The sequence below is a fragment of the Vibrio rotiferianus CAIM 577 = LMG 21460 genome (assembly GCF_002741985.1).
Lineage (GTDB): Bacteria > Pseudomonadota > Gammaproteobacteria > Enterobacterales > Vibrionaceae > Vibrio > Vibrio rotiferianus.
In genome coordinates this window covers 1-57,671 of sequence record NZ_APHW01000108.1, presented here as the reverse complement: position 1 = coordinate 57,671, position 57,671 = coordinate 1, and the positions used below count along the sequence as shown (strand labels likewise).

The following is a 57,671-nucleotide window of genomic DNA, read 5'->3' as shown; positions in this document are numbered from 1 at the left end:
CAACTTGATTGCGCGCTCTAAAAGCTCCAACGCTGTCTTATCGCTTTCTGGTAGCACCGCGTCGCTTTCAGCAACAGGCGTTACACGGTCACCCCACTTCAATACTGCAGCACCCCATGTCAAACCCGCACCGAATGCCGCTAATAGCATGTTGTCGCCTGGCTTAACACGTCCTTGCTCTAACGCTTCACACAGCGCAATTGGCACTGTTGCTGCCGAAGTGTTACCGTAATTTTGGATGTTCACAAAGGCTTTTTCTTGTGGAATACCTGAAAGGTCACACAGCGTTTGGATGATACGGATATTCGCTTGGTGCGGGATTACCACGTCAATTTGATCTGTGGTTAGCTCTGAAGCTTTCAAAACCGTTTTCGCCGCTAGACCCATGCCTTTTACGGCACGTTTGAAGATCTCTTGACCTACAAAATTGAAATCCCAGTAACCGTTGTCTTCCGCAAAACGATCCATGCATGTGCCAAACTTAGGCACAGAAAGGATGTCACGCCCTTTTGCATCACAACCAATTTGCGATTGCAGTAGGCCTGTTTCTTGTTCTGTACGAGTCAGAACTACGGCCCCTGCACCATCGCCGAACAATACCGCAGTATCACGCATTGCCCAGTCAATGTAGAAAGAGAGACGTTCAGCACCAATAATGATTGCATTACGGTAGTTGCCTGATTGAATCAAACGTGTACCTGTTTCAAGGCCGTATACAAAGCCAGTACATGCTGCGTTTAAATCAAATGACGCAGCAGAACGAATACCAAGGTTTTGCTGAACTTTAGAAGCAATGTTTGGAATAAGAGAGTCAGGAGAGCATGTAGCAACAATGATAAGGTCGATATCACTCGCTTCTACACCTGCACGTGCCATTGCATGTTGCGCGGCTACCGTTGCCATGTCCGACGTGTTTACGTGGCTAATGCGACGGTTTTCGATACCAGTACGGGTGCGAATCCATTCATCTGAAGTTTCAAGGAAAGTGCTAAGGTCGTCGTTAGAGAGCGTGGCTGGTGGAAGACATTTTCCCCAACCGGTAATTTCAGCGTAGTAATTTGTCATCGCAGACCTATTTATTGTTGTATTTTAATGAAATTTCTTAGAACCTGTTCGGGTCCAAATACAGACTTGCCGTCTTATATATCGGCAGGCTAAAAAAGAAGTATACAAATTATGAGGCTGACTGGTAAGTCATGTTTTCATGAAGTTGTCATAAAGGAAGAAGTCATGTCATCGTTTAAAACTCGTTGTCCGTCTTGTGGCGGTTTAAATCGCGTCCCTAATGAGCGAGTTGCGGAAGCTGCAAGCTGCGGTAAATGCAAGAATGCTCTATTTGATGGTGCCCCAATAGAAGGCACTGTCGATAATTTCTCAGCGCTGCTAGAAAGCAACACGCCAGTCGTGGTCGATTTCTGGGCACCATGGTGCAATCCATGTGTGGGGTTTGCTCCTGTTTTTTCGGATGTCGCGCAAGAACAGGCTGGAAACGCTCGTTTTGTCAAGATTGATACCGAAGCGCAACAACAATTAGCGGCACAGTTCGGTATTCGCAGTATTCCAACAATTACGGTTTTTAAGAATGGTCAGCGTGTTGACATGATCAACGGCGCCCTACCAAAAACTCAATTTGATCAGTGGCTAAATCAAGCACTTAGCAAATAAACCCCTTCGCCAGCCTAACTCTTAGGCTGGTGTTTTTATGCAGCATTCCCTCATAGAATATCGATAAATATCTTTTGTCGAAACGACTTAAATATATCGTTTTACTTGCCTATTAATTAGCCTCATATTCGCGCCAAATAACCCCTGATTTTTACTTAACTTATAGGCGCAAAACATTGGAAAACACAGCCATTCCTGCAGCATCACCACGAGTCACAGTTCCTGTCGTAGCACTGTCTCTTTATGCAGTGGCATCAGGCTATTTGATGAGCTTGATCCCTCTTATGCTTGGTGAATACAACATCTCTGCTGATTACGCGAGTTGGTTGGCGAGTGTGTTCTATGGCGGCCTATTAGTCGGTGCTATTTTCTTTGAACGTATTGTTCGTAGTGTGGGCCACCGTAAAGCATTTGTCGGCTGCCTAGCGACTTTCTCATTCACCATCGTCGCACTTCCATTGGTTCCAAATGGTATCGTATGGCTTGTTGCGCGCTTCATTGCGGGTATGGCAGTTGCAGGCGTGTTTGTGATTGTGGAATCATGGCTAATGTCTGGTGATGAATCTTCTAGAGCAAAACGCTTGAGCCTTTACATGCTGTCTTTATATGGTGGCTCTGCTCTTGGTCAGTTTGGTATTGGTATCCTAGGAGTAAGCGGCGGTGTTCCTTTTGTCGCGATCACTACACTGATCCTAATGGCAATACTGGTTTTGCTGTTCATTGATTGCGAACAACCAAACAGCCATGAATCAACAGCACTATCGTTTAAGCAAATTTCTAAGCTAAGCCACGCAGCCATCATTGGTTGTATTGTTTCAGGTCTAACTTTGGGTGCGATTTATGGCCTGATGCCAGTAGAACTCGCAAACCGTAAGATCAGCCACCAGGACATCGGTACATTGATGGCGCTCGTGATCCTAGGGGGCATGCTGGTTCAACCTATGGTTACAGCATTAAACAAGTACATGGCACGTACTGTGTTGATGGCGTTTTTCTGTATCTTAGGTATTTTCTCTATCGGCCTGACTTTTGTATCTTCATCACCGGTAGTACTTGCAGCGGCACTGTTCCTGTTGGGCATGGCAACTTTTGCACTATACCCAATCGCAATTAACTTAGGTTGCGAAGGATTAGACGAGCGTTTCATCGTATCAGCCACGCAAGTAATGCTGTTCAGCTATAGCGTTGGCTCAGTAGCTGGCCCAGTGGTTGCTGATAAATTCATGGGGCAAATTCATGGACTGTTAGGTTACTTATTTGCGGCTCTGCTTGCGACTTGTATCTACATGCTAATCGCAGCAACCAAATCAAAGCACCAAATGGCTGCAGGGCTGTAATATCTGCGAAGCAAAATACAAAAACGAGGGTCTAGCACCCTCGTTTTTTGTTTTCCATCCGCTTATGGCGATTCGAAGCATTAGCAGCAGGCTTTTCCGGAACATCACGTTTCTCGTGTACTAAATGCCGAATTGCTAGAATTGGGTGCTTAAGCAACATTCTAGGCCCAGAGTAACGCATAATAAGTCGCATTTGCTCTTTAGGTTCCGGTTTGTAGCAGTGAATTGGGCATTTATTACAAGTCGGCTTTTCTTCTCCGTAAGGACAACGATCAAGCCGAACTTCCGCATACTCTAATAATCCGCGACATTCTGAGCACAACTCACCATTCGTGCCATGGTTATCTTTGCAATAGATATCTACCATCGCCTTGACGGTTTTAAACTCTGTGGCGAGCTTCCCCAATAAAATGTCGCTCATTCTTTTCCTCTAGCTAAATCGCCTTTAGCCGCAACTACTTTAGTTACGGCTTATCGAGTTACAACTTCATGGTATAAAGCTGTAAATTACGACCATTATCGTAGGTCTGCTCGATGCGCTCAAACTGAAATCCCAATTTTTCTAGCAAACTTATACTACGTATATTGTCATTATTAGTGATGGCAACCAAGTTTTCTATTTTCATATCCTCACGGGCAAAATCCACGACAACACTCGCTGCTTCACTCGCGTAACCTTTGCCATACGCGCTTGGTAAATAGCCATAACCAATATCAAACGCGGTTAATGTATCGCGCTTGACCAAGCCACAGATACCAATTGGCTGTTGGTCATGCTTGGTTTCGACCACCAGCAAGCTAACCCCTTTAAGTTCTTGCATACGAAGCATGTTTTCTTGGATATAGCGCTTGGCTTCGTCTAAAGTGCGAATTTGCTTATCACCGACGAAACGATAAAAATCGGGTTGGTTGTAGAGTTCTAAAATAAACGGTGCATCTTCTACACTGACAAGACGCAGTGTGAGTCGCTCGGTTGTAAGCGTTTTCATAGGGAATCCATTAGGGTTGTAACTTGGCGGAAAAATCACTATCCTGCCCCGCTAAATTAAAGGACCAACACCATGAACCGCAAGAAGAAAATCAATTCGATCTTAAAAGCGAAGTTGAAAAAGCAAAACGCAAAGCTTCATAAGAGCAACAAGCCACGTTACATCTCTAAAGCTGAACGTGCGAAAATGGAAGCAGAAGAGCAAGCCGCTGCGCAAGCTTCAGAAGGAACTGAAGTAACCCAGTCTGCTGACGAAGCATAAAAAAAGCCGCACAACGCGGCTTTTATTTATCCAAATTTAACGTGCTTACTTGTATCTCAGATACAGACTTTTAGTAGTTAAAGCTGTAGTTAAGCGTGAACGTACGACCTCTTCCTTTGTAGTCATAAGCAGCTGAGTCATAGTGACTCGCATATAGGATTTGTGCACGTTGTCCCCACACCGTGGTGTAATCCTCGTTAAATAAGTTTTGGATTCCGAACCCAAGTTGGCCAACTGGCAGCGTTACGTTACCCAGCAAATCGAACGTAGTGTAGCCATCTAGCTTGTTGTCGGCTTCATCTTTGTAATCAAACATGGTTTGACTTTGTAGGCGTAAAGAATAGTCGTTTTGATACCAAGCCGCCCACGCATTTGCCTTTGACGTACTCGCCTTACCAGCACTTAAATCTTCCCACTTGCCATCGGTCTTAAGCTCAGACACAACATAGTGGCCCGAAGCACCTAGCAAAATATCACTCGTCACCCAATAGTTGATGTTCGCTTCCGCACCATATACACGTTGCTCATCATCCACACTGGTGATCAACAAGGTTTTGCGGTCGTATTTGATCGAGTTATCGGACTGCGAATAGTAACCTGCCGCTTGCAGTGATAATGAATCTGTATCCAAGCGGTAACCAAGCTCATAACTGTCCGTTTTAATACCGGAGAGTTTCGAATCAGATACGTTGATGCTGTCTTTCAGAGCATAATGGCCATTTGCATCCGGCGCATCGTAGCTGCCTTGTCCATAGTATTTCGCTGGGTCAGCCAGTTGGAAGCCTTGAGAAAAGTTCGCCCAGATTTGTGAGTCATCATTCAGCTCATAGATAGTGCCTAGATTAAAAAGACTTACCGAGTAATCTGTGCTGCCACCTGGGACGGCATCTGCAGATGTACCTGTTCCTGCAGCGATCTTCTTCTGTACGCTGTAAGCGACAAAATCATCGATCTTGTTATTCATGTACTGATAACGGTAACCCGCCTGAATAGACCAGTCGGCATTTATCTCGTAATCACCTTGAATAAACAGAGCATATGATGAAACATCGACGCCTGGGTAGCGCCCTACTTGCGCATAAGTCTTGTTAACCAAGTTACCTGAGTCATTCGCGATAGTTGGGTCAAACAGCGCCTGGTTGCTATCAAAACGGTCAAGGTACGCATCAACACCATAAACTAAATTGAGTGCATCCCAGCCTTTAGCAAGTGCTAAACGCCCTGCTAATACTTCGGTTTCTTGTTGAGAGGCACTCTGAAAGTAAGGCGTGAAAGTTTGATTCTCGCTTCGGTAAGAAAGTTCGCCAATCAATTGGTGTCCAAATACAGAATCATGGCTGTAATTGGCACTCAGTAAAATACGCTCTGTGCCTTGTTCACGGTCAGATTCAAATCCCTTACGTACATCAACAAAGTCTCGTCCCACAATATACAAACCGTAAGGAGAGTCCTGCTGACTGTCGTAGTATTGTGCAATAAGGCTTAGTTGGCTTTCATCTGACGTTTGAATCTCCGCAGAACCCATTACATCGAGCGTTGAGTTGTATTGTAAAGAGCCTTGAGAAATATCTGGAGTGACAATGTCACCATTTCCATCATAGAAACCCTGAGTTTCACCATAGACTACTGAGCCGCGAGCAGTAATTTGTTCATTACCGCCAGATACAGATTGCGCGACTTTGTAATCGAAATCATCGCTGTTATTAAAGCCAGTTGTACCACTTACATAGGTTTCAAAAGAAAGTTCATCCGACGTCGCTTTCTTGGTAACAATGTTAATGACACCGCCCGTTGCACCAGCACCATAAATAGAAGTTGCACCAGAAAGCACCTCTATGCGTTCAATATTAAATGGGTCGATGGCATCTAATTGGCGACTAATGGGACGTGAAGACTGTAACGACACCCCATCGATCATCACCAACATCGCACGACCGCGAAGATTTTGCGCGTAGTTAGTACGACCACCAGTACCAACGTCTAATGAAGGGATGGTCGCTGATAAGATGTCACCAAGGCTTTTACCTGCTCGGTATTGTTGAGCGATCTGTTCTTGGTCAACAAACCATACCGTGCCTGGAATGTCAGAAATTGACTTAGGCATAATACTGCCAACAACAACCATCTGTTCGTCGGTGTTGCTTTGTTTGTTTGGGTTTGGTTGGTCAGCGAGTGCGTGAAATGCATAGCCACTGCTCATCGCGAGCACGATGAGATTTAGAGAGAACTTCCTTTTTATCATTGTCTTTATCTTTTTATAAATTAAAAGAAGCGACAATAATACTCATTCTCAACAGCAGATCTAGCACTGTTACATATGTTTAATAATTGTTAACGATAAAGACTTTTTGATTTCACTAGCCGCTTATTTTCTTCTGTCCTTGGGCAGTCTTTACAGAGCTCCCTTCCCTCACATTTATACACGAGACAACAACTTTTGCGAACGAGCTTTAGGGGCTGATCTTCGGTAAGCTTATGCAAAGATGAAACATTACCTTCATCCAACCCTAAAGCTTGTAGCCAAAGGATTCCGTGGGCATGGATGATGTCATTACTAAACTGAGGGAAGTGCTGTTGGAGGCGTATTAAGCATGCCATCACGCCATCGGACATCAATTGATGAGTAAAACCCGGTCGAATACGTATCCATTCACTCATTTGAAGTTGGTAAAAGTCATAAAGTTCACGTATTTGCTTACCCGCCTCGACAATCAATTCTTCGATATCACCATGAATATGCTGCTCATCTTCAAAACGATAACCAGTGACAAACCCATCTTGCACATATTGCCCCATCCCCCTTAAGCGCGGCAGCGTATGAAATCCATAGATAGAAATGAAAGCAACAAACATAGGTTGCCAACATAGTAGATCCCAAGTTCTGGTAAGCCAATAAGCTTTGCCAGCCTCTGGATGGGCGTGAGAAAGCGACTCATAAAGAGACTGAACAATTGGGTTGATATTGTTATCGATATGGATGGCACTGGCATCAATCTCGCCTATGCTGCCATGTAAAAAAGGGGTGACTTCTTTTGAGTAATGGAAGAGTTGTGGGAAAAACTGAGTAGACATCAATGTTCTTAAACGTATTTAGATTTAAACAGAGTTATACGCATGCAAAGTTAGCAATGCAAATAATTATCAATATTACTTGTGTTTTATCACTTTAGTGGCCTAGTATACTACCGAAGGTACTAAAAGCCCCAGTTTAACTGGGGCTTAGCCATCTGTTTTCTATACTTTAAAGTACTTCAGTTGGTCGTGCAGTACCTCTGAAGCGGCCGCTAAATGTTGGCTTTCTTCAGCGAGCATTTGAGAAGCATGCTTAACTTCATTGGCAGCTAAATGAATCGTACTGACATTTTCCGTCATTTCATTGGCAACTAACCCTTGTTGCTCTGAAGCTGCGGCTATTTGCGAGACCATGTCGTTTGAGCGAACAAGCTCTTCTACCATGTCTCCCAACTGGTGTTGAGTAGATTGTGAGATACCAACACTCTCTTCCACTTTAGCGTTGCTGCGTTCCATTGCTTTTACAGTGCGATCTGTACGTTCAATGAGCGAGTCTATCGTTTGTTGAACTTCATCTGTCGATTGCTGAGTACGACTTGCTAAATTGCGCACTTCGTCGGCGACGACTGCAAATCCTCGACCTTGCTCTCCAGCTCGTGCCGCCTCTATCGCAGCATTCAGGGCAAGTAAATTGGTCTGCTCCGAGACTTCACGGATCACACTAACTACCGCGCGGATATCATTAACCCCAGCTTGCAGTTCACTTACCAACTGATCGGCTGATGCGATCTCTCTTGAAACATCAGAAATCGTCGTCGCGGTCTGCTCCATCGCCTTACCACTCTGCTCAGCATGTGTGGTTACAAGTGAAGTGCTATGAGCAGTGTTTTCTGCGTTATTGGCCACATCAGCAATAGTGGTACTCATTTCAGTCATGGCGGTAGAAAGAAGCTCTAACTGCGCATGTTGGCTATTTACACTTGTTGCGGCTTCTTCACTCGCTTGAGCAATACTCTGTGCCATATTTGATGATTGCAGCGCCGATTCATGGGCAGCAAGTAATGTACCTTGTAGCTGCTCTAACATACGGTCAATTTCATTACTCATTTCACCTAGCTCATCTTTACGACTCGCATTTAGGCGTACTGTCAAATCACCATCGGCGATCTTATGAGTGTTTTTAATTAGGCGTTGTAGAGGCTCAACAATATTGCTCGAAATAACATAGCCCAAAGCGGTCAACGCGATGATAAGCACGAATGCAACTACCGCCTCTTTTATCGCATTAGCGTAAAACACCTCTTGAATATCGGCGACTAAAATTCCTGAGCCAACAATCCATTGCCATTCTGGGAAAAGTTTCACATAAGAGATCTTGTCTTTTAAGTCTCCTTTAGGGCTTTTCCATTGGTAATCTAAGAATCCTGATTGCGTCGTTTTGGCGATTTGTGCCATTTCACGCCAGTGATACTTGCCTGCACCATCTCTAAAGCTACTCGCATCGACACCATTTAATTCTGGTTTTGTCGGATGCAACACAACTTCTAGAGTGGGTGTGACGACCCAAAAGTAGTTGCTGTTGTCGTATCGCATTTTGGTGATCGCGCCGATCGCTGCTTGCTTCGCCGCTTCTTCACCCATGGTTTGTCTCTGCTCGTAGTAGTAGCTAAGTAAATTAACCACAACTTCTACTTGTGCACTCAGTTTATTCTCTCGTTCTTGTAACGAAGACTTTCTTTGTTCATTCAGGTTATACGCACATGAAGCGATAAGAAGAAGAGCTGAAAAGACGACGAGTGATAAGAGCTTATATTTGATGGAGAGGTTACTCAATTTCATAGACTAGCCTTTTGTTTATATTTTTACTGACGTAGACCGAATCTATTAAATTGAACGCATAAATTCCTGATGCATATCAATCTTTAAGAAAATTGTTACCGCGAAGTATCCAAATACTCTAATAGCTCACACCCATATAACATACAGTTATTGACAACTGGAATATATATTACCAAACCCCACTTACTGATAAATTTATGTCTTAGATAAAAGACAACAAAACATTCTATTAACTTTATCGAACAGTGCCCCGCGGTCACATTTTGCGCAAATGTTAACAAATGATATTGAAGCAAAATAAGCTTACGCAAACCTTAGATATCATCCTGATAACACTTTTCGTTCTGAGCGTGAACTGTCCCAAATAACTGAACATTACCGTTTCTTATAAAATGGAATGTGAACAAGGCAAAGTATTTTTTCCTTGAATATAGAAACAATAGATGTCCCTGTTTCTAATAAGGAAATTAAACATGTTGTATCTTGAGTTTCTCTTTTTGCTCGTGATGCTGTATATCGGTTCTCGGTATGGCGGCATTGGTCTTGGTGTCGTCTCTGGCATTGGTTTGGTGATTGAAGTTTTCATTTTCAAAATGCCGCCAACCTCTCCACCCGTCACCGTTATGCTTATCATCCTAGCGGTGGTCACTTGTGCATCCATTCTTGAAGCCGCTGGTGGCTTAAAATACATGCTGCAAGTCGCTGAACGTGTCTTACGTAAAAACCCAAAACGTGTGACTCTCATTGCTCCTTTTGTAACCTATTCTATGACCTTCTTACTTGGTACTGGTCACGCGGTTTATTCCATCATGCCGATCATTGGCGACGTTGCTTTGAAAAACGGTATTCGCCCTGAACGCCCAATGGCAGCGGCATCGGTTGCATCGCAAATTGCTATCACTGCGTCACCAATTTCAGCAGCCGTGGTTTATTACCTAGCACAACTGTCTGACATTCAACACGAAATCACACTATTGTCGATTCTACTTGTGACGGTACCTGCAACCTTGTTCGGTACTTTGTTGATGTCGCTATACAGCTTAAAACGCGGTAAAGAACTTGAAGACGATGAAGAATATCAAGAGCGTCTGAAAGATCCGGTTTGGCGCGAGAAGATCTTGAATACAACCGCAACGTCTTTGGACGAAGTGTTACCAACTAGCGCACGTAACTCGGTATTGCTGTTCATTCTTTCAATTCTTGTGATCGTCGTCATCGCGATGTGGCCGGAAGTACGTACCATCGTTGACGGAGCAAAACCAATCAGCATGGCAGTGGTTATTCAGATGATGATGCTCTGCTTTGGCGGTATCATTTTACTTGCGACCAAAACCGATCCACGTGATGTACCAAATGGCGTTGTCTTTAAATCAGGTATGGTGGCAGCGATTGCTATCTTCGGTATTGCTTGGATGTCAGATACTTACTTCCAATACGCAATGCCTCAGTTTAAGTCAGGCATCGTAGAGATGGTAACCAACTACCCTTGGACATTCGCACTAGCACTATTCATTGTGTCTGTTGTGGTGAACTCTCAAGCTGCGACAGCGCGTATGATGCTACCAGTGGGTCTGGGTCTTGGTTTGGAGCCAGCGCTGCTTATCGGCCTAATGCCAGCAGTTTACGGCTACTTCTTTATCCCTAACTACCCTTCAGATATCGCGACAGTTAACTTTGATACGTCGGGTACGACTAAGATTGGTAAGTGGTACTTCAACCACTCATTCATGTCTGTGGGCTTGATTGGGGTGATTGGTGCTTGCTGCCTAGGTTACGTGTTAGGACAAATGATTATCCCATCATAAACTGAACATAGATAAGAAAGTTTGGGGCGAGTCATTGTACGTTTGCGTACAGCCTGAAGTGACTCGCCCTTTCTTTATTCTCGAAGCCACATGGCTAGTTGAGACTAAAGAAGAAAATCATCATCGACTGCAACGAAGTGATCGGCACAATCAATCAGTGTTTGAGACGTTAACTTTGGTACACCATACACAGTAACTTTTTTATTGAATCGTTGCTGAATACGTTCCACCAGCATACTAAAATCCCCATCGCCAGAAACAAGAACGATCTCATCTACTTCCGGCGCTACTTCAATCGCATCAAGCGTGATACCCACATCCCAATCCCCTTTAGCACTGCCATCACGGCGTTGAATAAACGGTTTAAGCATCACTTCGAAGCCAACGCCACGCAGAATATGGTGGAACTGGCGCTGCTTAGGGTCGTTACTCGCAATAGCATAAGCTCGCGCGCTTACCACTTCTTTCCCTTGTGTTGCAACATACCAAAACTGGTTGTAATCAAAATTGCTGCGGTACGCTTCACGACAGGTGTAATAGACGTTTTGTACGTCGACTAAGATTGCGATCTTTTGTTTGCTATCCGAATTCATCTTCTTAATACACTTTATTTGTTTGTCGCATACCCTATGCCACTTTGCACCAAAGCACAATGAGCTAATTCCACTAAACTTACCGTATAACTTGGTATCCGCGTTTCAAGGAGTGAAGCCATGAGTAAGACGATCATTACCCTGTTGCTTTCATGCCTCTTATCAAGTCCAGCATTTGGATATCCAGCGCATGCCCAATACTGGCCACATCGTAGCGTGCTCTATTTTGCCCCCGCAAACGACGATCACGTTAAGCAGTTTTTGCTGGAAGCATTGATGAATGAATGCGAATTGGAAGATCGAGACGTCATCACCTTGGTCATAGCGGAAGACGGCTTTACTGAACCTTCTTGGCTAAAAGAAGAGTTCGATTTGAAAATGCTGGCCGCACTCTACGACGTCAAAGCCGGTCAACACACTGCAATTCTGTTGGGTAAAGATGGCGAAGAGAAACACCGCTGGGGTGCAAAGACCGATTGGCAGTTCATCAATAATCTTATCGATCAAATGCCAATGCGGAAAAGAGAGATGCAACAGAAACGCAGTCCTTGCGCCATTTAGTGCTTAGCGGTTAGGGCTTTCGTTATTTGCCGAACCAATCCAATTTGTTGTGCAGCTGCGTTACGCTGCCCACCACAATTAACGCAGGACTTACAGCCTGTTCCGCCATGCTCGATAGCTCATTTAACTTACCTTGGAAAACACGTTGCTCTGGGCGCGTGCCGTTTTCAATGATTGCGCATGACATTTCAGGGTCCAAACCATGTGTAATCAGTTTATCCATGATATGACCGCTTTGCTTCAATCCCATGTAGAACACAAGTGTGTTGTTAGATTGCGCTAGCGAATGCCATTCAATCTCGCGACCATCTTTTTGTACATGGCCTGTAATAAACTGAACACTTTGAGCATGATCGCGGTGCGTTAATGGGATCCCCGCGTAAGCTGTTGCTCCTGCTGCCGCAGTAATACCCGGAACGACTTCATATTTGATACCGAATTCAGCTAATTCTTCAAGCTCTTCACCACCTCGGCCAAAGATAAATGAATCACCGCCCTTCAGACGCACTACACGCTTACCTTCTTGCGCTTTTTGCACCAAGATTTGGTTGATTTGATCTTGAGGCACACAGTGAAAGTCTAATTTCTTGCCTACATAAATCATCTCTGCTGATGCGTGAGCCAATTCAAGAATGTCTTTGGACACCAATCGGTCGTACACCACAACTTCAGCCGCTTGAATTGCTTTTAACCCTTTTACAGTAAGTAAGTCTGGGTCACCAGGCCTGCGCCAACAAGAGAAACAAAGCCGCTGTTTAAGGATGAGTTAACAGTAGTCATATCAACGCCTATCGAAAAATTTAGATATAAAGAGAGACTCTTGGCAAAGAAGCGCTTTTTATAGCCAAATAGCTTATTCGTAGATGGGAACGAGATTCCCTACTCTGTCGTTCCTCCATCTAGGGAATGACAGACTTATCGCTTTGCTTGTCATCGCATTAGACAAGCAGTCTTTGTTGAATTGCTCCTTTTGAGTCATTCCCGAGAGCGACGAAGGAGCGTAGTCGGGAATCTCTCAGTTCAAGTCCCAAGAGAGTCCCGACTCGTTCATTACCTAATATTGGCAATAAACCTCGATTACTTAGCCATTACAGGCTCTGCTTTTACTTCTTCTTCAGCATTGATAGAAGGCGCAGTTTTTGCGTGAGTTAGGTACAGTGGAATACAAGTCATTACAAGACCACCAACGATGTTACCCAGGATGGTTGGAATAAGGTTGAAATTCAACCAAGTCGCAATACCGAAATCCGCACCTAGAATCATACCTAGTGGGAATAGGAACATGTTTACTACTGTGTGCTCAAATACTAGCGCGAAGAAGATGAAGATTGGGAACCACATCATTGCTACACGGCCAGACACTGAACGTGCTGTCATGTTGCCGATAACGCCTAGACACACCATCAGGTTACAGAAGATGCCACGTACGAAACACGTGATCCATCCGTCCATACCCATGTTTTCAAAACCAAGGCTACGTGCGGTAGAAACAGCGATAAATTTCTTCGCTACTGCGTTTAGTTCTAGAGAGAAGTTACCTGTTAGAGAGATTGCCACTAGGTAAGCTACGATTAGTGAACCGATTAGGTTACCCAAACCTACAAGACCCCAACAACGGAAAATACGACCCCAAGTGATACCAGGACGGTTTGCGAATTTAGCGAGAGGCGCTAGACCAAAAACACCCGTTACGAGATCGTAGCCCATAACACTAAGAATCACGAAACCGACTGGGAAGACAAGTGCCCCTACAACACCAACACCTGTTTGTACGATTGTGGTAATCGCAACAACAACCGCAAGCGATAGGATGATACCCGCCATAGTACTACGAAGCAGAAGATCGCGAGTGCTGGTATTGGTTTTCGCCTCACCCACGTTGATCATGGTTTGTACGAATTCAGCAGGTTTAAAGTCTGTAGACATGAATGTGTCCTTATTCAAAATTGAAAGTTAAAAGTTGAAATTGAATAGTGAAAGACTCGCTGTTCCTCTGTTCCCCAACTGAGAAACAACGAATCTTTAAGCTATTAAATCTCCATAGCCTTCTTATTTGTCACCTAGCTGCTACAACAACTATTTGGGCTATGCTGAATATTTACGCGGCGATCTCTACTTTGCCCTTTGCGACACGTGCTTTGTACGATTTCACGCTCATGCGCTCATCTTCCATACATGAACCTGTTGCTAGGTTAAAACGTTGCTTCTTAAGTGGGCTTGCTACCCATAATTGCTCATCGTGTTCAACAATCAGGCCTCGTGACAGTACATTTGACTGAAAAAACGGGTCCATATTGTTGATTGCAAAGACTTCTTCAGTCGCTCGTGGACGGAAGATCGCGACTTGTTCACCCTCAAACAGTGCCACTACACCAGTACCTGGGATGATGTCTTCGATGTTGCAAACTTTTGTAAATGCCATGATCTTTTCTCCCCTTAAACCACTTCTACGTGAAGGATATCACCTTTCGCGTCAGGATGTTTTTCAGTGAATGTAGCCGGGCGATGCTGCTCACGGCCATCTGTCACGAACATAACGTTGTCGTCACGTTCATCAGAGTTCACGAAGTGTGCAAAACGCTTCAGCTGAGTTTCATCGTTGATAGTGTCAGTCCACTCACAGCGGTACTCTTCAACCAACTTCGCTACGTCTGCTTCAAGTTGCTCGTTGATACCCAGTTTGTCTTCCATGATTACCTCACGTAGGTAATCAATACCGCCTTCTAGGTTTTCGAACCATACCGATGTGCGCTGTAGTGGCGCTGCTGTACGAATGTAGAACATCATGAATCGGTCGATGTACTTGATCAGCGTTTCTTGGTCTAGGTCACCGGCTAGTAACGTTGCATGACGAGGCTTCATACCACCGTTACCACAAACGTACATGTTCCAACCTGCGTCAGTTGCGATGATGCCCAAGTCTTTGCCTTGCGCTTCTGCACACTCACGAGTACAACCAGACACACCAAACTTCATCTTATGAGGTGTACGGATGCCTTTGTAACGGTTCTCGATCATTACGCCAAGGCCAACTGAATCTTGAACGCCGTAACGACACCAAGTAGAACCGACACACGTCTTAGCCATACGCAGTGCTTTCGCATAAGCTTGGCCTGTTTCGTAACCTGCTTCGATTAGCTTTTTCCAGATTGCAGGAAGGTCATCTTTCTGCGCACCAAATAGACCGATACGTTGAGCGCCTGTGATCTTGGTGTACAGGTTGTATTCAGCGGCAACGTCTGCAAGTGCAGCAAGCGCTTGTGGCGTTACTTCACCACCAGCCATACGTGGAATAACAGAGTAAGTACCATCTTTTTGCATGTTACCTAGGAAGTTATCGTTGGTATCGTGCAGTTTAACCAGAGATGGCTTCAGGATGTGGTCACCCCAGCAAGAAGCAAGGATAGAGCCTGCTAGTGGTTTACACACTTCACAGCCGTAGCCTTTACCGTGTTTCTCTAGCAACTCTTCAAACGATTTAATTTCACCGATACGCACTAGGTGGAAAAGCTCTTGGCGAGAGTAAGCAAAGTGCTCACAAACGTCTGCTTTTACTTCAACGCCCGCTTTTTCAAGCTCAGCGTTTAGCACTGACGTTACAAGTGGGATACAGCCACCACAACCTGTGCCTGCACCCGTTACCGCTTTGATGTCACCAATAGTGTGGTGCCCTTGTGCAACAGCTTCAGCGATTTTGCCTTTAGTCACGTCGAAGCAAGAACAGATAACCGCAGAATCAGGCAGAGCATCTGCGCCTAGTGTTGGTTTTTCTGCGCCGGCATGAGCTGGTAGAATCAATGCGTCTGGGTGTTCTGGTAGGTCGATTTCATTCAACATTAGCTGTAGAAGATCACCGTAGTCAGAAGTATCACCGACCATCACCGCACCAAGAAGCTTCTTGTTGTCTTCTGATACGATTAAGCGTTTGTAAACTTCTTGCTCTTCGTTCTGGTAAACATAACTCTTACAACCAGGAGTACGACCGTTAGCGTCACCGATAGAACCAACTTTCACACCAAGCAATTTAAGCTTCGCTGACATGTCAGCACCTTCGAACTTGCTGTCATTACCCACAATGTGGTCAACCGCTACCGTTGCCATCTTGTAACCAGGAGCAACTAACCCGTAGAAGGTTTCATTCCAAGACGCACACTCGCCAATCGCGTAAATGTTCTCATCAGATGTCTGACAGAAGTCGTTAATGGCGATACCACCACGTGGTGCAACATCCAACTGCATGTCACGAGCCAGCTTATCTTGTGGACGAATACCTGCAGAGAATACGATGAAATCTGTCTCTAGTTCAGTACCATCGGCAAAACGCATAACATTACGTGCATCTTTACCCTCAGGAGCAATTTCAAGTGTGTTTTTGCTCGTATGAACCTTAACACCCATGCTCTCGATTTTTTGGCGAAGTTGATTACCACCCGCTTGATCTAGCTGTTCAGCCATCAACTTCGGTGCGAACTCGACAACGTGAGTTTCAACGCCAAGCGCTTTCAATGCACCCGCAGCTTCAAGACCAAGTAGGCCGCCACCAATAACCACGCCGACTTTACTCTTCTTCGCGCACGCTTCGATCGCTTTTAGATCTTCGATAGTACGGTAAACAAAACAGTCTTTACTTTCACGGCCCTTGATAGGTGGAACGAACGGGAATGAGCCAGTTGCCATAATCAGCTTGTCGTATTGAATTTCACGACCAGTGCTTGAATGAACGATACGCTTCTCACGGTTTACGTTAATGGCACGCTCGCCAATTAACATATTCACACCATGCTTCTCGTAGAAACCTTCTTTAACCAAAGATAACTCGTCCGCTGTATGGTGAGAAAAGTAAGAAGAAAGGTGGACACGGTCATAAGCGACACGTGGTTCTTCACAGAAAACTGTGATCTCATATTGAGATGCATCCGTTTTTTCGACTAAGTCTTCAATGTAACGGTGCCCTACCATACCGTTACCGATAACGACCAGCTTCAACTTGCTCATAATACTTCCTAAGGGTTAGGTTCTTATAACTGAGCGCATTGTTAAATGTGAAAGAAAATTAATACATGATGTAAATCAATTACGGAATCAAACTACCCTAAAGGGGTAGATGATAAAAAACCTTAGCTACAAGAGGGTTTAACAGTAAATTTGCCACATATTTATGTAGTAAACCGTCACCACCTCACTAGGCTGTTAATAATTTTTAATAAATCAAGTAAAAGTCGTCAAACTAGGCCGTTTTCGAGACACCAATCAGGCAAAAATGAAATTGATAATATTAATTAAATTGATTTGGCAAATAATAAGAATCGATTTCATAGTTTTCACTTTTGTTTATAAATAATCCGCTCAAATTGACTTGTGTCATATGTTGATCTTCATTCCAAATCTAAACTATTGCTTGAAAATCAACAGTCTGAGTTCTTGCTTTTAGCACAACTCTTCTAACCAACAGTAAAAATAGAACGACTAATATGCTCAACAAGGAATTTAGCGAAGCTGCCAACTTGATCTCCACAACCGATCCTAGCAGTCATATCACCTATGCAAATAGTGACTTTTGTGACATAGCTGGGTATGAAGATCATGAACTCATTGGCAACCCACACAATATGGTTCGTCATAAAGACATGCCGAAAGCCGCATTTAAACAAATGTGGGAATATCTCAAAGCTGGTAAGAGCTGGATGGGGCTGGTAAAGAACCAATGCAGTGACAACGAGCACCACTATTGGGTTTCCGCATTTGTAACGCCAATTCGAGATCCTCAAGGTAACGTGATTGAATACCAATCGGTTCGGTCTAAGCCTTCCCAAGAACAAATCCTACGCGCAGAAAGCCTTTACAAACAAATCTCACACAATAAAGCGAAAGTAAGACCTCGCTTCAAGTATCACCTTATAAATGCTATTGGCTTACCTGCCCTTCTGGCTTCCTTACTCGCTTTAAGCGTGATGTCAGCAAACTGGTTACTGCTAATACCAGCTCTACTTGCGTTACTGCTTTGCGGGAATGCTCTCATGCAAAAGAAACGCTTTGACGATCTGTCTGAGCTAACAAAGCAAGCGTATGAAAATGAGTTGATGGAGTACCCATACACGAATCATAAAGATGACTACTCACGCATTGAGTTGGCTTTAATGATGCGCAAAGCTGAGCTAAGAGCAGTTTCAGGTCGAGCGAGTGAAACTTCAGGGAAAATATTGGCATCAGCAGAAGATGAATTCGGCACCATACAGAGTATTGGTCAAAGCCTTCAGCAACAATGTAGCGAAACTGAACAAGTCGCAGCCGCAGTTGAAGAGCTGACTAACTCCATCAATGAAGTTTCAACGGCAGCTACTGACGCCTCTCAACTAACCGAACAAGCAAATGCTGAATCACAGAAAGGTTTAACGAGCATAGAACAGACAATATCTGAAGTGGACGCCTTAGATGAGGAGCTTACTCGTTCGCAATCTATCATTAATCAGCTTTCCAATGACAGCCAAAAAATAGACAGCATTTTGGAAGTCATTACTGCAATTTCCGAGCAAACTAATCTACTGGCCCTCAATGCTGCAATTGAAGCAGCAAGAGCCGGTGAAGCTGGTCGAGGTTTTGCAGTCGTTGCAGATGAAGTGAGAAATCTTGCGTCGAAGACTGGCTCTTCTGCTAGTGAAATTCACTCTATGATTAAGCAACTGCAAGACACTGCCAACCTTGCGGTCGAAGCAATGCAAAAAGGTAATGAACTGTCGAATAACTGCAAGGAACGAGCTGACCAAACGGGTGAAGTTCTTCGAATGATTTCGGCTAAGCTTGACTCTGTAACTGATAGTAGTCATCAAATTGCTACCGCAGTAGAACAGCAAGCTTGTGTGACACAAGAGATCAACCGAAACGTCATCAACATCAAGCAGTTAGCAGACGACACATCAGAGACGTCAAACACTTCAATTGAGCGAACCAGTCAGCTTGTCGACAGTATCGAAGCAATGCAGCGCTTGATGACTCAATTCAACCGCTAATGAAACGAAGGGCCTGAATCATATAAGGCCCTTCTTTTTTGCCTTCAGAAAACATTCCTATAAGATATTTAGCTAAAAGACATAGCAAATCATGCTAACAAACTAATATTTAAATTGTTGCATACTCTATGTTGTAATATTTCATAATCGGTAAATAAGATAAAATCATAGCATATAAACTCATTTCATATTTTTCCAAATAAATATTAAATTCACATTCTACTTAATTGAAATTACTAATCTTTTTTTCATTGCATTAAACACAAACGATTTGGTTGAAAATTAGCCAAAAATACTGTTATTATCTAGCGGCTAATTTATATGTAACATTAATATATAAATAAAAAACAATTTGCATAATTCAATGAGCACCAATATTTTATAACATTATTTGCGTGGTGATATTTTGGTTCTGTTTCCAACGAGTTAGCTCTGAATTTTTACAAATTAATTTAATATAAAAAACTAAATAGGTATATGGAATTGAAGAAGGTCACCCTCCCTCAATCGAGCTTTGTCGCGCCAAATTTTCGACTATTAATTTTTAGCTTGATTACTCTAATAACAACAGTCTCTTTCTCTTCAACAAGTTATGCTAACAATTTAGCGATTGGTGAGCAAACTACCTTGGTGTTGATAGTCAACTTTCAAGAAAACCCACAAGAGATCCCTATTTCAAACGATGAAGCCCATAGCTTAGTTTTTGAGACTGTTAATGAGTTTTACTCGCAAGCTTCGCAAGGACGCTTATGGTTAACTGGTGAGGTCGCAGGAACTTTTACGCTACCGATTTCAAACCAAATTTGTAATGACGATACTGTTGCATCTGAAGCAAATAAAATGGCTCAAAATGCAGGGTTTAACCTAGCAGATTATGACCGTTTTATCTATCTGACTACAAAAACGGCATGCTCTTCGGAAGGGTCCGGAAGCCAGGGAGTGACTCCTTCACGCGCCAATATCAATGGAATTTTCGAACCTCGAGTGATTGCCCATGAACTAGGTCACAACTTTGGGCTTCAGCATTCAAGTGCTCTAGACTGTCAAGATGGTGCTATGACTGGCAGTTGTCGTGTTATTGAATATGGGGATAGCTATGACACTATGGGTAACTATGAAATGGGATATTTCAATGCATTTCAGTTGGAAAACCTTGGGTGGCTGGGTTCTCAGGCTCAAGTAGCTTCCGTTGATGGAGTATATGCCATCAACCCATATGAAGCTTTGGACTCATCACAAACATCTGTTCTAAAGATTCCTCGTGGAGTCGACCCAGTAACGGGAAAATCTCAGTGGTTTTATATCGAATATCGTCAACCTATTGGCTTTGATGATTTCTTAAATGAACGTTCTTACAAGCTTTACCGCCAAGATGTAACAGAAGGTATTGTTGTGCGCCTCGCTACAGATGACACTCCAAAGAGCAGTCGTCTATTGCACATGAAACCAAACTCGACATTCAAACAATTGTTTGGAAACAACGATTGGGAAGACTCTGCCTTACCTATTGGTGGAACTTTTGTTGACCCGACATCCGGAGTGTCCATCACATTAGAAAGTGCGAATGGTTCTAGTGCTCAAGTCAGCGTATTGTTTGACGGGAACAACACACAATGTGTTGCTACTGCCCCACAAGTTTCCATAACGCCAGTATCGAATATTGCAGCCCAAGCTGGAGAAACGCTTGAGTACCAATTACGTATTACTAATCAAAATAGTGACAACTGTGAGGACGTGACTTATTTACCATCACTTGATGTACCTAGCGGTTGGGTTTATGACGCAAACTCTATATCCATTGCATCAGGTATAACAAAAGATACAAATATTAGCGTTACATCAAGTTCAAGTGCTAATAGTGATAACTATAATATCCCGGTGCAGGTTAGTGAAAGTAAATATAACCAAGTAGCTCAATCCTCTCTTTCTTATAATGTAGAAAGTTCATCTGAAACTAAAGTTCAAGCGATTGATGATAGTATCATTATTACTGAAAAAGTTACTACGCGTATCTATCAATTAAATAATGACATTTTCGAAAATAATTCAAATCTAAATATAACGATTAGCAAACCTAATAAAGGTACAGCTCGTTTGCTTAGTGATGGTTCAATAGAGTATGTACCAGAAAATAAGTTTAAAAATAGCGACAGCTTTTCATATACAATTGATGATGGAAATTCAACTTCGACAGCGATAATTAATGTTTCTTTACAATCTAGTTCCGGCGGAAACGGTGGAAATGGCGGTAAAGGGAAACAGAAATAAGCATGAAAAAGCCTGGTTTTTATCACCAGGCTTTTCTATTTACAAATATCATTTAGTCTGTTGGTGCTGGACAGATATCACAGTCAGCAGAGGCAGTATTAGTTGCTTGGGTTCCGTCAATCTTCAAGAAACCAACCGCTGTAACAGTATCTCGGAATGATTGTGTTTCTGAATTACTAAACGCTGTAGGAATATAGCTACCGCTGTATGGTTCACATTCATTACCACTACCTGGAGGTCCAAGTACAACATTACTCAGTACCACAACATCATCTGCAGTGTCGCTCGGTGTACCTGAATCATCCACAACAGAAACGTTAACCAACGTCAAATCAGGCGTTGTATTACAAACCATACCAGAGAAGCTTACTTCAGCTATTATACCACTCGCGGTTTGCTTGAATCCGCTAGTACATGACTTGTTCACACTGATCATCGGTGACAAGCTCAACGATTCACAAGGATCGCTAGCAGTATCAGTAATCGTAGCTTGCCCACCAGGTGTAGCAGCAGCAGTGACTCTTACAGTATTTGTTAACCCATTACTTGTGCTCTCAAAACTTCCTGAGTAACTTGCGCTTTGACCAGACGGAATACTACCAAGGCTATGAATTGTACCTGCTTCAAGATCTTCAACGACTACGTCATATAGTGTACCCACACCATCATTAATAACGTCACCGCTATAGGTGTAGACATAACCATCTTCTGTATCGTTAACCTGTGCCTGATTACAAGTTTTAGTAATATCTACGCTACATAGCTCGAAATCGCCAACGACAAAGTCTTTTAACTGCGCTGTGATACTACTTGATGCACGTGTCTCTGCCGCAAAAGCACTAAAGCACGTATCTGCTTGGAGAAGCTGTGTAATATTGACTCCCCCTTCGAAAAAGGTTTCCGGAGGGAATACATCATCTACACCATCTTTAGGAGTGTATGGCCATGGCGAAGTTGCATCAGACGTATTTGTAGAAGCACAAACCAATTGATTTCCCGGAGCACATAGTGCGTTGCTCCTAACTTTTAAACGAAGGTTTGCTGCAGCACACTCCCCATCTTGTGGGTTATTGCTCGCAGCTTTTTTACAACTTGTATCCCATTCTAGGACTAAAATCTCAGGCCCTGCATTCGCTGATTGTAAGTAATTTACCTGGATAAGTAAGTCACCCGCGACATGTTGACCTGAAAACGTGCCATCAGGGTTGGTTCCGACAGAATCTTGATAAAACCAAAAGCCTAAAAATGCGTCACCGCTATTACCAAAACGGTCGGCACCAAAAGTCAATACAAGTTCATTATTGATGATATAGGCCGCAGCATAAGCATGGAGAATATCCCCTTTATCGAGAACGGTACCTGTCTTCCATCCTAATTGTGGGATATCTTGAATGTCTTTCTTACCCCCTGTGAATATTGTATCCGGCGTGGCGGTATCATCTTCAAAGCTAAATACTTGTGCAGACCCATCTAATGGTGGAGTGCCCCAATCGTCGGGCGCGCCAGCTGCCGAATCATCTACAGCATTTGCATTTGATTCTAACTCAAAGACACCATCAGTTGGCGTAGCAAACGCAGAACTGCCTATAAATAGGCTTGTAATAACTGCATATATAAAGATTTTTATCGTGTGCCAGAGCTCTGGCGTGTGAGGTTTCATAATCTACTCCTTAGAACACTCCTAAAACTTGACGAAGGTCCTTATGTCATTAATAGCGTTTAGATAGATAGAAAGTGTGATACAGCTTTCTTTTCGCGACTAATAAGGCATAGAGCGTGCCACAGGGTAAACTATTGATTTATATGTAGTTAAATAGTTGATATAAAATCTTAGTTGACACATTGTTCAATCACAATGGAAACTGAAATGAAATAAGAACAAAAATAGCAATAAATAGAGTGACTAACGTGCAACGAGTATGATGTTACAGGTTGATACAGTCTGGTTTACAGGCGTGACAGGTTAACGTTTTAAGCTCGCTGTAACCGAGGTAGGAATAAAAAACATTAGGAATGGAGGCGCCTCCCGGAATCGAACCGAGGTCCACGGATTTGCAATCCGCTGCATAGCCACTCTGCCAAGGCGCCATCTTTGAGTTTCGTAGAGAAACATTTGAAAGGTTGTCTCGGGACTTCCCCCTAGAACAGGCGTGTACTTTAATGATTTATTTCGTTTAGTCAAAGATTAATTTGTTAAAAAAGAACGTTAGCTAAAAAGACCATCAAGATGGCGACTTTGCATACAAGCTCCGTATATCTTTAGCGCTTTTGCCCAACCACCAACCTTCAACTCTCCCGCCCATAACGATTACGACCACTAAAAATCTGCCGTGCTGTCGTGTGAAAAACAAACGAACAAATGCAAAAAGCCCCGTCATCACTGACGGGGCTTAATAATTCTATATATTCGAATGGAGGCGCCTTACCGAATTTTATTATTCTCATGCACTGAGAGCCCAATCAAATCGGGCCCAATTACATTTAAAAGTTTGCCTTTAAGAAGCGATATGTAGCCTCAGGAACAATTGCTTTAATCGATTGGAAATCTCGCTCCTTCAAATAAGCCCTTACTTTCGAGGCACTTATCACCTGCCCACCTGTGGAGATGCGATCGATTATGTCAACTTCTACACCATAGCCTGGGAGTAACTCTTGCATCTTGTCATTGTACTGCTTTGTAATCATACAATTGGGTTCATCGCCTAGAAATATTTTGCCAATATTAAGTTTCTTTGCAATATACTCACAAAAGAACCAAGCTTCCATTGACGCATCTGCTTTAGCTTCTTTAGTATCTTTGTCAAAGTAATCTGGATACGTCAACTCTGTACAAATGAACCGGCCTCCCCTAAGAACAGTCACATTCTCAAGATGATTTGTAGCTTCGCAGACTAACTTCAAGCGATCTTCAAATTTGAAAAAGGATTTATCTTCTTCAATTACAAATACGAATAACTCATCAACATCACCCGCCGCATACTCTAATAGGTGTAAATGTCCTAGCGTTATCGGGTTACAATTGACCGCAACACTACCTACCTTTGTGCCTTCTTTTGGTACATGCTTTTCTAATAATGAAAGATAACTCTTCATTTCGCATGACTCTAACGACTGAGCTGTGTGTCTATATAAGCAGTATTTTAAGTTATCTAGAACTTGAAGCATCTTATCACAAGGCTCTCGATAATTAGCTACATCTCGGTTTATCATACTCGGTATAATTTCATTGACAATAGACTTAGCTAGTATTGAGTTTCCACTTGGAGAAAAATGACATTGGTGTTTTGTTAAATCAATAAAAAAATCTCGACCTCTATCTAATTTATTTAGATCAATATTAAAAATATATTCATTTTTAGCCCTATTAAACTCGTCATAGTCAAAAAACACAACAATATCGTTTTCTTTTATGTCTGTTTGCACTAAGTTATTAATTGCAAGAATCAACCGCATTCCCTGAACGCCATAGTTCTCAACCTTGATATCGCTATAACTTTTGTTCAGTTCTCTTTGGATTATACTGGTTATCGAATCTTCATCTCTAGAGCCAATAGAAAATGTCGTTGAAGTACCAAACACCAATACACGGCGATTGAAGGATCTTGGCTGAGAAGTCGTCACTCTGCTACCACCTTGCACTGAAACGCATGGGTTTTCAAAATCTCGCAATACAACTTTGGTCGATTTTACGACAGGGGAAAATGAATTAAATAGTTCGGATATTTTTATATCATTGTAATTTCTATACACGTATTTAATATAGCTAGGGACTCTATCACTTTCCCCCCATTTATATCTACCTTTAGTATATAGATCGGGATTGGATATTAGCTCTTTTTCTTCTATAGTTTTGTTTTTTAGCCGTTTACCCTTTCCTGAAATACCAATAAGGCAAGGAATCGCTCCTTTACTTAACACATAATCCTGAATGAATTTTATTTTATCAAAATCACAAATGTTAGAGTCTAATGCACCAATTAGGGAGACTATATCATCAGGAATCGGGGTTGGGTCATCAACGATATCGACAGGCCGAGTGGCATTACTTAAGATGTGTAAATTTTTTAAAATGTAGTAGTAATCAGCTCTTGAACCTGACTTATACACTGCTTCAGCATGCTTAACTGAGTTTGTATAGTCTCCTAATCTACTATACAAACTCGCTAGCTTAGTATTTCGTCGGATGGTGTTTTTTGAAGTGATTAAATCTAAGGATCGATATTTTAAGATTCTCAGTCTCGCTGACAAGTCAATGATGTTCATTTTTACTACTAATAATTACAGTTAATGTATGCCAAAACAGCATTATACAACATATGCAACAAAATTAATGTATCGATTTGTAATATTGACACTACAAACCAATACATCTATGTATAGTGTCACCGTTCAATAAGTAAAGACTACTCTGCTAACGTAGGTGCTATGAGGCTCAGTACTGCAATATACTTTTATGTCGCTTAGACGAAAAAAGCCCCGTCATCACTGACGGGGCTTAATAATTCTATATATTCGAATGGAGGCGCCTCCCGGAATCGAACCGAGGTCCACGGATTTGCAATCCGCTGCATAGCCACTCTGCCAAGGCGCCTTACCGAATTTTATTGTTCTCATATAATGAGGGATGCTGCCCCGACCGGAATTGATGGTCTGACACTCGGCCGGTCAACTCGACGGAAGGATTTTCAATCCACACACTAAAATAGCTGATGGTGCCCCGGGCCGGACTTGAACCGGCACAACGCGAACGTCGAGGGATTTTAAATCCCTTGTGTCTACCAATTCCACCACCAGGGCAACGCAATCAATGCGATGGCAACACCATCTGCTCTAACGACCTTTGCCGCGAGAACGAGGCGTACTTTAACTCAATAAATTTTTAGGTCAACCGTTTATTTTATCTTTTTTATTCATATGTTTAAAAAGCAACCCGGAATGATCGCTATTCATACAATAATAACATTCATACATCCTACTTCTGTTTTGTGTTGTGTTTAGCTTTAACACACATTCTGTTCAGAGTCAGTTACACTTTGTTCACTTAGTGAACACTCGAACAAGCCCTCGCTTTAATTGCTTTTAATCAGGTACTTAGTAACCCCTTCAAATAAATCTCTTCAGCCTTGAGTAGACAAACTGTGCAAAGGCAAACACACCCAAAATAATTAGCCCCACAAAAACAACCACTTATACATGGAACACTCTATGCTAAGACTCCGGTGCAGTATCGAACTTATTTCTGAAAGAACAACGATGCGGTTGTATAGCTCGCTCTATACCCGCCGGAGGTTTTATGAAAGAAACAAACAATACGCGCTGGTACAACATGGACTTCAGTTGTATCAGTTCTCTGAACACAAAACTGATCAAGTTACTTACTTCGCTTTTGGTCTGCTCTGCGTTTTTAGTATCGCAGAATGTCCGAGCTGAAGCCGGCCCTCCATCAGGTCAAGGCGTTCAACCAGTTCAATACAACGGTAACCCAACCTGTGCTGACTTCTATGGAATACCAGACCTCGAAGAATTCAAAATTGAACCTGTTGCCGATGGTGTTTACTCTGATGGTGAACTAGAAGTTGCAATATCGGTACAAGAAGGGGCCAAAACGTTTTCTTGGGATCAAGGTTCAAGTCCAGTCATCATTCAAGGCATCTTTGTGAAAGGTGGCCCTACTGGTAACTTGTATGAGTATTTTGCAGATGGCATTTTAGTTAGTAGCGATACCGGATTACATTCTCCGGTACGTCGAGGGGATGATTTTTATGGTTTAAGCCACATCTCGTTTTGTTACACCCCTGGTAAACCTGAAATCAAAATCACTAAAGTCTGTACGTTTAACAACATTGTTAACGGTGACTCCTTACAATATGACTACGAGCTGAAAGTCGAAAATACTGGCCAGTTGCCTCTTTACGATATTAAAGCAACAGACACCACTGCCGTTGAAGAAGACCTTGATAACGGTGTTCATATGTTTGAACTCGCTACGCTTGCAGTCGGCGACTACCAAACATTTAACGGTACTTTTAGAGTAGCTCAGAATGGTATTACCAACTACGCTGAAGTAACTGCAGCACTTGCTGGTGGTGGAGAGGTTGCAGTTTCAGACAATGCCGATTGGGAATGTCCAAATCAAAACATTCCTGGCGCGCTAACACTTCAAAAAGAGTGTAACGTGATTGTCGTGAACCGCTTTGCAAACACAGGTATTCATGAGTACGGTCTTGAAGTCAATTACAATGGTAGTGTTTGTAATACATCGGAAATTACCATAAATGACGTTGTTGTAATTGATAACAAAGACTCTGATCCTATCTTTGTTGGTACACTGACACCGGGTCAATGTGCAGACTTTGAAGGTGATTATGAGCCTGTACCGGGAGAAGGTGATGGACTGCCTCTTGCGGGTGGAGATGTTCCGCCATTTGCTGACACGGTGGATGCTATTGGTCAAACAGTCTTTGGTGCAACTGTAGAAGCAATGACTGCTTATGCTGAATGTACTCTATGTCCAACTTGCCCAGAACCTGTTCAATGTCCTGAATAAAGGCTGAGATTGGTAACCCAAAAGAATAAATGCCCGACATATCATATGCCGGGCATTTTAACTAAGTTACTTATTGTTGCCTTTACCTGGCTTAGATCCATTGCCACCACCATCTGATGACTCTTGCAAAGTGATGCTAACCCATGCGGTGGAGCTACTTTGACCGTCGCTTATGGTGTAGCTGAAGCTGTCCGTATTTTTGAATCGCTTTTCTGGCGTGTAACGGAAGGTCCCATCAGAAAATAATTCAACTCGCCCCTTACTTGGGCTAGTGTATGAAACAATAGAAGCCTTCGTTTCCTCATCAATCACATCGTTAGCAAGTACATCAATGGTTACTGGCTGCTTTTGTGTTAGCACAACGCTATCGTTAACGGCGCTTAACTCGGGAATTGTTCCAACCTCTTCAATCACAGTGTAAGTCACTGTGCCTGTCGCCCTAGCATTTGAGTCTTGGCTATGCAAAGCGGTCATGCCGATGGAATAGTCTTTTGCAGTTGCGTTACTCGCTGAAGTCACAGTCAATAGCAATTGGCCAGACTCCCCCGGAGCTAAGGTTAATTGTCCATTTGTAGCTTGCCAACCACTTGGTACAGTGACGCTCACGGAAAACGTCGTATTCGCACAATCTACACTATCTTGGTTAGTGACAGCCACTTGATACTGCACACTTTCCCCAGCATAAACAGAACTGTCTGTTGTTGCTGTTGCTTTGAGTATTGGCATATGGGTAGTACAAACCTTATCATCACCACCATTGCCTGGATTTCCAAAATGAATGTTCACTTCAGCCATACCATTTGCAGCACTATTCAAAGTCATTGTGACACCCGAATCCGGGTCAGTGTATGTTCCACCTACTGGCATTGCTGGATCAAACCAATCATTTCGACCAAATACAGCCTTGTACTCAGAATCTGTTTTAAAATGAAGAAGGTTGCTGCTACGTGCATCACCATCAGTCGCACTGCGGATAATGATGCCATCCGTCACATCACCACGGTAGAAAGAGTACGAGCGATCATCAAGAAAATCATCAAAACCTACAGACTGGCGATATTCAATGTAGAACCAACGCATCATTCCTGTCGTTGAATCTAAACCGCGCGGCACTTTTAATGTGATCGGCTGATCACTTTGCACCTCATAATTTGCGATTGAATAGTTACCGTCTTGTGTTACTTCAATTGTCTTATTTGAATGCTCACCATCTAACCATCCTAACTGCTCTCGTTGGAACGTGTTGAAGTACCCGATATCAGGGCCACCCATGACATCATAGGTGTCACCATATTCACGAATTTCACATTGGCTACCCAAGGTTTCATCACCACAATCTAAAGCGCGAGAGTGATGCAAGCCAAAGTTGTGTCCAAGCTCATGCGTAATGTTGGTTGCGGAAAAATCTCCGTTAATGTGAGCTCTTGAAGGTATACCTTGTAGGGTTGCAGAGCCAGCGACACCACATGCTGTTTTTGTCATAAGGTAAATAATGCGGTCGTAGTGCGCCAAAGGAACGCCAGCCGCCACCGCTTTATCGTCAGCAGCATTTTGCACAGCTGTAAAGTCACACACTTGATTAGAAAGCGGTAGAGTAAACCAACCTGCCACCTCTCCAGATAACCAAGTTTGTTCAAAAGATGCTTCACGGTAGAAATTGTTTATTTCACCGAATACAAGACTCTCGGCTTGAGCGATGCTAATAGGTTGGTCGTTTGGGTTTTCTTGGAAGTTAACCAGTAGAACCAATGTTTTTTGTTCACCTTTCGTAGGCAGCATGTCACCTGCGAACGCCGAAAATGTAGAGATACTAAGTAGTGCAGCAACAGAAACTGTAACTTTTCCTTTTGCTCTCAACGCTAAGCCTGAAACAAAACTTAAGACATTGGTAGAGTTGAATAAATTCAATTTATTAACCTCAAATTTAGCCTTTTAAATATACAAAGACAGATTGCAACTTTAAATTACCGACAGCATTAACCTCCTCTCACGAAAAGAAAGTAATGAAGTTCAATAATCACAATTAAAAATGACGCCTTGATATTCAACGTCAATATAATTTAGATCACCATTCTTATTAGAATAATGATTGTTGTAGAGTTTATATAATTACATCTATTAGCTTTCGCCCACCCACGATAAATTTAAGTAGTCAAATAAATATACAAGTACAGAATTCATCGCGTAACAGACGCGAGGTTTCATTAGCCAAAAATAGACTGTGCTTGGGTGATTTTAGGTATTCAACACACAAAAAGACCGAACATTCCGACACTACGGGATGCACTGATACACACCAAGCCATACTCGACTTGGGAATACGCCTGTAATCACAAAGGTAGGTTTCTAGTTCGAATCGCCTAGAAAAACTGACTTATTCCACCACTTTATATCCATTTATTAGAATGACTGTAATTCGTTGTGAATGCGATACTAGCAAACTAATAGATTAAATTTCAACCAACCTAGTTATCAATTTTGATAGTTTTTAAATAACGCTTTGCAAATCATGCCGATGCCGAAAAATAAATTTACTTTACTTTACTTGTTATGAAATTGAAATAATATAAACAAGATTATTATGGCACAGTTTTAATATCACCTAAATATAAGCCCATAAAAACATTATGTTAGCGTTTAAAAGTTAAATTTTTATCAGCAGCAATGGGGATAGTAAGAGCAATATTCTAAAATTAATTACATCTATACCCAAGTAACCTCGAGATGCCCGAGTATACACAGGGAGAACTGAACATGAGCGTTAGTCAAAAGCCAGCTTTTGAATTGATTTTGCACACAGAATCGGATTTAAAGTTTACCCTACCCCGTTTTTTCTCTCATGAATTCAGTTACGCCCGGCAGCTTGAGCAAGGGGTTAAAGCTGGTGAGAATTTAGAGTTTAATCATCAATACAGGGTAACATTGCGTCGAATCCGCTCTCTTAGCCAACTGTTAAAAGATGTACTGCCTTCTTTTGAACGTCACTTATTAGCCCGCAACCTCAGAATACTGATGAAGCAAACCAATTACTTACGTGATTTAGATGTCTTTGTTGCCGAAAAATCGTCTTACTTAGACAAACAACTCAAGTATCAACGCGCACTAACATCTATATTCGATCATATACAGCATTCTAGGGAGGTAGAGCAAAAACGAGTCTCAGATTGGCTCGAGACAGATTGCTATAGGAAAACATGTGTAATCATTGAAAATAGCCTGCATAGAGCAAGCGTGCATGAAAGTCTTGAAACAGAAATGGGGACTTTAGAATATGCCAATCAGAAGATTTCGCTACATGCGGGCAAAATCTATAAGTTAAGCCGCAAACTTGGAACACAAAGCTCTGACGACGACATTCATAAACTACGCATAGAATGTAAAAAGCTGCGTTACTTACTAGACTTTTTCACCAACCTGTATCCAAAGAAAGCACACAACCAGAACATTCATCAATTGAAGCTTATGCAGAATCGCTTGGGCGACTTTAACGACAGCGTAACCCAAATTGCGTTTCTATCTAGCCTCAAATCCAAATATGATCTCGGCAAAAAAGGCAAACAAACGATACGTTCCTTGATAAAACAAAAAAAAAGTGCTTCGCTCTCAACAAAGAGCGAGCGCTTTGGATGTACTAAAACAGTTTAGAAAACGGGTGGAATCAGTCGACTTCTTGTCCGTTTATAAAAACAAATAAGCCGAGATCAACCGATCTCGGCTTATCGTGAACAACTGAAATTACAACTTAAAACGCGATAGCTCTGACTTTAAGTTATTAGCTAAATGGTTTAGTTGTTGCGCTTGTCCAACGGCCTCTGTCGCATCACTTGCCATCACTTCGCTTACTTCACGAACTGACTCGGTATTGGCGTTAATTTCCGCAGTCACCAACGATTGTTCTTCTGCCGCAGACGCTATCTGCGTCGCCATATCGCTGATCATCTGAATAGCATCACGGATTTGTGACAAACTCTCACCAGCTAAATCAACATCGTGAACACTGGTTTTCGCCATATCATGACTTTGTGTCATCACCTTAACAGCTCCGTCTGTCGCTTGTTGCAAACGTTTGATCTTATCTTCAATCTCTTCCGTTGAAGCATGTGTACGTTGAGACAACACTCGAACTTCATCAGCCACCACAGCAAAGCCTCGTCCCTGCTCACCCGCGCGAGCGGCTTCAATGGCAGCATTTAATGCCAGTAAATTGGTTTGCTCAGCAATTTCTCGGATTGTCGCCAGAATGGTTGCAATCTGATTACCATGCTCTTCAAGCTCGCTAATAATAGAGACTGCACTAGTCAGTTCATTCGCAAGTTCGTTGATTGATGCTTGGCTTTTCTCCATTTGTTTGAAGCCCTGATCACTCAACTCTACTGAATGGCTTGCACTCTTCGCCGTATTATCAGCATTGGATGCAATTTCAGCCGTGGCTGTCGCCATTTCTGTCACCGCCGTGGCGACCATTGTGATCTCATCTTGCTGTCTACTTACGCTTTCATTTCGCTTCGTTGCGCTTACGTTGGCATGATCGGCGCCTTGTGTCATCGCCGTCGAAACCTCGCTTACGTTTTTCATCATTTGACGTAAGCGATCCACAAATACGTTAAACTTCTCAGCTAATTGACCAACTTCATCTTGGCTAGTGACCTCCAATCGACGAGTTAAATCTCCCTCACCTTCAGCAATATCAGCCAGAGCCTCACTTACGCGACCAAGCTCTACTAACTGACGCGCAACGAACCAAGATGTCGCAATCGCCATGACGATTAGTACAATCAGCCCTGTTGTAATTTGGCTACTCAACATGTCAAACAAAGGCTGCTCTAACACACTTTTGTCCATTTCAATCACGAGTAACCAATCCGTGTTTTTGATTGGCTCTGCCATCACAACTTTGTCTTTACCATCCACGGTAGTGAAGATTGTAGCGAGATTTTGTGACGCTTGATTTAGGCTATCAATATTTAGCTCAGGTGCAATCTCAGAGACTTGTTTCAAAATAAAGTCTTTGTTTTTATGTGCTACGACCGTACCTTGACGATCGATCAGAATAGCGTGACCATCACCTGGGACTTCAATCGCCAATACGTCCTGAATAAGCTTATCCAACGCCAAATTGGACGCTGCAACACCAATGATTTGACCACCTTCCATAACAGGGTCAGTAAGCGTTACGACCAAGGTTTGCATGGTGACGCTAACATATGGCTTAGTTGTGATTGCTTTGTTCTCCGCCAATGTTTGTTTGTACCAACCACGAGCTCTTGGATCGTATCCCGCTTTATTTAATGATGGGTCATGGCGAAACATCTCCCCTTGCTTGTTTCCGTAATAACTAAGGCCAAATCCGCCAGAGACTAGGGTCTGACGTAAATGAGGAACAATGTCCAATGATGGATCAAGTTGGATCTGTTGCTTCAAACCATGGACAGCCTGCTTTTTGTCATAGAACCAATCACCAATACCTTTCGCATTCGCTTGCAAGATATTGCGACTCTCACTTTCTATCGCTTGCCAACTATTACCTTGAAAAGTCTTATAACCAATGAAAAGAAGAATCGCAGATGTGATTGCAATTGCCAAAACCACAGAGAAAACCATTTTTCTCTTTAGACTTAATTGCATAAATAGAACCTCTTATAAAACCACTGACAAAAGATAATCCTCTCATCTATGCCACTGATTTTCAGCGATATAAACCCCATATCAATTCAATCAATTACATATAGTTCACTGGTTTGTGATTTGCATTCAATTACAATCGCTTATGAGCATACCAGCCTGTTTAATCATGCATTAGCCAACACCTTAAAGTGGTTAAAATTTACTCACAGTCATGTCTTTTTAATATTTCAGTCTTAGAGTTTGTCATTGACACAAACAAAGAAGTCTTAAGTGAAACCTTTAAAACGATACCAATACGAACGCTACGCTGTACTGTGCAATCTCGCTTACCCTAGAGTGTTTAAGCAGACCCGCTATGGGTTTGACCCTAATGGACAGCGAATCATTAAAAACGAGTTTGGCAAAACCATGATCCGAGTTTTGTGGAGTAAAAAGAGCACAGAAGTAGTTGTAGTAATAAAAGGGTCGCACAGCATTACTGATTGGTTATTGAACTTTGCCATGTGGACTCGTAGCTGCAAACGCTTGGGACTTCCCTATCGCATTCATGCAGGTTTTTACCATTTGTTGTTTCAAGAAAGCCAACCGTCACGAAATGAAGACCGTCTCGGTTTAAGCATCATTGAGCGACTAGAAGCCACGGTTGTGCCACTAATACTGCAAGGCAAGCGAATAACCATTACTGGGCACTCTTCAGGAGGGGCTATTGGAAGTGTGTTTGCCGATTACATCGAGCGTAAGTATCCAAAAAGCATTAAACGAGTGGTGACATTTGGACAGCCCGCTATTGGCGATTGGATGTTCAAAAATCACTATCGTTTGGGGCACAAAACCTATCGGATCTGCTGCGACATCGATATTGTTACTTTTATGCCACCAATACCGTTCCTCTATTGGCATGTGGGTAAATTGCTTTGGCTCTATAACGGGAGAATTTACGAGAACACACCAACATTAATACGTTTAGGGCGCTCGTTGGCGAGTTGGTTGATTCGCCCTTTCTCCTATCACCTTATGAGCAAGTATATTCGTAACAAAGACTTTTTTGATGAGCGTTAGTCCAGTATGACACTTCATTGGAACGAGGAGCAGAAACGAAAAGAGCCAGCATTGAGCTGACTCTTTTTGTCTTAGTAAGAATTACAAGGAAGCAATTGCTTTATCAAGTTGGTACTTGTTGTCGGTAACGATGCGCTCTAATACTTCAACACGCTGTTTGAGCTCAGCAACTTGCTTGTTCAAACCATCTCGCTCTTCTTGACTCATCTGGTTGCGCTCGGAAATCTCAAGCGCTCTTACTTCTTTACGATGATTGAGAATCAGCTTAACGATACCACCACCAAATATTGCACCAAATACAATCGCAACAATCAAAACGTCAGCCATAGATTCCTTTCCTTAATCTGCCTATCGATAATGCTCAGGTATAAAGTTACGCATTTGTTTTATGAATATCAAACAAGACATTGATTAAATGCGAACTATTTTCGAAATTGCTCACAACTGTAATTCAGTCTCAAGAGTTATTTAACGCCCACCCACACAGAAACAGAGCCACCGTTTACCGGGAACTCAGCCCAACCATTTGCGTCAGTCCAAACTTCTTCCGTGCGAATTCCAAGCTTATCAACATAGCGAGTACTTGGTGAGCCCGTGTACATCCATTTCGTTCCACCAGGGCCATCACTCATAATGACAGCCATTGAGTTCGGATGTTCTGCGTCTCCTTCGCGCGTCCAACCAATCACATCCCAATGATCTAGGTAAGAGTGTTGCTTACCATACGCGTAATCTTTACGAGCTTTAACTAGCTCTTCAATGTAAGGCACCTTAGCCATATTGATGTCGTGCCCTTTATCACTGTATTGCGCGCCATAGTAATCGGCGTAGAAGACGGATGGGTAACCTTCTTCACGTAATAAGATGAACGCATAAGCGAGTGGTTTGAACCACCAATCGACTGGAGACTCTAATGCTTGTAGAGGTTGCGTATCGTGGTTCTCAACCAATGTTACCGCTTTCACCGGATTGTCCTTCATTAAGGTACCATCCATGATTCGGCGCATATCGAAGTTGCCACCAGAGCGTGAAGCGTTATAGAAGTTCATATGTAACGGAGCATCAAACAATGACATGCTACCAGAAGTCTTGGCAATAAAATTGTGTAGATTGTTGACGTCGTAGTTCCAGTATTCACCGACCGTAAATAGCTCTTTACCCGTTTTCCAACGTAAGTATTCGATCCACTCTTGCAGGTATTGGTATTTGATGTGTTTGACTGCGTCCATTCGGAAGCCATCAACACCAGTCATGTTTAAGTACCATTCACCCCAATCTTTAAGCTCTTGCTTAACCTCTGGGTGATCCATATCTAAGTCTGCATACATTAGGTAGTCATAGTTGCCCTTTTCAGAGCTGACTTCCCAATCCCATGCTTTACCATCCCCTTTAAACTTGAAGATCGCCTTTTCTTGGCCTGCATCATCCCAATCGACACCATCAAAGTGGTACCAAGTCCAATGGAAGTCTGAATATTTGTCGTTACGACCAGGAAAAGTAAACTCGACCCAAGCTTCGATCCATTTATCGCCCAGTTCAATATTACGGTTATTCCAGTCTACACGCTTTGTATCTACCCAGGACTTGCCATCGGCACCACCACGGTGGTTAAACACAACATCACCATAGATTTGAATGTTGTTGCTATGAGCGGCTTGAACAGCGCTTAGATACTGATCTTTCGTACCGTACTTGGTGCGTACCGATCCTTGTTGATCAAATTCGCCCAAATCATACATATCGTAAACACCATACCCCACATCATTGCTGCCACCAGCCCCCTTATACGCTGGAGGTAGCCAAAGCGCCGTAAAACCATTATCCGATAACGCCGGCACATTGTTTTCTACTTGCGTCCACAGAGCTCCGTCATTGGGTACATACCAATGGAAATATTGCATCATAGTTCCATTTTGTGCCGCCATGACTGGCGAACTGAGCAACAAGGTTAAGGGTAAAAGTGTAGGTTTAAGGTTGAATGTTTTCATTATATTTTCTCTCACGTTTTAAGACGAAGCACGAGCCGACTTGAGGGAAACATGACAGTTAGCTTTAAAACCCCCAACTAACCGTCTGTTGTACAACAAAAAGCTCGGACTACAATCGAGAAAAAATTATCATCAATCGACCTCTACAATTGTTGAGAGGTGTAACATTTATAAAACCAATAATTAAATAGCAGCATTTTTGGAAGTAAGATCAAATAGTCAGGGTGGAGATGGCTGCCAGAGCGACTGCCTTAAGTTTTTGGGCACGGTTTTGTCTACGCCAAAAACGAAAAAAGCCCGTCATTGTGACGAGCTTTCGAAATAATGGAGGCGCCTCCCGGAATCGAACCGAGGTCCACGGATTTGCAATCCGCTGCATAGCCACTCTGCCAAGGCGCCTTACCGAATTTTATTGTTCTCAAAATAATGAGAGATGGTGCCCCGGGCCGGACTTGAACCGGCACAACGCGAACGTCGAGGGATTTTAAATCCCTTGTGTCTACCAATTCCACCACCAGGGCAACGCAATCAATGCGATGGCAACACCACCTGCTCTAACGACCTTAGCCGTGAGAACGAGGCGTACTTTAACGGAATAAATTTTCAGGTCAACAATAAGTTTATTCTTTTTGATTCAGATGGTTAAAAACAAGACTGAACGTATGGGAGTTGAGCGATTCGACTAAAAGTCAAACGCCATCTACCACCATTTCTTGATAAAAAAGAGCCGCTGTTAAAGCGACTCTCCATATCATACTGGCTTAGGGCTTAAGCACAGCAGTTACAGTTGCGCTTGTAGCGGTCCATTTTACCTATACCCGGGTTAAAGGTATTGGTCGGATCAAGTTGGTGGTAGAACTTTTGCAACGAGTTTTCTGCTTCATATAGATGCCCTACGTTGTGCTCGGCTGGGTATTTCGCACCACGACTGTTTAAGTGCTCCAACATCAGCTTCTTCATCAACTTAGTGTCAGTGCCTTTCTTAAAGATATAATCTTGATGGAAGACATAGCACATAAAGTGGCCATAATAGAGAGACTTAACCAGATTCTTAGTCACCTCTTCTGGTAGCATCTCTAACCAATCCTCATCGTTGCGTCGCAACGCGATATCTAGAGCAACAATATCTTCAACTTCGTCACGGTGAATGGTTTCGTAACGAATTGCTGCACCTGCTGCTGCAAAGCGATGTAGATACGCTTTCTTGCCCTCTTCTGGCGTACATTCGAAGAAATCACTATCGTGCTCAGCCGCCCAAACTTCTTTGAGGTATTTCTGCGCTTCTGCAATGCCGCCATCGCTCATTTTGAGTACAAGATGGTGTTCGTACTTATCACGGTATTCCAACATGCGCTTAGGAAGGTGCTGTGGGAATAACTTGCTTGCGTAGTAGAGAATAGTATCTGGCAGGTATTTGCTGACTAAAGGTACACGCTCTAAGAAGTTTTCAACCTTAGCTTTGAGCGAGAACATCTTAGGTAGATTATCCGTGCCTAATAAATCGATAGATAGGAAGACATCTTTACCGTATTTCTCCGCCATGTTGAAGATGTCACGGTGAAGGTACTCGCCCATTTCTGGCAAGTTTTCAAACTGCGTAAGGAAATCTTTTCTGAGCTTGGTGAGCTTATCTGGATCGTTAGTACCTAAATAGAACACCTGCTCTTTCTCTGGGATTGGATAGCTGTCAACTCGAACAGCGAACACGCCCAGTTTACCCGCACAGCCACTTGCCTCGTACAGACGACGTTCGTCGGCATTAAAGCGCGATGGGATATCAGAGCTAACGTCGCGGACACGTTCGTCGTACTCTTTGTCCGATGCCATGCGCTCATCATGAATCACTTTATCTGGATTGAAGTTACCATCTTGGATGTTCTGCAAGATCTCTTCAGGTGTCGAGCCTAATCCTTCAATACCAAGGTGGTTAACAAGATTGAGCTTACCGTCTTTATCGACCTGAGCGAATATGGCTAACTCAGTATATGCAGGACCACGTTTAACCAGAGCCCCGCCAGAGTTGTTTGCAATGCCGCCCACCACAGTAGCGCCAAGAGAAGAAGAACCAATCACAGAATGTGGTGCTCGATTTACTGCTCGCAGCTCTTTTTCTAGCGAATGTAAACTTGCTCCCGGAAGGCAAACCGCTTGCTTGCCACCGTCTAACAGATAGATTTGCTTCATCTTGGTAATATTGATCACTACGACATCGCGGTCATAATCACTACCACTTGGCGCAGAACCTTCAGTAAGGCCGGTCTTAGCCGCCTGCATGATGATGATACAATTGTTCTCCACACATTGTTGAATCACCTTCCACTGCTCTAGCAGAGTATTAGGGAAAACCACCGCCAATGCCGTACCGCTTCCAGAGCGAAAACCGCTGCGGTAATACTTGGTTTTGATTTCATCGGTAAGGACGTTTTCTTCCCCGACAATGGTGACAAATGCGTCGATGAGCTGCTTCTGTTTCATATCCGTATCTCTAGTTATTATGCCCAACCAATATAAGTAGTCCGAATCTGAACGTCCATTCCACTAAAGTCAGATAACTACGCCCAAGTAAAGCAAACCACAATATTCATTCATAAATTCAGTTAGTTACACTTTACAAAACCACAAATTCAACAAAGAAACTTATCGTTTCCAAAAAGAAACAATAGCAAAGTACATTGTTAACAAATGTGCACAATATCGAAGAACAAGAAAATCAAAAAGGCTGGCAAGGCTTTATATTCCTTACCTTGACAGAAAGCTGACTCAAACCAAAAGCACAACATGTGAGTGCCGATACGTTATGGCAGCGTTACATAGCTGTGACGTTGTAGATCAATAAAGAAAACAGGCGGATGGTAGAGTTTTGGATTCAGCGATGAGGCCTATCCAAAGGGGGGGGCATGCCTTTTGAGTAAAGTGGCCAGCTAGAATTGATGGCTACGATTTTGAAAGCACTGATAAAGATGTTCTATAAAGATCTTGATCTTTTCTGGCTGCTGACGTGTATATGGATACACCGCATAGATGCCTAAGCACTTGGCAGTTTCGTCTTTAAACAACTGAATGAGCTTACCTTGCTGCAAGTCTTCATAAACCAGCACACGAGGTACATAAATAATGCCTTGCCCTAGCAAAGCGACATTACGTAACGCAGACGAGTTGTTGGTACATAGATTTCCATCCACCTTAACCTGATAAGCTTCATTATCACGTTTGAAAGCCCACTCACGCGCCCCCGTCTCTTGATAGGCGTAAACCAAACAGTTGTGCTTGGTGAGCTCGTTCGGCGTTTGGGGTTTACCATGTTTGGCGACGTACTTGGGCGATGCACAGACAATCCAGTTTGCATCAACAAGCTTACGCGCTATAAGGCTTGAATCAGGCAAAACCCCTGTACGAATTGCAAGGTCAAAACCCTCATTGACGATATCTGCAAACCGGTTGTCCAGCTCCATATCAATATTGATATCTGGGTACGCTTGGTTGAACTCAGAAATAACCGTAGGAAGGATGAGCTCACCAGAGATGGTAGGCACCGTAATCTTGATATTGCCAGATAAACTCTTACCTAAGCCAACAATCGACTCTTCTGCGGTAACGACGGCTTGATAGACACTACGTGCATGTTCGAAGAAGGATTGCCCTGCTTCTGTGAGCTTGAGCGTGCGCGTTGTGCGATACAGAAGCTGAACGCCAATCTCCTGCTCCAACTTGGCAATACGCTTACTGACGACCGACTTAGTAAGCTCCATTTGTCTTGCAGCTGCGCTGAACGAACCCTGTTCAACTAAATGATAGAAAATGATGTAATCGTCAGTATTTCTCATGTGTCTTCATTGCTTCCTTGTTGAAGAACATATTGTAAGTCGCTTTGTAGCCAAATGCAGATCGGAAAGTCACACTTGTGTGATTACATCCGATCATGGGCTGATAGAAATAGAGGAGGAACCACACAACAGATACAAAAAAACCAGCTTTCGCTGGTTTGATGTTGATGCTCTTCGCATCTGGATACCGCCATTGCCATATCCATATCCATAATTTGGAGCGACACACGAGGTTCGAACTCGTGACCTCAACCTTGGCAAGGTTGCGCTCTACCAACTGAGCTAGTGTCGCAAAATGGAGGCGCCTCCCGGAATCGAACCGAGGTCCACGGATTTGCAATCCGCTGCATAGCCACTCTGCCAAGCGCCTTTATTTTCAACGCTTCAGAGCCTTGCCCCGTTGCGTTGGTTGCTACTTTACGGATTCAGAAAATATAGTCAAACAAAAAACTGTACTTTCCTATCTGTTTGCTTTGTTTTAAACCAATCCGATGTTAATTCGAGCTAAACCGTACAGATTTACTCACTTTGGTTAAGACAAATCAAAACAGATAGACAAAAGAAAAGCGGCAATCGATGCCGCTTTTGTATCTCTATTCTCGCGATCAACCGTTGGCAACGCGTTTGAACAAGCGCCCCACTACATTTGGATGGTAAGACCAAGTGTGGTCGAACATCGACATTAACGCTGGGTTTCCGTACTTCGACAAGCTAATAGCATGGAAGCGGTTCTTCTTCGCTTTTAACGCATCGACTTTTGCAATCAATTCATCTTGCTGCTTTGGCGCAATGAAGTCTGAGATAACGACCATGTCGGCGTTTTTGTATTTGTCGCTGCTCATCAAATCGATGGATTTAATCAACGTTGGCTCCAAATCCGTACCACCATGGAAGCTGTAAGTTAAAAAGTCGGCAGCTTCACGTAAGCCATCCTGACGAGTTAGCTCGTAGGTTATGTGCTCTGTGGAGAAGATGATCACGTAGCAATCACGTTGCTCCGCCAAAGCGATTTGCATGAGTGCGTAAGCCATGGCTTTAGCACATTGCTCAGGGAAGCCACTCATCGAGCCTGACGCATCAACACAAACGATAAACGGCCCTTTTTCAACGTCCACCGCTTTGTGATCTGGTTTGTGCGCTTTGACTTTACGCAATGTGCGAGACTTACCTTGCGTGCGGTAGTTCATCAAACGTTTATCAACCAAATGCTTGTAGAACACCACTTCCAGTTCTGGATACGCCAAGAACATGGTTTCATTCGGTAGCAATTTGTTGAGATCGTCACTTTCGTGAATACCGACGATGTCGTCGGTCGCTTCGTCACTCTTTTCCTCGACCATTTGCAGCTCTTCTGCTGGAGCACGGTTGAGATCTGGATCATTGACTTGCCCCGCCATGCGACCAAGTTGTTCAGCGATTTCTTGTAAGCCTTTGTGCTTTTTAAGGAACTCTGCGTGACGCTTCATCACGGTTAAGTCAGTTTTACTCAACTTGGCTGACGCCATATCCCACAAGCGCCCTACGCTTTCTTCGTCACCAGACTCCGTCACTTTATCCATGCTACGCATGGTTTCCATACGCTGGTAAAGATCGTTGAGGACTTTTTCTTTGTTCTCTTCAAGCTCAGAGACTTGCGCTTGCTTAATGGCCTCAACAAGGCTTTGATACCACTGGTCACAGAAGTAATGAGGGAACATTGGGTTATTCACGCCCTTGTTCTTCTCCATCATGCGGCGTGCTTGCATGTAAAACGCCGAATGCCATTCAAGCTTCTTGATTACGTCATCAATGCGTTCAAAGAACTCTTCTTCATCCCAATAAATAACTTCTTGGTAGAGCGCGAGTTCTTGTTGGAAACGTTCTGTCTCACAGACTTTCGTCATGCGCTTTTTTACATTGCCACGCCACTTTAGTAGATGACTTTTAACAGAAGATTTCATACCTCGATTCTCTGCCATCATCATGACTTGTGAACGTGCCATTAAATCGTTAACCGCACTATCAATGATGCCAGAGTCCGCCACCATGAGCGCCAAGTTGAGTCCGTCTGCACCTAACATGTCGCCTCCTTAAGAGAAAAACTGATGTAAGTTTTTAAAGCGTTGAAGGATCTTCTCGCTTTCACCTTGGATAGACTCAAGTCTCTGGCTCACCTGTTGCAGACTCGACTCCATTAGACGTGGTAACTCTGGATCCACGAAACTGTGTGGCAATGCGCCATGGAAGTTGGCTTTAACCTTACGCATGTGGTGCTCAGCTTCACTCAATTGACTTACTGCTTTCTCGCTTTCAGCCAACCATTTTTGGTAAAGCTCAACGTCTAAACCTTGTTGAGTCACTAAGCTCACCAACACACCGCGGTTTGCAATGTCACGGATCACAAGGTTGTTTGCCGCATCGACATCGAAGCGCAAACGGCACATATTGGTGTTTTGGTTCACGTAGCCATACACATCACCATGACCTTCTTTGATCACTCGATCCAATTCATCTTTTGGTATGTAGACCCAACGGCTGTCGCCCTTCTCTGATTCGGAAACCGACATGTTGCTTTGTAGAATAACCAGCTTAACCAGATTCACTGCTGCGCCTACTTTGTAGGTTTTTGCTTTAGAGGTATCAAAGCTCATGGTTTCTTTGCGAAGCAGACCTGTTGCCGCTTCTGCATTTAGCGTCATGCGATATTTGTCTTCAAGTTCATGTTGAACATCAACCAAAGATTCACGACAATATTCGATCTCTTGCTCTGCTTCTTGCTGATCAAAGGCATGTTTTAGTGCGAACTCTTGAATCACACCGCGAACGACATCGCGTGACTCAGGGCTGTTCCACAAACAATCTTGAAGTAGCAGAAGATCAAGTGGGTTGATTTCGTCGCGCCCATTGAAGAACGCACTTGCTTTAAGCAATTTGACCGCTTTCTTCCAACGGCGGTCAGAAACGTACATATCTGTTAATGATGCGTCGCCAAACTCAGACTCAACTTTGGTTTCCAACATAGTTTTTAGTTGGAATAGCTTTTCGAATGCGTTGTCCGTCAGAGTGAGTTTGTCGAGCTGTTGCTGCCAGCGGTGGTATTCTTCGTCTGTGATCGCCAAGCCTTCTGGAACTTGCGCTTCTTGAGACGTACCCACTGTCAGCATGGATTTGAAATTCTGTTTGTCCTGAATGCGGTTTACAAATACGCGCACTAACATACGGTCATAAAGTGCGTCCAAGCCGCTGTCTTCGTCTGGCAGCTCGTTTGATGCCGAAACCAAAAGTCGCATCGGTACACGTTCGATGTCACTACCATTCTTAAACGTCTTTTCGTTCACAACGGTCAACAACGTGTTCAAAATGGCAGGGCCTGCTTTCCAGATCTCATCAAGGAAAACCACTTGCGCCGTTGGCAAGTAACCTTGAGTAAGACGGACGTACCGGCCATTATCTTTCAGCTCTTGAATACTCAGCGGACCAAACACTTCTTCTGGTGTTGAGAAGCGAGTCATCAAGTACTCAAAGTAGCTACTGTTATCAAATGCTTGGATTAGACGTTTAGCAATTAAGCTTTTTGCGATACCAGGAGGCCCCAAAAGGAAGACGCTTTCACCGGATAAAGCAGCAAGAAGACAGAGTTTGATGGTGTGTTCGCGCTCGTAAACGCCGTCGGTCAATGCTTTCGCCAGCTTATTGATGCGCTCTGAAAGAAGGGCTTTTTCAGCATTTGATGCAAAAGATGGTTGTATCATACGAGCTCCGGCTTCTAAACATCGTTTGTATATTTAATTTTATACATTTGTTATCACTTTGTTACAAGTGCATTTTTTAGTGAATGTCACTTATATCAGACCGTTTATTGACGCGCGCGCGAGCAAACAAAGTTTCCATTTATGGGAGTTAACTCACTGAAAATGCAATCGCTTTCGTATCTAGACTTCATTTTCTACTTTTGTTTCACGTCAAATATGGTTAATGTTCCAAAACACTCTCTATTCTCGGAGAGGTCGTCTTCAAAGCAGAGCTACAAACGACATGAGCAAAACAATTCATACATGGAAGCAAATTTCTTTGGTTGAAGAAGAAATTAACCTTCCAACTGGTCGGATGATTACACATACCACTATCCAACACCCCGGAGCTGCCGTTATCTTACCGATCACTTCTGATGGCAAAATCGTTCTTGTTAATCAATTCCGCCCCTCTCTTAATAAATGGTTGCTTGAATTGCCTGCTGGTACACGCGAAGGCGATGAAGAGCCCTTACATTGCGCCCAAAGAGAGTTAGAGGAAGAAACGGGATACAGCGCCGAAAAATTCACATCGCTTGGTCAAGTTACCCCTCTTGCTGGTTTCTGTGATGAAATCCAGTACTTGTTTGTTGCAGAACAACTGAACAAAACCAATCGATACGAGTGTGATGATGACGAAGTGATTGAAGTGGTAACATTGTCACGAGAAGAACTCGAACAAAAAATTATTCAAGGCATTATTACCGATGCCAAAACTATCGCTTGCCTAAGCAAAGCTCGTCTTTGCGGTTATATTTAGGTCTTTTCGACCGAGGAGAGAATTATGGACTTTCGATCAGATACCGTTACGCAACCTACCCAAGCAATGCGTGAAGCAATGTTTACCGCTCCTGTCGGCGATGATGTGTACGGTGATGACCCAACCGTTAACGAGTTAGAGCAATTTGCTGCTGTGCTTGCGGGCTTTGAAGCGGCAATGTTCACCACCTCTGGCACACAAGCAAACTTACTTGGCTTAATGGCGCATTGTGAACGCGGTGACGAATACCTATGTGGTCAGCAAGCGCATAACTATAAGTACGAAGCTGGCGGCGCGGCGGTACTGGGCTCTATCCAACCTCAACCGATTGAAAACAACCCAGACGGTACTTTGCCATTCGATAAGCTAGAAGCTGCTATCAAGCCAGATGACGCGCACTTTGCACGTACTCGCCTACTTAGTTTGGAGAACACCATCAATGGTAAAGTGATTCCTCTTTCTTACCTTGCAGAGGCTCGTGAGTTTGTGAACAAACATAACCTGCAGATGCACTTAGATGGCGCTCGCGTATTTAACGCAGCCGTTGCGCTTGATGTTCCGGTGAAAGAGATTGGTCAGTACTTTGATTCAATGACTATCTGTCTGTCGAAAGGTCTGGCTGCCCCTGTTGGTTCACTGCTGCTCGGTAGCAAAGAGTACATCGCAAAAGCACGCCGCCTAAGAAAGATGGTCGGCGGTGGTATGCGCCAAGCGGGTATTCTTGCTGCAGCCGGTAAACTTGCCCTTACCGAGCAAGTAGAACAGCTGAAACAAGACCACATCAACGCAAAAAAACTAGCGGAAGGTTTATCGGAATTACCTGGTTTCTCTGTTAATCCAGAATTTGTTCAAACCAACATTGTCTTTGCCAAGCTTGATCCACAAGTGGATATCACTAGTATTGCAGAAAAGATGAAGGAGCGAGGCATCACGATTACGCCAGGAAACCCAATCCGCTTCGTGACGCACAAAGATATTTCGGCACAAGACATCGATACTTTCCTATCTAGCCTTAAATCTATGCTTTAACTTGATTTTGATCATTGAGCTTCCCCTAAGGGGAAGCTTTATTCTATCTCGAAACCAATATTTTAAATTCGAGAACTATCCATGCTTAGATACGTGCTTCTAGCGTCTCTTCTTCTCTCTTCCTCTGTTGTGGCGAAACCATTCGGTGACGCAGAAAAAGGCAAACTCAAATCACCAAGCTGTGTGTATTGTCATGGCTCGAATGGCATAACGACTAACGAAACTTACCCTAACCTAGCTGGCCAGAATGCTCAGTATCTGTATGATTCAATGAAAGCCTATCAAGACGGGCTTCGTTTAGGTCCTTTGGCAGAGATGATGGCAGCCCAATTACGCATGTTGAATGATGAAGATTTACGCGATGTCGCTGCATTTTATTCAGAACAAACACCTCATTCAGAAAAGTGAATAGTTATGGGACTTGTGAATCGCCACAAGTCCTAACTCCGTTTTCATTCATACAACATCTCACCAAAACAATTAACCATTAAATCATTGATAAACAACCTAACCCTCTCCAGATCAAATTATTGATGAATTTATAGTTCACAAACTCGGTTAACATTGACTTTTTATTCTATTTTATCGATATTTCATGCTTTCTATAATTCGACGTGAAATAGGTTATGTCCCACACACACGCTCAGCCATCGGAATCGGCGGCAACCCCTAAATCATGGCAGATGCCTGATACCCTCATTTTGATCTTCATTGTTGGTATTCTTGCTGCGATTCTTACCTACTTAATTCCTGCTGGTCATTTCGATAGCCAACAGGTGACGTACATGGTCGACGGTGCAGAAAAAACGCGCACAGTTATCGATCCATCTTCTTTCTCTTATGCAACCGACGAAAACGGTGAATTGGTTTACAACAAGGTTGGACTGTTCGCTTCAGGCGGTGGCATTGGTCTAATGAACTTCCCATTCGAAGGTCTGGTTTCAGGCTCTAAATGGGGCAGCGCGATTGGCGTTATCATGTTCATGCTGGTTATTGGTGGTGCTTTCGGCGTGGTAATGCGCACAGGCACAATCGACAACGGCATCCTTCGCCTTATCGATAAGACCAAAGGTAACGAAGCGCTGTTCATTCCAGTTCTGTTCTTGCTGTTCTCTTTGGGCGGCGCAGTATTTGGTATGGGAGAAGAAGCCGTTGCATTTGCGATTATCATCGCGCCACTTATGGTTCGCCTTGGCTACGACGGTATTACCACGGTAATGGTGACCTACGTTGCAACTCAGATTGGTTTCGCAACGTCTTGGATGAACCCATTCTCGGTAGCGATCGCACAAGGCATCGCTGGTATTCCCGTTCTGTCTGGTATGACTGTGCGTATGGGTCTTTGGGCTGCGTTTACCGCAATTGGTATTGCTTTCACTATGATCTATGCTGCACGTATCAAAGCAAACCCTGAGCTTTCTTACAGCCGTCGTACTGACAAATACTTCCGTCAGCAAGAGCTTGGTGACCACGACTCTCGTTGGAACCTAGGTGACACGCTGGTTATCCTTACGGTTATCGCAACGACGGTATGGGTCGTTTGGGGCGTAGTGGCTAATGCATGGTACATCCCGGAAATCGCGTCTCAATTCTTCACTATGGGCTTTGTCGTTGCGATTATCGGTACGATCTTCCGTCTGAACGGCATGACGCTAAACTGCGCGGCTGACGCATTTAAAGAAGGTGCAGCAATCATGCTTGCCCCTGCTCTATTGGTTGGTTGTGCGAAAGGTGTATTGCTTATCCTAGGTGGCGGTACTACTGATGAAGCGAGCGTACTGAACTCGATCCTGAACAGCGCTGGTGGCGTGATCAGCGGTCTTCCTGACGTTGCAGCGGCTTGGTTGATGTATGTTTTCCAATCTATCTTCAACTTCTTCGTGACTTCAGGTTCTGGTCAAGCAGCGCTGACAATGCCTCTATTGTCTCCTCTTGCAGACATCGCTGGCGTTACACGTCAGGTAGCGGTTCTAGCATTCCAACTTGGTGATGGTTTCACTAACGTTATCGTTCCTACTTCAGCGTCTCTAATGGCAACACTGGGTGTATGTCGTATCGACTGGGGTGACTGGGCGAAATTCTGCTGGCGCTTTATGCTATTACTCTTTACCCTATCGAGCATTGTCGTCGTCGCAGCTCACGTGATGGGTTTTGCGTAAACTGATTACCAAATAAGTAACAAGGCGAGACAAGTTCTCGCCTTTTTTAATTCAAGCCGTATGGCAAACAAGCATCTAAGTAAGATGTTTTGGAGTGACAACTTTAATGGCAACACAATTTCTGGATGACGTGGTTCAAGGTCATCAAGTCATTCAATCTCTTGACGTAACAGACTTGCCTGCAGGCGAGCATAAGTTTTGGTTCCGTATCGCAACTAACGCCCTATCTCAATGGCAACATTTGCCTGTGTTGGTTTTCAAAGGCGAAAAACCGGGTAAGAAAATCATGATCACAGCAGGTGTTCATGGTGACGAATACAATGGTGTTTTAGCAGCTCAAAAGACCGCTCGTGAACTGATTGGTAAAGACATCGCGGGTACTGTAACTGTCGTTCCGACCATCAACCTAACTGGCATGCTGAACCACAGCCGTGACTTCTTCTCTGCAGATCCTGATGCATCTCCTGCAAACTTAAACCGTTTCTTCCCTGGCGATGCAAACGGCAACGAAGCAAACCGCTTCCTATTTGCTTTGTGGAATAACCTTCTTAAGCCAAACGCAGAACTGGCGATTGATTTGCACACTCAAACCACCGGTGCTGCTTACCCGCTGTACGTGTTTGCTGATTTCCGTATCGAGCAATCTCTGGAAATGGCTCGCCTTATTAACCCTGATGTGATTCTTAACGATCCGGGTGACGCTGGTGTACTTGAAACCGTCTGGAACAACAGCGGCATTCCAAGCATCACCATTGAAGTGGGTATGGGTCGTTACACAGAACAGGACCTGATCGACCGTACAGTGACTGGCATCTTCAATATCCTTGCTCGCCATGACGTAGTAACTGGTGAAGTTGCAGAAATCACGCCTTGCCTAGAAGGCAAAGACATCATCAGCATTCGCGCTGAATTGGGTGGTTTTGTACTACCACAAGTGAAGATGATGGATAAGGTAGAACAAGGTCAATTGGTTGCAATTCAATACGACAGCTTTGGTGATGAAATTCAGCGTTACACAGCGCCAACAGAAGGCACGGTACTGAGTCACAACATTGAATCGATCCGAGCGCCAGGTTCTTTGGTTGTTCGACTGATTAAGTAACACCTTTGAATTTAATAGCTTGTAATTTCAGATTGTTAGGCTCAAACCAATAACACGAAGCCCTGCATAACTTGCAGGGCTTTTCTTTGTTGCTCTCTTCAACATGCTTCAGCTAAGCTTTGTGTGACAATGTCACCAGTAAAACCAAAGCTGCACACGACATAAGAACAAATCCAAGGTTTTGAATCATTCCAGCCAAACCTAGACCCGAACCAATCATCAAGTAGTACATTAATCCTAACACTGCCCCGGCACTACCTGCTTGTTGCTTGTAATCCACTAGAGCAGAACTCAGCACATTTGGAATGGCTATACCAAATGATATAACCACGAACAGCATTGGCGCTAAGAACCAAACCGAGTCTTGAAGCATAAACACACCAAAGCCACCGATAGCCAAGAGTGTTGATGCAATCCAAAGTAGATTCGTTTGAGAGCGACCTTTTGCTAACAATGATTTGTTCATCAAACTGCCGATTAACGTGCCAATGCCCAATATCACACCACTGTATCCGAACTGCTCCGAATTTAGTCCTAGTTGTTCAAAGGTGAATGCGCCCAGTTGGTAGTATGCGAACAAAGCAATGTTATATAGTGCAACCAACAGTGCAGATTGCCAGATTTGAGCGTCTTTCAACATTCGTCCTAGCAAAGAACCGATCTCTAATGGCTGCTTCTGAGTTTGTGTTTCAGGCAGCTTTGCCGCGTTGTAGCACAGCAGTACAAGCGCCATGATAAACAAAGCAAAGAAGACAAGTTCATAGCCACCGAGTGCTGTTAACTGACCGCCGATCAGCATGCCAACCACAGGGCTAATAGAAATCCCCACACCCATTACGCTGAATACTCTGCCTAGCTCATCACCAGAAAAACTGTCTCTTAACATGGTTTGTGTCACGACTGATCCAACCGCAATACCAAAAGCACTGCACGCTCGTGCTAGCATCATCACATCAAAGCTTTCTGTTTGCATAGCGACCAAAGCAGATACACCGTAAACCAACAACCCCGCCAACATGGTTGGGCGCCTTCCCCACTTATCTGCCAAGATTCCCCAAATCACCACGCCAATAGCAAACGCAGAAAAATAGATGGATAGGGTTTGCGCCGCTTGGGAATACGTCACAGCAAACGACTGAGCAATGTTGCCAAGCGCTGGACTGTATATAGTCTCCACAATTTGCGGAAACATCAGCATCACCACCATCAATCCAATAGAAGGTTTCGTTTTCATTTTTACCTCTCTGTCCCACCCGTGCCGATATTTCGTGGCTTAAGTGGGTAACGAACTTAACTTGGCGTGCAGTATAGAAGGCGTTATGCTTTACCCATTAACAACATTAAAACCAAAAACATCAAGAATCGGACAAATGGCAATTATTGAAGATAATACTCGATTTGATGCGGACGCTATTGCCGCGAGTGTGGTTGGCATTGCAGCGGATGTTGGCAAACATGATTCGGGAATGCACGAACACCAGAAAGGACAACTGCTCTATGCGCCACAAGGCTGCATGACGTTCGAACTCGACAACTCCATTTGTACGTTACCTCCAACCAAAGCGGTGTGGATTCCGCCGCATACTTCTCACAGAGCTGTCATGACTAACGTTGTTGCGTACCGTTCGCTCTATTTCGATTGCAGTAAACACACCTGCCCAGATGATATCGTGATGATTGAAGTGAACGATCTTTTAAAAGCACTGATCGACAAAATGGCATTATGGGAATGGGATATTGAAGAAACAAAAACTCAGGCTACGAGCACTTTGTTTTGGGAAGAGTTTTACCAAGCGAAGCAATTTGAGTTCTCTTTACCCTTGCCCTCTGATCGACGTTTAACTCGATTTCGCAAGGCGATGACCAAGTGTGATTTTATAGCACCTGAGTTAAACCAACTGTCCCAAACCGTTGGCGCGAGCAGCAAAACCATCACGCGCCTATTCAAGGCTGAGACTGGGATGTCTTATCAAGATTGGCGTCAACAATGGCGACTGCTTAAAGCTATTGAACTCTTATGTGAAGAAAGACAAGTCAGTGATGTTGCCCATTGTTTGGAGTTCTCATCAGACAGCGCATTTATTGCGTTCTTTAAGAAACAAACCGGACAGACACCACTGAATTTTATGAAACACAGATCGTCGCTATAGGCCGATTACGTCGTGTTTTATTTGGTTTGGTCTACGAGAATTAATTCGTCCAACGCGAAGCCTTTATCTTTAGCTACTTGTTTGAAGCGCTCGATCGTTGCTTTATCGACGGTTGGTGTGCGTGACAGCAGCCATAGATAGTCGTGATTGAAACCAGAGATAAAGGCGTAGTCGTAGTTCTCGCCTAGCTCAAATACGATGTAAGACGAATAAAACGGACCGAAGAAAGACACTTTTAAATGCCCTGTATTTTCATCATCAACGAAATACGCTTTGCCGTCAGCTTGCGTCCATTCTTTATCTTCTTCTGAATAGCCTCGGTTGATAACCGTTACGCCACCATCCTCACGTAACTCGTATTCAGCCGTCACATTCGATAAACCACGCTCAAAGGAATGATCAAGACGCGCAATTTCATACCACTTGCCTAGATATGGTTGAAGTTCAAAGTTGTTGACCGGCTCCACGCCGTCCGGTTTAGACGTACAGCCAAACAACGTTGCAAGGGACAAAAGTAAAAGTGTTTTAAGAGATTTCATACAGCAACCTGAAATTAATTTAGTGTCTGATTTTACTATAGAAGATAAGAAATCGATCAAAAACGAATGTACCTAAATTCTCCACAGGACAGTCCTACCTCTTGGAAACCTTGCAGTGCTTCAAACACATTAAAGTGGCTCACGACAACAACCTTTCGATATTGACGGTAACGCTCCAGTACTAACTCCGCTCGTGTTTTTAGCTCGTCAACATGTTCATAGCGGGGGTCAGTCATTGAAATACCTACTTTTAAAAGCTCTCGATATTCGTGCCAACGTCGGTCTCTCTCATTCAAGGTAATGTAGCCACCTTCTTTGTCAGCACGCCACTCTCTCAAGTCATGCTCAACAAACAAAGGCAAAGCGCGATGACGATTGAGAATTTCTGCAGTTTGAAGAGTACGCGTATAAGGTGAGCTGATGATGATATCGGCATCGTCAAATACTGCATGGTTGAGTTTCTCCTGCAACGCAGGCAAATGTTCTCGGCAAAGCGGCGCATAATCCTTCTCAAGTTGAGTCATCTGCCGCTCATCCGCTAACGTAAAATCTGGCACGCCATGCCTTACAAATACAATATCCATATTGTGGTACTCGTCCTTGTTAAATTGCTATTGAGAAATTGGAGTCAGTTTTAGATAGGAGTGCACTTCTCCATTTTTGTATTCAATCGCAGAGTGGATGGAAGGTTCACGGTTTCCTACAACAGAAAGTTCATAAGTGTTTTCACCTTTGTAGATCGTGATATGAAGTACGCCAGCCTCTAGCTCCCAATGCCCTTTGGTATGAAGGCGTCCAAACAAGGTGTATTCATCGAGTGAACCATCCGCATGTAAGTGCACCTCTGTGATGTAGCCACCTGTGCAGCTCTTGATCCAGCAACGATCACTGACTTCTTCCAAGCGTACTTCTCTTTTGCTTGCCTTCCATTTTGAGAAACGTTCAGACTCCGCAAAAGACGCGTCGATATCGGAATGTTCTTTTATGGGCGTACCTTCAAGCTCACGTAAGCAAAGCTGAATCCAACTAGATATTTGCATGGAATGTCCTTAAGGTTTCAATCGCCCTTTTTACGCCTAAACGTGGGCTGCTTAATACTGGTATATCGACATCAACTAATGATGCCGCACCTGACATCGAAGCTTGTGCCAATACGATTACGTCATAATCACGAGCCTTTTGCTCTATTACCGCTTTGATCTTGTCGTAATAACCTTGGTTATCTTGGTCGAGAAAACGCTCCCAAGCACCTTCAACCACAAACGTATCTAACTGAAGAATACAATTGCCCTCACTTGTCTCAAGTAACGCCAAGCTCGGCTCAATCGTTGTCGATAATGCCGCAAGTAACAACACTCGCTCATGAGTTACGGCTTGGTCACCCATTGCGCGGTCGATACGCTGAACATTGATACCCTGCTCTGTAAGCAATTCAGCAAAGCGACCAATCGAGGAACAGGTACAAACCACCAAATTTGCATGCCCAGAAAGCTCACGTACTTTGTCTTGCACAGCTTGTTTTACCTTAGATTCGTCCTCGCCAGCAACCAACCTATCCAGTAAGTCAGCATCTGCAGAGTGTGCGACTTTTAAATCAGGTGCGAGCTCTGTCATCAGTTCGGAGAAAGGTTGAATGTGTACGGGTGATGTATGCAGAAAATAAAGGTCGTATGGCTTCATGCTAAGTTATCGATGTTTAGTTCACTTTCGACAACTTAGCACAAGGAGATATGAATTAATGCGATCAAAGTTATTGTTGCGCTTCCCAAAGATCGAGAAAATACTTGCCATAAATCACTTCCGTTTGCATATGCATAATCAGCAGAAATGCAATCAGGACTAATACAGTGCGATTGAAATAGCGGCTAACTTTGGTACGGACTTTTATGTCGAATATACCGATGTGAATACCAACATAAGCAAAGGGGTAAACCAATAAAACAGCGAGTAACCAACCAAGATAGCTCGATATTGCCATTTCTTCGTGACCGATCATAGTACCTCCACAATGAATACGACGGTAACCATGATAGTATTCATCATTTGAATGATGATTGGTTTTATAAATTCACAAAGCTGCGAGCTGTGACCGAAAAGTCAATTAAATAAGTTAGTTATCTATTTATAAAATCATGAGAGCGCAAAAAATCTTCTGCCATTTTGGGCGAAGTGATGTGGATGAACTCGATAGGCGAACCTTTTAAGTCCTCCTTCAGTTTTAAATAACGCTTCCGATTCTTTTGGTAATTCTTAACCGACCACCAAATAATCGAATCCTTACTCAAAAACGCTTTTCTAAAACTTTCTCTATTTCCAGTTCCTTCCCAGAACTCTTCTTGAGTCCAAGCCCTTTTGATAGCACGAGTGACGGAGCGATAAGTGGTGATAGAACGTGAATAATCGAGCCAGATGATGGTATCGACCCTTTGCCATTTGTATGGTTGTGTTCTGCTGTAGTTCCCGTCGAGTACCCAAGCGTCTTGTTGAGTGACGTCCACGACTTTATAGAAGAACGTCTCATCATCGAGTTCTTTCCAATCGGGAAGCCAGAACAACCTGTCCATTTCTATGTACGTGACACCTAATTTCATTGCGAGCTGCTTTGAAAACGTCGATTTACCGCTTCCGCTGCTGCCTACTACATTGATCCTTTTCATTAATCCTCCTAGGTGACCGTACCAAATTGACAAAGAGCGACGCACTCCAACTATAGGTAAGTCGGGAAAATGCGGAGGCGGAATACTAATGATTACGCTTTAAAGTTCTAGTGTAGGTTCAATAGGATGTGAAGTAACGCGCATAAAAAAGCCTCCCGTTAAGGAGGCGTGCAACAACTAATGGACTAATTACAACTTATCCCACGCGTCTGACCAATAAACGGTTTCACCTGGCGCATAAGAAGGGTTTGAACACCAGCCCGTGTATGGCCATGGTTTACATTGATACAAGTTGCCATCTGAACCTGTGACAATGTCACCTGCTTCATACGTTTTTCCAGATTCATACGGAGGGTAACTGCTGCCATCAGAAACAATCACAGAGCGTTGCGTAGTCGTAGTTTGATTAGCACTGTCCGTTACGCGGTAAACCAAGTCGTAGACACCTAGTACGTTCACACCTACGCTGCCCTCTACACGCACTTGATCAGTCAAATCACCGTCTTCTGCATCCGTCGCTTTTACGCCTGCCATTGGGTCAAAGGCATCACCAAGCTGGATAGTTGTATCCGTGACACCTTCAAACTCAGGCACAAGGCTGTAAACAACAACCGTTCTGCTTTGCTTGGTTTCATTGTTGTCGCTGTCTTTTACACTGTAAACCAAAACATAAGTGCCAACGGTGTTCACATCGACTGAACCTTCGACAGTAATGCTGTTAGTTAGGTCTCCATCTTCTTTATCAGATGCGGTAACACCTGCATACGGATCAAATGAACTACCGTGATGCACTCGAACATCACTGATACCGCTGAACACCGGTTCGCCTTCACTAGGTGGCGGTGGAGTCTGACCATGGATAAACGGACCGTAATCCTTCACAAACTTTTCACCGTACGCCTGACCATTCTTGTCTGTGCCCATATCCCAGTTCACCGACCATGTCATTACGCCACGAAGTGCCTGCCCTTGCGCTTTAAGTTGGTCAAACGCATCGTAAAGATCTTGAGGGTCTTGCACAAAGCCCGTTGCGGCTGCATCAATGTTAGATGGAATACCAAACACCAATTTGTCATGCTGAATTTTATGGAAACCACGTGTACCGTTCGATAGAGAGTCTGAAATGTAGTAAATGAATTCTTGTTTTAGCGCATCATTGTTTTGTGCAATCCAACCCACACCTTCAACCCAAATACCATCACCACCTTGGTTGTAAAATTGAGGGTTGATCCAATCGTAGTACCCTTCTAATCCTGTAATATAAGGAACGTATTTGCCACCTTCTGTTAAGTATGGAAACTCAGGCGCCATCGTAATTAGGAAGTTTTTACCCTGCTGTTGGTAGTGTTCTTTTACAAGGCGAAGTGCAGCTGGGATGACTGTTTGGTTGTCTGACGCGGTTACTGCAGATTGCTCTAAATCGATGTCCAGACCATCAAAGCCGAACTTATCAGTCAGGCGAATGATCTCTTGTGCGAATGCTTGCTCATCGCCAGTTTTCAGCTCAACGTGTGCGTCCGCACCACCAAGCGCAATAAGAACGGCACGTCCTTGTTGGTTTAGTGCGCCAATTTGATCAATAAATTGTTGTTCTGAAAGGCCAATATTTGGATCGAGCTTAAAAGTTGGAATACGGCCATCGCTGGTATTGAACACTTTCATAAAGGAGACGTTAACCACATTGTACATAGGATTAACTTCATCCAGCGTCACGCACGGTGCATTGCCGCCCTTGTAACCAGCCCCGTCGCACCAGTTATGCCAATAACCTACTACGACACCACCATCTGGATTCACCATCTCATTAGCGGATGCTACGTTTGAAAGACCACTTAAACCCAATGCTACTGCTAGATATAGCGCTTTTTGCTTCATCGTGTTACCTCTCATCCATTTTGCTTCATCACAACAATCATTCAGCACTTTCTATTGGTGCCTAATGAATTTTTATTGGATTATATGGCTGCATTGAGAAAACAGATACACGTGCAAAGTTATGTTTTTAATGTCTATTTTATAATTGTGATCTTAATTCACGACGCGAAATGAATGGGAAATTAGCGTTCGCTTTCAAGCGTGATTTACTAGCAAAATCAGGCAAAAAGTTTACGAAAATCTATTTTTTTGAGCTCGATCGCAACGATTTAATAAGGATTTAACCCTGTTCATATAAAAAGTTTGCACAACGTAGACATTGGGTTAGAACGCCAACCTATATAATTCGGGCTTACATAGATAGAGGTTATTTTTATGAAATTAAAAACAGTGTCAGCTTGCGCAATCTTGATTTTGCTTGTCGGATGCCAGCAAAATCAAGATGAAGCGACACAGCCAACAACCTCGGCAGATGTATGTAATACACAAGGAAATATGCCAGGTGGGTGGAACGAATTCGATACTACCCCAGACGCTCAAAAGGCAATGGCCTTTGTCCTAAACAAAATGGAAACTCTCGCTTCGTTTAAACAGATCTTGTCCGTTCATGCACAAATTGTGAGTGGTGTGAACTACGCGATAGAGTTTGAATTGAATGACGGATCAGTTTGGAACACGGTTGTTTACCGCAACCTTGATGGTGAGTATGCGATTACACAATCACCGAAAGAAGGTCGCTTCTGCGAACAATAAATGCTTCGAGACTGAGAACCAAAAATGTATGGTCCGCCCCGTTATTGCAACTACAATTTAGTCATAACGGAGTTGGTTTGCGCTAATGTATTCTGAGTCCACGTTGGGAACATTAACTTCCCCGCTCCACGATGATATCCGCGCCAGATTATCCTTAAAAGCCCCAAAGCAACTAGGTGCTATTTTTTGTATCAGGTTACTAATCTGGCCGATCGACCGTTTTTGTCATCACGTTCATTGGCGTTGCAAACTTGGTTATGGCTATATAGCCTTAAAAGCTTGGCGGTGGAACAACACCGCCCAAGCTATTCTTGCTAGCTTATTGGCAAGTGCGACTACCACTACATTAAACGGCTTTGTTGCTCGTAAATTGACTAACCAATCTCCAAACACTTTTCCTGTTGTTTCTATCCTAGATAGCACGGACCTCGCTCCATGTATAAATAGAGCGCGAAGGTGTTTGTTCCCTCGTTTACTCATGCCTAATAACTTTGATT

General features: G+C 43.5%; 45 protein-coding genes, 7 tRNA genes and 2 pseudogenes (1 of these 54 running past the window's edge). 17 read left to right on the top strand and 37 right to left on the bottom strand.

What is annotated here, in order from left to right; genetic code table 11:
- Positions 1 to 1,065, bottom strand: partial view of a ketoacyl-ACP synthase III gene (locus tag B853_RS22615; protein WP_038883163.1) — the 5' portion only. Its footprint begins 33 nt before the window's first position; only the first 1,065 of its 1,098 coding nucleotides appear in the window; it begins with the start codon at positions 1,063 to 1,065; its stop codon lies beyond the left edge, outside the window.
- A gap of 165 nt (positions 1,066 to 1,230) precedes the next feature.
- On the opposite strand from B853_RS22615, the gene trxC reads away from it, so the two are divergent.
- Entirely contained in the window at positions 1,231 to 1,665 is a 435-nt protein-coding gene (trxC, locus tag B853_RS22610) for a thioredoxin TrxC (protein WP_038883165.1), read from the top strand.
- 176 nt (positions 1,666 to 1,841) lie between these two features.
- The gene (locus B853_RS22605) at positions 1,842 to 3,002 is read left to right on the top strand and encodes an MFS transporter (protein WP_038883166.1); all 1,161 of its coding nucleotides are present in this window, start codon (positions 1,842 to 1,844) and stop codon (positions 3,000 to 3,002) included.
- 31 nt (positions 3,003 to 3,033) lie between these two features.
- On the opposite strand, the gene B853_RS22600 is transcribed toward B853_RS22605, so the two are convergent.
- Together B853_RS22600 and B853_RS22595 are read right to left on the bottom strand one after the other, a co-directional pair.
- Complete coding sequence (locus tag B853_RS22600; RefSeq protein WP_038883168.1) at positions 3,034 to 3,423, bottom strand: nitrous oxide-stimulated promoter family protein; 390 nt, start codon at positions 3,421 to 3,423, stop codon at positions 3,034 to 3,036.
- A 58-nt stretch (positions 3,424 to 3,481) separates the two neighbouring features.
- Positions 3,482 to 3,991, bottom strand: a complete 510-nt coding sequence (locus B853_RS22595) for a GNAT family N-acetyltransferase (RefSeq protein WP_038883169.1) — start codon at positions 3,989 to 3,991, stop codon at positions 3,482 to 3,484.
- Positions 3,992 to 4,063: 72 nt separating this feature from the next.
- Here B853_RS22595 and B853_RS22590 point away from each other — a divergent pair, with 72 nt between their 5' ends.
- Entirely contained in the window at positions 4,064 to 4,252 is a 189-nt protein-coding gene (locus B853_RS22590; protein WP_038883171.1) for a DUF2986 domain-containing protein, read from the top strand.
- A gap of 70 nt (positions 4,253 to 4,322) precedes the next feature.
- Here the strand turns inward: B853_RS22590 and B853_RS22585 are convergent, their stop codons facing one another.
- The 3 genes from B853_RS22585 to B853_RS22575 all read right to left on the bottom strand — a co-directional run bounded on the left by B853_RS22585 (position 4,323) and on the right by B853_RS22575 (position 9,103).
- Entirely contained in the window at positions 4,323 to 6,494 is a 2,172-nt protein-coding gene (locus B853_RS22585) for a TonB-dependent receptor (protein ID WP_038883172.1), read from the bottom strand.
- 89 nt (positions 6,495 to 6,583) lie between these two features.
- Complete coding sequence (locus tag B853_RS22580) at positions 6,584 to 7,324, bottom strand: siderophore ferric iron reductase (RefSeq protein ID WP_038883173.1); 741 nt, start codon at positions 7,322 to 7,324, stop codon at positions 6,584 to 6,586.
- Positions 7,325 to 7,486: 162 nt separating this feature from the next.
- Positions 7,487 to 9,103, bottom strand: coding sequence for a methyl-accepting chemotaxis protein (locus tag B853_RS22575; RefSeq protein WP_038883174.1), 1,617 nt, complete (start codon positions 9,101 to 9,103; stop codon positions 7,487 to 7,489).
- A 473-nt stretch (positions 9,104 to 9,576) separates the two neighbouring features.
- Between B853_RS22575 and B853_RS22570 the strand changes: the two genes are divergently transcribed.
- Positions 9,577 to 10,908, top strand: coding sequence for an anaerobic C4-dicarboxylate transporter (locus B853_RS22570; RefSeq protein WP_010451687.1), 1,332 nt, complete (start codon positions 9,577 to 9,579; stop codon positions 10,906 to 10,908).
- 104 nt (positions 10,909 to 11,012) lie between these two features.
- Here B853_RS22570 and B853_RS22565 read toward each other — a convergent pair whose 3' ends face one another.
- A complete protein-coding gene (locus B853_RS22565) occupies positions 11,013 to 11,501 on the bottom strand; it encodes a LabA-like NYN domain-containing protein (protein WP_010451686.1) in 489 nt (162 codons plus the stop codon).
- Positions 11,502 to 11,621: 120 nt separating this feature from the next.
- On the opposite strand from B853_RS22565, the gene B853_RS22560 reads away from it, so the two are divergent.
- Entirely contained in the window at positions 11,622 to 12,062 is a 441-nt protein-coding gene (locus tag B853_RS22560; protein ID WP_010451685.1) for a DUF4174 domain-containing protein, read from the top strand.
- Between the two features lie 22 nt (positions 12,063 to 12,084).
- On the opposite strand, the pseudogene cobA reads toward B853_RS22560, so the two are convergent.
- The 4 genes and pseudogenes from cobA to nirB all read right to left on the bottom strand — a co-directional run bounded on the left by cobA (position 12,085) and on the right by nirB (position 17,057).
- Positions 12,085 to 12,842, bottom strand: a pseudogene (gene cobA, locus B853_RS22555) (uroporphyrinogen-III C-methyltransferase).
- A 297-nt stretch (positions 12,843 to 13,139) separates the two neighbouring features.
- A complete protein-coding gene (locus B853_RS22550) occupies positions 13,140 to 13,988 on the bottom strand; it encodes a formate/nitrite transporter family protein (protein WP_038883176.1) in 849 nt (282 codons plus the stop codon).
- A gap of 172 nt (positions 13,989 to 14,160) precedes the next feature.
- The gene (gene nirD, locus B853_RS22545; protein ID WP_038883178.1) at positions 14,161 to 14,484 is read right to left on the bottom strand and encodes a nitrite reductase small subunit NirD; all 324 of its coding nucleotides are present in this window, start codon (positions 14,482 to 14,484) and stop codon (positions 14,161 to 14,163) included.
- 14 nt (positions 14,485 to 14,498) lie between these two features.
- Entirely contained in the window at positions 14,499 to 17,057 is a 2,559-nt protein-coding gene (nirB, locus tag B853_RS22540; RefSeq protein WP_038883180.1) for a nitrite reductase large subunit NirB, read from the bottom strand.
- Positions 17,058 to 17,533: 476 nt separating this feature from the next.
- On the opposite strand from nirB, the gene B853_RS22535 reads away from it, so the two are divergent.
- Both B853_RS22535 and B853_RS22530 read left to right on the top strand, forming a co-directional pair.
- Positions 17,534 to 19,069, top strand: a complete 1,536-nt coding sequence (locus tag B853_RS22535; protein WP_038882814.1) for a methyl-accepting chemotaxis protein — start codon at positions 17,534 to 17,536, stop codon at positions 19,067 to 19,069.
- Between the two features lie 477 nt (positions 19,070 to 19,546).
- Positions 19,547 to 21,337, top strand: coding sequence for an Ig-like domain-containing protein (locus B853_RS22530; protein ID WP_038887954.1), 1,791 nt, complete (start codon positions 19,547 to 19,549; stop codon positions 21,335 to 21,337).
- A gap of 52 nt (positions 21,338 to 21,389) precedes the next feature.
- Here B853_RS22530 and B853_RS22525 read toward each other — a convergent pair whose 3' ends face one another.
- The 5 genes from B853_RS22525 to B853_RS22505 all read right to left on the bottom strand — a co-directional run bounded on the left by B853_RS22525 (position 21,390) and on the right by B853_RS22505 (position 26,134).
- A complete protein-coding gene (locus tag B853_RS22525; RefSeq protein WP_038887952.1) occupies positions 21,390 to 22,997 on the bottom strand; it encodes a hypothetical protein in 1,608 nt (535 codons plus the stop codon).
- A gap of 354 nt (positions 22,998 to 23,351) precedes the next feature.
- Positions 23,352 to 23,425 (bottom strand) — tRNA-Cys (locus tag B853_RS22520).
- Positions 23,426 to 23,818: 393 nt separating this feature from the next.
- Positions 23,819 to 25,600, bottom strand: coding sequence for a nucleotidyl transferase family protein (locus tag B853_RS22515; protein ID WP_038887951.1), 1,782 nt, complete (start codon positions 25,598 to 25,600; stop codon positions 23,819 to 23,821).
- A gap of 254 nt (positions 25,601 to 25,854) precedes the next feature.
- Positions 25,855 to 25,928, bottom strand: a tRNA-Cys gene (locus B853_RS22510).
- A gap of 119 nt (positions 25,929 to 26,047) precedes the next feature.
- A tRNA-Leu gene (locus B853_RS22505) sits at positions 26,048 to 26,134 on the bottom strand.
- Between the two features lie 496 nt (positions 26,135 to 26,630).
- On the opposite strand from B853_RS22505, the gene B853_RS22500 reads away from it, so the two are divergent.
- Positions 26,631 to 27,884, top strand: a complete 1,254-nt coding sequence (locus tag B853_RS22500; RefSeq protein WP_038886680.1) for a hypothetical protein — start codon at positions 26,631 to 26,633, stop codon at positions 27,882 to 27,884.
- Positions 27,885 to 27,950: 66 nt separating this feature from the next.
- Here B853_RS22500 and B853_RS22495 read toward each other — a convergent pair whose 3' ends face one another.
- Positions 27,951 to 29,792 carry an Ig-like domain-containing protein gene (locus B853_RS22495; RefSeq protein ID WP_038886678.1) on the bottom strand — a complete coding sequence of 614 codons (1,842 nt, stop codon included), beginning with the start codon at positions 29,790 to 29,792 and terminating at the stop codon, positions 27,951 to 27,953.
- Between the two features lie 846 nt (positions 29,793 to 30,638).
- On the opposite strand from B853_RS22495, the gene B853_RS22490 reads away from it, so the two are divergent.
- A complete protein-coding gene (locus tag B853_RS22490; RefSeq protein WP_170001042.1) occupies positions 30,639 to 31,529 on the top strand; it encodes a CHAD domain-containing protein in 891 nt (296 codons plus the stop codon).
- 90 nt (positions 31,530 to 31,619) lie between these two features.
- Here the strand turns inward: B853_RS22490 and B853_RS22485 are convergent, their stop codons facing one another.
- Positions 31,620 to 33,509 (bottom strand): methyl-accepting chemotaxis protein, encoded by a 1,890-nt coding sequence (locus tag B853_RS22485; RefSeq protein ID WP_038886675.1) that lies wholly within the window; start codon positions 33,507 to 33,509, stop codon positions 31,620 to 31,622.
- A 270-nt stretch (positions 33,510 to 33,779) separates the two neighbouring features.
- On the opposite strand from B853_RS22485, the gene B853_RS22480 reads away from it, so the two are divergent.
- On the top strand, positions 33,780 to 34,568 hold the full coding sequence (locus B853_RS22480) for a lipase family protein (protein WP_038886673.1): 789 nt from the start codon (positions 33,780 to 33,782) through the stop codon (positions 34,566 to 34,568).
- Between the two features lie 81 nt (positions 34,569 to 34,649).
- Here the strand turns inward: B853_RS22480 and B853_RS22475 are convergent, their stop codons facing one another.
- From B853_RS22475 to B853_RS22430, 10 genes are all read right to left on the bottom strand, one after another.
- A complete protein-coding gene (locus tag B853_RS22475; RefSeq protein WP_038886671.1) occupies positions 34,650 to 34,895 on the bottom strand; it encodes a hypothetical protein in 246 nt (81 codons plus the stop codon).
- A gap of 137 nt (positions 34,896 to 35,032) precedes the next feature.
- Positions 35,033 to 36,556, bottom strand: a complete 1,524-nt coding sequence (amyS, locus tag B853_RS22470) for an alpha-amylase (RefSeq protein ID WP_038886669.1) — start codon at positions 36,554 to 36,556, stop codon at positions 35,033 to 35,035.
- Between the two features lie 325 nt (positions 36,557 to 36,881).
- Positions 36,882 to 36,955: transfer RNA gene (locus tag B853_RS22465), tRNA-Cys, on the bottom strand.
- A 35-nt stretch (positions 36,956 to 36,990) separates the two neighbouring features.
- Positions 36,991 to 37,077 (bottom strand) — tRNA-Leu (locus B853_RS22460).
- Positions 37,078 to 37,324: 247 nt separating this feature from the next.
- Complete coding sequence (gene dld / locus B853_RS22455) at positions 37,325 to 39,031, bottom strand: D-lactate dehydrogenase (protein WP_038886188.1); 1,707 nt, start codon at positions 39,029 to 39,031, stop codon at positions 37,325 to 37,327.
- A 446-nt stretch (positions 39,032 to 39,477) separates the two neighbouring features.
- Entirely contained in the window at positions 39,478 to 40,380 is a 903-nt protein-coding gene (locus tag B853_RS22450; protein ID WP_038886189.1) for a LysR family transcriptional regulator, read from the bottom strand.
- 216 nt (positions 40,381 to 40,596) lie between these two features.
- A tRNA-Gly gene (locus tag B853_RS22445) sits at positions 40,597 to 40,672 on the bottom strand.
- Between the two features lie 4 nt (positions 40,673 to 40,676).
- Positions 40,677 to 40,749: transfer RNA gene (locus B853_RS22440), tRNA-Cys, on the bottom strand.
- 236 nt (positions 40,750 to 40,985) lie between these two features.
- Positions 40,986 to 42,440, bottom strand: a complete 1,455-nt coding sequence (gene viaA / locus B853_RS22435) for an ATPase RavA stimulator ViaA (protein ID WP_038886193.1) — start codon at positions 42,438 to 42,440, stop codon at positions 40,986 to 40,988.
- Positions 42,441 to 42,449: 9 nt separating this feature from the next.
- On the bottom strand, positions 42,450 to 44,111 hold the full coding sequence (locus B853_RS22430) for an ATPase RavA domain-containing protein (RefSeq protein WP_038886195.1): 1,662 nt from the start codon (positions 44,109 to 44,111) through the stop codon (positions 42,450 to 42,452).
- Between the two features lie 283 nt (positions 44,112 to 44,394).
- On the opposite strand from B853_RS22430, the gene B853_RS22425 reads away from it, so the two are divergent.
- The 5 genes from B853_RS22425 to B853_RS22405 all read left to right on the top strand — a co-directional run bounded on the left by B853_RS22425 (position 44,395) and on the right by B853_RS22405 (position 49,200).
- Positions 44,395 to 44,910, top strand: coding sequence for an NUDIX hydrolase (locus tag B853_RS22425; protein WP_038886196.1), 516 nt, complete (start codon positions 44,395 to 44,397; stop codon positions 44,908 to 44,910).
- Between the two features lie 24 nt (positions 44,911 to 44,934).
- Positions 44,935 to 45,939 carry a low-specificity L-threonine aldolase gene (gene ltaE, locus B853_RS22420; protein ID WP_038886197.1) on the top strand — a complete coding sequence of 335 codons (1,005 nt, stop codon included), beginning with the start codon at positions 44,935 to 44,937 and terminating at the stop codon, positions 45,937 to 45,939.
- Between the two features lie 81 nt (positions 45,940 to 46,020).
- The gene (locus tag B853_RS22415; RefSeq protein WP_038886198.1) at positions 46,021 to 46,347 is read left to right on the top strand and encodes a c-type cytochrome; all 327 of its coding nucleotides are present in this window, start codon (positions 46,021 to 46,023) and stop codon (positions 46,345 to 46,347) included.
- A gap of 218 nt (positions 46,348 to 46,565) precedes the next feature.
- Entirely contained in the window at positions 46,566 to 48,098 is a 1,533-nt protein-coding gene (gene yfcC / locus B853_RS22410) for a putative basic amino acid antiporter YfcC (protein WP_005426784.1), read from the top strand.
- Between the two features lie 106 nt (positions 48,099 to 48,204).
- On the top strand, positions 48,205 to 49,200 hold the full coding sequence (locus tag B853_RS22405; RefSeq protein WP_038886200.1) for a succinylglutamate desuccinylase/aspartoacylase family protein: 996 nt from the start codon (positions 48,205 to 48,207) through the stop codon (positions 49,198 to 49,200).
- Positions 49,201 to 49,312: 112 nt separating this feature from the next.
- Here B853_RS22405 and B853_RS22400 read toward each other — a convergent pair whose 3' ends face one another.
- Entirely contained in the window at positions 49,313 to 50,434 is a 1,122-nt protein-coding gene (locus B853_RS22400) for a multidrug effflux MFS transporter (RefSeq protein WP_038886202.1), read from the bottom strand.
- Positions 50,435 to 50,570: 136 nt separating this feature from the next.
- Here B853_RS22400 and B853_RS22395 point away from each other — a divergent pair, with 136 nt between their 5' ends.
- Positions 50,571 to 51,350: an AraC family transcriptional regulator gene (locus B853_RS22395; RefSeq protein WP_038886217.1), complete on the top strand. Its 780-nt coding sequence runs from the start codon at positions 50,571 to 50,573 to the stop codon at positions 51,348 to 51,350.
- A gap of 17 nt (positions 51,351 to 51,367) precedes the next feature.
- On the opposite strand, the gene B853_RS22390 is transcribed toward B853_RS22395, so the two are convergent.
- The 7 genes from B853_RS22390 to B853_RS22360 form a co-directional block, all read right to left on the bottom strand.
- Positions 51,368 to 51,889, bottom strand: coding sequence for a lipocalin family protein (locus B853_RS22390; RefSeq protein WP_038886204.1), 522 nt, complete (start codon positions 51,887 to 51,889; stop codon positions 51,368 to 51,370).
- A 56-nt stretch (positions 51,890 to 51,945) separates the two neighbouring features.
- Entirely contained in the window at positions 51,946 to 52,473 is a 528-nt protein-coding gene (locus tag B853_RS22385) for a histidine phosphatase family protein (RefSeq protein WP_038886206.1), read from the bottom strand.
- A 27-nt stretch (positions 52,474 to 52,500) separates the two neighbouring features.
- Positions 52,501 to 52,929 carry a hypothetical protein gene (locus tag B853_RS22380; RefSeq protein WP_012129279.1) on the bottom strand — a complete coding sequence of 143 codons (429 nt, stop codon included), beginning with the start codon at positions 52,927 to 52,929 and terminating at the stop codon, positions 52,501 to 52,503.
- Positions 52,916 to 53,569 (bottom strand): aspartate/glutamate racemase family protein, encoded by a 654-nt coding sequence (locus B853_RS22375; protein ID WP_038886208.1) that lies wholly within the window; start codon positions 53,567 to 53,569, stop codon positions 52,916 to 52,918. The genes B853_RS22380 and B853_RS22375 overlap by 14 nt, the downstream gene beginning before the upstream one ends.
- Positions 53,570 to 53,639: 70 nt before the next feature.
- Entirely contained in the window at positions 53,640 to 53,885 is a 246-nt protein-coding gene (locus B853_RS22370; protein WP_038886210.1) for a hypothetical protein, read from the bottom strand.
- 118 nt (positions 53,886 to 54,003) lie between these two features.
- Positions 54,004 to 54,546, bottom strand: a complete 543-nt coding sequence (locus tag B853_RS22365) for a P-loop NTPase family protein (RefSeq protein WP_038886212.1) — start codon at positions 54,544 to 54,546, stop codon at positions 54,004 to 54,006.
- Positions 54,547 to 54,735: 189 nt separating this feature from the next.
- Positions 54,736 to 56,421 carry an immunoglobulin-like domain-containing protein gene (locus B853_RS22360; RefSeq protein ID WP_038886218.1) on the bottom strand — a complete coding sequence of 562 codons (1,686 nt, stop codon included), beginning with the start codon at positions 56,419 to 56,421 and terminating at the stop codon, positions 54,736 to 54,738.
- A gap of 375 nt (positions 56,422 to 56,796) precedes the next feature.
- Here B853_RS22360 and B853_RS22355 point away from each other — a divergent pair, with 375 nt between their 5' ends.
- Complete coding sequence (locus B853_RS22355; protein ID WP_038886214.1) at positions 56,797 to 57,174, top strand: cystatin domain-containing protein; 378 nt, start codon at positions 56,797 to 56,799, stop codon at positions 57,172 to 57,174.
- Between the two features lie 261 nt (positions 57,175 to 57,435).
- On the opposite strand, the pseudogene B853_RS26290 reads toward B853_RS22355, so the two are convergent.
- A pseudogene (locus B853_RS26290) lies at positions 57,436 to 57,671 on the bottom strand (IS110-like element ISSpi6 family transposase); the annotation flags it as partial.

Coding starts and splice junctions, on each gene's coding strand:
- trxC (WP_038883165.1), top strand. CDS start 1,231: ATGTCATCGTTTAAAACTCGTTGTCCGTCTTGTGGCGGTTTAAATCGC.
- B853_RS22600 (WP_038883168.1), bottom strand. CDS start 3,423: ATGAGCGACATTTTATTGGGGAAGCTCGCCACAGAGTTTAAAACCGTC.
- B853_RS22595 (WP_038883169.1), bottom strand. CDS start 3,991: ATGAAAACGCTTACAACCGAGCGACTCACACTGCGTCTTGTCAGTGTA.
- B853_RS22590 (WP_038883171.1), top strand. CDS start 4,064: ATGAACCGCAAGAAGAAAATCAATTCGATCTTAAAAGCGAAGTTGAAA.
- B853_RS22585 (WP_038883172.1), bottom strand. CDS start 6,494: ATGATAAAAAGGAAGTTCTCTCTAAATCTCATCGTGCTCGCGATGAGC.
- B853_RS22580 (WP_038883173.1), bottom strand. CDS start 7,324: ATGTCTACTCAGTTTTTCCCACAACTCTTCCATTACTCAAAAGAAGTC.
- B853_RS22575 (WP_038883174.1), bottom strand. CDS start 9,103: ATGAAATTGAGTAACCTCTCCATCAAATATAAGCTCTTATCACTCGTC.
- B853_RS22570 (WP_010451687.1), top strand. CDS start 9,577: ATGTTGTATCTTGAGTTTCTCTTTTTGCTCGTGATGCTGTATATCGGT.
- B853_RS22565 (WP_010451686.1), bottom strand. CDS start 11,501: ATGAATTCGGATAGCAAACAAAAGATCGCAATCTTAGTCGACGTACAA.
- B853_RS22560 (WP_010451685.1), top strand. CDS start 11,622: ATGAGTAAGACGATCATTACCCTGTTGCTTTCATGCCTCTTATCAAGT.
- B853_RS22550 (WP_038883176.1), bottom strand. CDS start 13,988: ATGTCTACAGACTTTAAACCTGCTGAATTCGTACAAACCATGATCAAC.
- nirD (WP_038883178.1), bottom strand. CDS start 14,484: ATGGCATTTACAAAAGTTTGCAACATCGAAGACATCATCCCAGGTACT.
- nirB (WP_038883180.1), bottom strand. CDS start 17,057: ATGAGCAAGTTGAAGCTGGTCGTTATCGGTAACGGTATGGTAGGGCAC.
- B853_RS22535 (WP_038882814.1), top strand. CDS start 17,534: ATGCTCAACAAGGAATTTAGCGAAGCTGCCAACTTGATCTCCACAACC.
- B853_RS22530 (WP_038887954.1), top strand. CDS start 19,547: ATGGAATTGAAGAAGGTCACCCTCCCTCAATCGAGCTTTGTCGCGCCA.
- B853_RS22525 (WP_038887952.1), bottom strand. CDS start 22,997: ATGAAACCTCACACGCCAGAGCTCTGGCACACGATAAAAATCTTTATA.
- B853_RS22515 (WP_038887951.1), bottom strand. CDS start 25,600: ATGAACATCATTGACTTGTCAGCGAGACTGAGAATCTTAAAATATCGA.
- B853_RS22500 (WP_038886680.1), top strand. CDS start 26,631: ATGAAAGAAACAAACAATACGCGCTGGTACAACATGGACTTCAGTTGT.
- B853_RS22490 (WP_170001042.1), top strand. CDS start 30,639: ATGAGCGTTAGTCAAAAGCCAGCTTTTGAATTGATTTTGCACACAGAA.
- B853_RS22485 (WP_038886675.1), bottom strand. CDS start 33,509: ATGCAATTAAGTCTAAAGAGAAAAATGGTTTTCTCTGTGGTTTTGGCA.
- B853_RS22475 (WP_038886671.1), bottom strand. CDS start 34,895: ATGGCTGACGTTTTGATTGTTGCGATTGTATTTGGTGCAATATTTGGT.
- amyS (WP_038886669.1), bottom strand. CDS start 36,556: ATGAAAACATTCAACCTTAAACCTACACTTTTACCCTTAACCTTGTTG.
- dld (WP_038886188.1), bottom strand. CDS start 39,031: ATGAAACAGAAGCAGCTCATCGACGCATTTGTCACCATTGTCGGGGAA.
- B853_RS22450 (WP_038886189.1), bottom strand. CDS start 40,380: ATGAGAAATACTGACGATTACATCATTTTCTATCATTTAGTTGAACAG.
- viaA (WP_038886193.1), bottom strand. CDS start 42,440: ATGTTAGGTGCAGACGGACTCAACTTGGCGCTCATGGTGGCGGACTCT.
- B853_RS22430 (WP_038886195.1), bottom strand. CDS start 44,111: ATGATACAACCATCTTTTGCATCAAATGCTGAAAAAGCCCTTCTTTCA.
- B853_RS22425 (WP_038886196.1), top strand. CDS start 44,395: ATGAGCAAAACAATTCATACATGGAAGCAAATTTCTTTGGTTGAAGAA.
- ltaE (WP_038886197.1), top strand. CDS start 44,935: ATGGACTTTCGATCAGATACCGTTACGCAACCTACCCAAGCAATGCGT.
- B853_RS22415 (WP_038886198.1), top strand. CDS start 46,021: ATGCTTAGATACGTGCTTCTAGCGTCTCTTCTTCTCTCTTCCTCTGTT.
- yfcC (WP_005426784.1), top strand. CDS start 46,566: ATGTCCCACACACACGCTCAGCCATCGGAATCGGCGGCAACCCCTAAA.
- B853_RS22405 (WP_038886200.1), top strand. CDS start 48,205: ATGGCAACACAATTTCTGGATGACGTGGTTCAAGGTCATCAAGTCATT.
- B853_RS22400 (WP_038886202.1), bottom strand. CDS start 50,434: ATGAAAACGAAACCTTCTATTGGATTGATGGTGGTGATGCTGATGTTT.
- B853_RS22395 (WP_038886217.1), top strand. CDS start 50,571: ATGGCAATTATTGAAGATAATACTCGATTTGATGCGGACGCTATTGCC.
- B853_RS22390 (WP_038886204.1), bottom strand. CDS start 51,889: ATGAAATCTCTTAAAACACTTTTACTTTTGTCCCTTGCAACGTTGTTT.
- B853_RS22385 (WP_038886206.1), bottom strand. CDS start 52,473: ATGGATATTGTATTTGTAAGGCATGGCGTGCCAGATTTTACGTTAGCG.
- B853_RS22380 (WP_012129279.1), bottom strand. CDS start 52,929: ATGCAAATATCTAGTTGGATTCAGCTTTGCTTACGTGAGCTTGAAGGT.
- B853_RS22375 (WP_038886208.1), bottom strand. CDS start 53,569: ATGAAGCCATACGACCTTTATTTTCTGCATACATCACCCGTACACATT.
- B853_RS22370 (WP_038886210.1), bottom strand. CDS start 53,885: ATGATCGGTCACGAAGAAATGGCAATATCGAGCTATCTTGGTTGGTTA.
- B853_RS22365 (WP_038886212.1), bottom strand. CDS start 54,546: ATGAAAAGGATCAATGTAGTAGGCAGCAGCGGAAGCGGTAAATCGACG.
- B853_RS22360 (WP_038886218.1), bottom strand. CDS start 56,421: ATGAAGCAAAAAGCGCTATATCTAGCAGTAGCATTGGGTTTAAGTGGT.
- B853_RS22355 (WP_038886214.1), top strand. CDS start 56,797: ATGAAATTAAAAACAGTGTCAGCTTGCGCAATCTTGATTTTGCTTGTC.